Below are 43,414 nucleotides of genomic sequence, written 5' to 3'. Positions count from 1 at the left end.
CTCGTCGCCACCTTCCGCCCCGCCGTGGGTCCGCACGTTTTTACACAGCCTCGGTCGAAAGCAGCCATCGCCGCATACACGGCACCGGGCGGAGGAACAGGGAACCGCCTGGGTTCCGGGTTCGCTTCGCGCCCCGGAACGACGGCGGGCGCTCCGAACCTCCGCGCGACGATCGCTTCCGGCGCGAACAGGCCGCCCGCATCAAGACCGGCGGTGCGCGACCGTGGATGACCAGGTAGGGGGCTGTGAAGCGGACAGGCTGGATGTCAGCTCAGGGTGGGTAGCGGTCGTTGGATTCAATGAGCTCTAGCGAGTGTAACGCTCAGAAGTCGGTCGATGAAGGCGTTCAAACTCGAAGCTAAATCACCAACAGACTGGACAGAGATCGACTCTGGATACCATCCGCTCACATCGTAGCCGATCCCAACGGCCCCGATTTGGATTTGGCCCTCCCGACGGATGCCATCCAAAACCGACTGCAGATGAGCGTCCAGATACATTGCGCCATTCGCCTGTTGAGTTGAGTCGTCCACTGGCGATCCATCGGAGAGAACCAGCAGGGTCTTTGCGGCCTCCGACCTAACCAGGAGGCGACTTGCGGCCCAGACAACGGCTTCACCGTCGATGTTCTCCTTGGGAAGGTCCGGCCGGAGCATCGACCTGATCGCAGCGCCGGAAATCTCGCTGCCTTCGTCGTCGCCGTCGCGATAGACGACATGGAGGAGTTCGCAAAGTCGGCCCGGGTGACGCGGTCTGAGCCGCCATTTCCATCGTCTGCGCGGTCTGCCACCCCTCCACGAAGCGGTAGTGAACCCGAGGACTTCGACTCGACAGCCCGCAGCCCTCAGTCTCCGAACAGCTTGCGCAATTGCCGCAGCGGCAAGCGCCATAGGGGCGCCGCGCATCGAGCCGGACTGGTCCAACAGGAGTGTAATAGCCGTGTCAGGTTGTGCACTGACTTCCCAGCCCGTGGCTGGTGCCTGAGCGGCGGGAGTTTCGAACGAAGCCGTCAGCGCAGCATCGAACTCTGCGAAGGACGCATCCACGGCTTTCGTGTCCAGCGCTGATAGAGGGCCAAGAACACCATCCAGTTCATCCCATCTGACCTCACGGTCAAACCTAGTGGTGAAGACGCGATAGTCAGGTGTGGGGTCACTAGCCATGGCCGACCATACAGCCTCAACGGCCTCTGCCAATGGGACCGTGGAGGTCCGCCATGGGCGTGAACCGAAGTTAGCCTAAGAGTGAGAAGCGGAGTTTTGTGAATGCGGGACGACAATCCGCTAGTTAACATTGGCAGATGACAGGTGTTTTCCAGTTGCTCGCCGTTCTCTTTGCGTTAGCTGCGCTCGGCTGGGGTGCGGTCAAGTTCGGCGATGTTGTCGCAGAAGCCGTTGATCCCGACAGTAGGCGTCAGCTTCGCCAATTTGTTCGCGTCCTGGCTGTAGCGGTCGCGGTTGTTTTGGGCGGTTTTATTGCAGTCACGGCGCTGACCGCTGTCCTTTGGGGCACGGGGTGTGAGCGTGTTCTGGACCCAATGGCTTGTCCAGCGGAGGACTGACGGGCGCTGACGATTCAATGTCCGCAACGGTCGAGGCCAGTTATGGCCAAGCGCGGCACAAGCCGTCACCCCGGCGGCGCCAAGGGGCGATGGGAAGCATCATCCGTCTGGATTCCGGGTTCGCTGCGCGTCCCGGAATGACGGCGGCAGCAGCGAAAGCGATTCCTCACTCCTCCGTCTTCTTCGCCTTGCGCATCCAAGGGCGGGTTTCTTCGCCGTTGGCCTTGGCGGTGATTTCCTTGAGCTTGCGACCCTGCATGGTCGAGAAGGCCTGACCGGGAGCGCCTTTCTCGGGGTCGGCGAAGGCGCGGCCGTGGGTCTGGATGCGCTCGCCGACCGAATCGAGGAAGTCGCCCTCCCATTCGGACAGCGAAACGCCCGTCTTCTCGGCCGAGCGGCGGGCGCGCTTCAGAGCGTTGAGCGCCGCCCGCTTCGCAGCTTCCTTCTGCTGTTCCCAGGGAGACAGCGAAGGTTTTGTTTTAAGAGCGCTACCGTCCTTCGGACGACTTGAGCGTAGCGTTTCAGCGCCGCTGGCTTTTAGGCTGCTGGAGCGCGTCAGCCCGCTGGAGCGCAGCTTGGATGCGTCGCCGCCCTTCAGGCTGCTGGAGCGTGAAGGGCGGTCGCTGGGGGGCTTGAAGGGGGTGCGCTTCAGGCCCGCCTCCCTCAGATCTCGCCGAGGGCCGACAGATAGAGGTCGAGGATGGCTTCTTCTTCCTGACGCTTGGCCTTGTCCTGCTTGCGCAGGCGCAGGACCTTGCGCAGGACTTTGACGTCATAGCCCTCGCCCTTGGCCTCGGCGAAGACCTCCTTCATGTCGACCATGACGGCCTGCTTGTCCTCTTCGAGGCGCTCCAGGCGCTCGATGATCGAGCGCAGACGGCCCTGGGCCGTGGCGGTCAGGACGTCCGAGGAGGCGTCAAAGGCGGGGGCGTCGTCGGCCATGAAGAAAGCTCCGAAACTTGAATTGGCCGACGGGCGACCGTGAACCCACTCTCAAGCAGACCGGGGGCCGAGAGGGCAAGAAAGGAATCGCCCGAACCGCTCAAGAGGCCGAATCGCCGCGTTCCAGCAGCCTGACGTCCGGACACGAAAAAGGCTGCGGACAGTGTCCGCAGCCTTTGAATATCGCAACCGCAGCGCCGAAACCGGCGCCGACAGGCTTTAGCCTTGCTTGGCTTTGAAGCGCGGGTCGGTCTTGTTGATCACATAGACCACGCCCTTGCGGCGAACGATCTTGCAGTCGCGGTGGCGACCCTTGAGCGACTTAAGCGAGCTACGGACCTTCATGGTCGGACGTCCCGAAGAATTGGAGGCCCGTGAGGGCGGTCAAAAACAAATGCGCGGGTCCTTGCGAGAAGGACCTTGCGGCGGAGCGGTGCGTATAGAGAGGCCCTCGCCTTTCGTCAACATTAAGCGCCGGGATTCCGCTGGAGGCCTGGCCTCCGGGTCGAACGGAGGGTCTCCGGACATGCACGTCCGGCGCGTCGCCCCTACGCCACCAGGCCGTGTCCAAGGGAGCCGAAATGTAAAACGCCGTTCGTTAACCGGCAACTGTCGAAAAGGGTTAGCGGCGACTTAACCCTTTTCACGGAAACCCCTTTCCGCTTCGCGCGCTTGTGATTGGTCGTGGATTTTGGGGGCGTTAGCCTGTGCTCATGCGTATCGCCTATCGTCTTGTCCTGATTGGTTCTGTGGCGGCCTGCGCGCCCATGGTTCCGTCGCCGCCTCAGCCGCAGCCTGTTCCGCCCGCCGTCGTCGAGCCTGCGCCGGCGACCCCGCCATCGACGCCGCCCCCCGCCACGGACATGGCCGACGCCTATGATCAGGCCAGCTTCGAGGCCTGGAAGAAGAGCTTCCTCGATCGGCTCGGCGGCGCGCGGAAGTGGGAGTATTCGCGTGAGCTGAACGGCGTCACGCCGAACGCCAGCGTCATCCGCCTGGACCGCAACCAGCCCGAATTCTCGCGCCCCGCCGGCGCCTATATCCAGAGCGCCACCGCCCCGGCGCGAATCGCCATGGCCCGCCAGCGCGTGGACCGTGTGCCGTGGGAGGTGACGCAGAGATTCGGCGTGCCGACCGAGATTCTGCTCGGCGTCTGGGCTCAGGAGAGCGCCTTTGGTCAGGTTCAGGGCGATTTCGACGTCATCCGCTCGCTGGCCACCCTGGCCTATGACGGCCGCCGTCGCGCCTGGGCCGAGGACCAGCTGAAGAACGCGCTCGACATCGTTGTCGATGGTCGCCGCAGCCGCAGCGGCCTGAGAGGCAGTTGGGCCGGTGCCATGGGCCAGACCCAGTTCATGCCCGACAACTATCTGAAGCTGGGCGTGGATCAGAACGGCGACGGCAAGGTCGACATCTGGGGCTCGGACGCCGACGCCCTGGCCTCGGCGGCGAATCTGCTGGCCCAGGCCGGATGGAAGCGCGGTCAGGGCTGGGCCTATGAGGTCATCCTGCCCGCCGACTTCGACTACAGCCAGGCTGAGGGGCCCAAGCATGACTGGGCATGGTGGTCGGCGCGCGGCGTGCGTCTGGCCAACGGCGGCGCGCTGAACGCCGATGAAGCCGCCGAGGGCGCGACCATCCTGCTCCCGCAGGGCGCCAAGGGGCCGGTCTTCCTGGCCCTGCCCAACCACTATGTGATCCGGCGCTACAACAACTCGGTCAGCTATGCCCTGGCCATCGGCCTGATCGCCGACGGGGTGGCGGGCAAGCCGCCGCTGACGGCGACCTGGCCCAACGACGGCCCGCTGACCCGTGAACAGCGCGTCGGCGCCCAGACGGCGCTGACGCGAATGGGCTTCGATACCCAGGGCGTGGACGGCGTGATCGGGTCGAACACGCGCGCGGCCCTGCGCCGCTGGCAGCAGGCCAACGGGCGGGTGGCGGACGGCTATCTGACGGACGTGCTGGCGGACGAGCTGATCCGGCGGGCGCGGTAAAGAAATCTCCCTCCCCTTCATGGGGAGGGTGGCTGAGCCCAAGGGGCGAAGACGGGTGGGGGCGCTTGACAAGCCAGACGCTGCGCCCGGCATCGCCACGCCCTCCCCACCCGGTCGCTGCGCGACCACCCTCCCCATAAAGGGGAGGGAAAAACGGCGCCCTACCCCTTCATGCGCCAGGTGGCGCCTTGCGGGCCATCCATGACGACGACGTTCAGTTCGTTCAGGCGGTCGCGGATGCGGTCAGCCTCAGTCCAGTTCTTTTCGGCGCGGGCGGCGGCGCGTTGCTCCAGCAGGGCTTCGACCTCGGCCTTGAGCGCGGGATCGCCGCCCTCGAACCATTGGTCCGGCGTCAGGGCCAGCACGCCCAGCAGGCCGGCGGCTTCGGTCAGGCTCCAGCGGGCCATGGCGACGTCGTTGATGTCGGCCTCGGCGTCGTTCAGCAGGTCGCGCAGGGCGTTGCCCAGTCCAAACAGTTGGGCGATGGCGCCCGGCGTGTTCAGGTCGTCCTCCAGCGCGTCCAGCACCGGGTCCAAAGCGTTCTCGGCCAGCTCCATCTCGGCCTCGTCCAGCGCGGCCTCGTCGAAGTCGGCCAGGGCCGCGTCGGCGTCGCGCAGGACGCCGTAGAGACGGTCCAGGTTCTTGCGGCTCTGCTCCAGCAGGGTCTGGTTCCAGTCCAGCGGCTGACGATAGTGGGCGCTCAGCAGGGCCCAGCGCACCACCTCGCCCGGCATGGCCTGCACCAGATCATGCAGCAGCAGGACGTTGCCGATCGACTTGGACATCTTCTCGGCGTCCACGGTCAGGAAGCCGTTGTGCATCCAGTAGCGGGCGTATTCGTCGTGCGCCTGATCGCCATGAGCATGGCCGTGGGCGCAAACGCCCTGGGCGATCTCGTTCTCATGGTGTGGGAAGACCAGGTCGATACCGCCGCCGTGGATGTCGATGGGCAGACCCAGGGTCTTCTCGATCATGGCCGAGCATTCGATGTGCCAGCCGGGACGTCCCTGGCCCCACGGGCTCGGCCAGGAGGGCTCGTCCGCCTTGGACGGCTTCCACAGGACGAAGTCGTGGGGGTTCTTCTTGTAGGGGGCGACCTCGACGCGGGCGCCGGCGATCATGTCGTCCAGATTGCGGCCCGACAGCGCGCCGTAGGACGGATAGGAGGAGACGTCGAACAGGACGTGGCCTTCGGCGGCATAGGCGTTGCCGGCGTCAATGATGGCCTGGATCTGGGCGGTGATGGCGTCGATGTAGTCGGTGACGTGCGGGGCGATGTCAGGCGGGCTGACGTTCAGCAGGCCCATGTCGGCCAGATAGGCGGCCTCATACCGCGCCGTGATCTCGCCGATCGGCACGCCTTCCTTGGCGGCCTTGGCGTTGATCTTGTCGTCCACGTCGGTGACGTTGCGGGCGTAGACGACCTTGTCCGGGCCATAGGTCCGGCGCAGCAGGCGCACCAGGACGTCGAACACCACCGGCGGGCGGGCGTTGCCGATATGGGCGTAGTCATAGACCGTGGGGCCGCAGACATAGAGCGTCACCCGGTTCGGATCGCGCGGCTCGAAAGCGCGCTTTTCACGGCGAAGGGTGTCGTGGATATGCAACGGCATGGGTGACAGTCTTTGCGAGTTTTCTTGCGGGACGGACGGCGTGTCCCATATAGCGGCCTGATACACAGTCCGAACGGATTGGTAAAAGGTAGCCTTGGCGGTCTCCCCGCCCCGCTGGATCAGTTCATGAGCACTTCGCCCGCCAAGCCCGTCCTCGTCACCGATGCAACCGCCGTCGTGCGCCCCAGCCGCGAACAGGCGCTGGAGGCCGTGCGCACCCTGATCGCCTGGGCGGGCGACAATCCCCAGCGTCCCGGCCTGATCGACACGCCCAAGCGCGTGGTCGACGCCTATGCCGAATGGTTCGACGGCTATGACGCCGATGCGGGCAAGGAGCTGTCGCGCACCTTCGAGGACGTGACCGGCTATGACGACATGGTCATCCTGCGCGACATCGAGATCGAGAGCCACTGCGAGCACCACATGGCCCCCTTCCTGGGCAAGGCCTATGTCGCCTACCTGCCGGGCGAGAAGGTCGTGGGCATCTCCAAGCTGGCGCGCGTGGTCGAGATCTTCGCCCGTCGCCTGCAGAACCAGGAGACGCTGACCAACGACATCATCGAGGCCATCGAATCGCACCTGCAGCCGCGCGGCGTGGCCGTCCTGCTGGACGCGGCGCACCAGTGCATGACCACGCGCGGCGTGCATCACCGCCACGTCACCACCATCACCACCCGCTTCACCGGCGCCTTCAAGACCGACCCGGCCCTGGCCGACCGCTTCCTGAAGCTGGCGCGGGGCTGAGGACAAAGAGCAGAGTCTCAAAGGGTTTGATCCGGTCGTTTCGCAGATGCGAAGCGGCCGGTTTTGCAATCTTATTGCCCGATGACGCGAATTCGTCACGCAAGACGGCTTTACAAGCCCGGCGCGGGACGCCAAGACACCAACCATACCTTTGAGTGCTGCTCGCCAGAGAACGCGGGCTGTGATGGGAGACGACGGCGTATGGGCTCTAAACTTTCCGGTCCCGCGGGCCAGGGTGGCAAAACGATCGAACAGAACGCGGACATCAACGTCACGCCGTTCGTCGACATCATGCTGGTTCTGCTGATCATCTTCATGGTCGCCGCGCCTCTGGCCACCGTGTCGATCAAGCTGGACCTGCCGCCGGCGGTGCCGAGCGTGACGGACGAGAAGCCCAAGGAACCCGTGTACATCACGATCCAGGAATCGGGCGAAATCTACATCGCCGAACAGGAAACCTCGGTCGCCACCCTGCCGGCCGACGTCTGCGCCGCTCAGGACGTGACGACGGACTGCCGCGAAGAGCGCGTCTTCGTCCGCGCCCAGCCGGAAGTGAAGTACAACCAGTTCATGGAAGTCATGAACAAGCTTCAGGAAAACGGCTTCTACAAGGTCGGCCTCCTGAACGAAGACATCAGCTAAGACCTCTCTTTCGCAGAGTGTCAGGACAAGGGTCGCCCCACCGGGCGGCCCTTTTTCTTTGGCCGCGCCTCAACCGGGCGCTTGCCCTGATCCCCGCCGCCGTTCTTGATGCGGGCTGTGAGTTTCGGGGGAAATCGCCATGATCGCAGCTTTGCTGGCCGCCAGCCTGCACGTCGCCGTCCTCGACGGAGCCTCCGACTGCCGCCCCATCGCCGGCGCCGAGGCCCTGTGGCGAGAAGACATCCGCTACGTCTTTATCGGCGAGACCCACGGCACGACCGAGGCGCCCGCCGCCTTTGCCGAGCTGGTCTGCGCCGCTCTGGAACAGGGGCCGGTAACGGTTTTCGGTCGAATATCCGGTGCAGATGCAGCCGACGCTGGACGCCTTCATGGCCGCCGACAGCGAGACGGCGGCGCGCGCCGCCCTCGCCGCCTACGAGTACGGCCCCTTCGTCCACCATGACGGGCGCGGAAGCGGCGCCATGCTGGAGCTGTTGCTGCGGATACGCGCCATGGCGAAGGCGGGCGAGGATGTGACCCTGGTCGCCTCCGTGCCGGACAGTCCCCGCGTCGAGGGCTTCCGCCAGTCCTATGCGGAGATGGACCGCGCGGTTCTCTGGGGACGTCAGGCCATGGCGCGGCCAAAGGCGCGGGTCATGGTTCTGGTGGGCCGGGTCCACTCGGAAAAGGTTCGCCGGATCGGCTCGCCGCTGGGCTTGCCCGCCGCCGCCCATATCCGGCCAGAGGAGACCCTGTCCCTGTCCCTCGCGCGTCAAGGCGGAGAGGCATGGATGTGCCTGGACGAATGCGGAAACGCGCCGATTCCCGAATCCGACGACCCGACGCTGCGCGGCCTTGTCTTGGCGCCCCAGCAGGACGGGAAGTTCGACGGCCTGCTGGCGCTCGGCCCGGTGAGGGCGTCCGCCCCCGTCAAGCCTTGACCTGACCTCGCGTCAATCGCCTAGAGTTCATTTCTAAACAGGACGGACCCTATGACCGAGCTCGTGACCCGCGACTTCACCGCCCTCGCCGCCGACGGCTATCCGTTGTCGATGCGGTTGATCTCGGCGGCTGAGCCGAGGGTGGCTGTGCTGGTGTCGTCGGGGACCGGCTTTCCCAAGGGCTTTTATGAGCGGTTCGCACGGCATCTGGCGGGTCAGGGCGCGGCGGTGCTGACCTATGATTTTCGGGGCATCGCTGGGTCGCGGCCTGACGATCTGAAGGCCATGGCGATGGACTATCCTGACTGGGGGCGGCTGGACATGCCCGCCGCCCTGGACGCCCTGATCGCGGCGGCGCCGGGCCTGCGCATCGTCCATGTCGGGCACAGCGTGGGCGGGCACTTTCTGGGCTTCATGGCCAATCAGGACCGGATCGAGCGCCACGCCTTCGTCTCGGTCGGCACCGGCTGGTGGGGCGGGCATCACCGCGCCTACAATCCGATGGAGCTCTTCTTCTGGATGGGTTTTGGGCCGTTCAGCCTGATGCGGCACGGCTATATCAGGGGCGGCGGCCTGTGGGGCGGGACCGACCTGCCGCGCGGGGTCTTCACCACCTGGCGGCGCTGGTGCCTGAAGCGGGAATACTTCTCGCGCGAGTTGGAGACGACGCTGCGACCGCATAATTACGAGGCGGTGACGGCGCCGATCCGGTCGTGGATCTTCACCGACGATCCCATCGCCACGCCGAACAGCGCGCGGGACCTGCTGAGCGTCTATCCCAAGGCCCCGTCCGAGATCAGCGTCCACGCGCCGTCCGACTTCGGCGCACGCCGCATCGGCCACGAAGGCGCCTTCCGCAAGGGGATGGAGCCGCTGTGGGAACGGATTTTCCACTGGCTGGACAATGGCGAAGGCTGATCCGGCGCCTATATCGAGCGCTCCCCCGACTTCGCGGAGCCAACCCATGCCCTATGCCGATCAGCCTACCGTCGTCGCCTCTGGCGTGGAGGTTCCGCTTCTCGGTTTCGGCACCTGGCAGTTGGAGGCCGACGACGCGCGGCGCATGGTGCGCGAGGCCCTGCGCATCGGCTATCGTCACATCGACACGGCCTGGATCTACAAGAACGAAAAGGCCGTGGGCGACGGCATCGCCGACGCCGTGGCCGAAGGGATCGTGACGCGCGACGACATCTTCGTCACCACCAAGATCTGGGTCGAGCACTTCCATCGCGACGCCCTGCTGCGACAGGCCGAGGAGTCGGCCATCAGCCTGGGCCTGACGCCGGACCTGTTGCTGCTGCACTGGCCCAAGCCGACGCCGGCGCTGGCGGAGACCATCGGCGCCCTGAACGAAGCGCAGGAGAAGGGTCTCACCAAGCACATCGGCCTGTCGAACTTCCCCTCAAGCCAGTTCCGCGAGGCGGCCGGGCTGTCCAAGGCGCCGCTGATCACCAACCAGGTCGAGTATCATCCCTATCTGTCGCAGAAGACCCTGATCGAGACGGCGCGCGAGCTGGGGTCGTCCATCACCGCTTGGTCGCCGCTGGCTCAGGGCAAGATCGCCGAGGACGCGGTGATCGGCGAGATCGCCAAGGCCCACGGCAAGGCGAATGGTCAGGTCGTCCTGCGCTGGATCATCCCGCAGGGCGTCATCGCCATTCCGCGCACCGCCAAGGAGAGCCGCGCGGCGGAGAATTTCGACATCTTCGACTTCGAACTGTCGGCGGAGGAGATGACGCGCATCCACGCCCTGGCCCGTGCCGACGGTCGCCTGGGCGACTGGCTGGACGCGGCCTTCCAATGGGATCAGGATGCCTGACCTCACAGCGTCATAGGCGCCCGCGTCAGGAGGACGCCATGGGTTCGGTTCTGGGCTTTCCGGGGATTGATCCGATGGACGCCGTCGTCGGCGCCCGCATCCGGCGCTGGCGTGACCAGCGCGGCGTCGCGGCCGAGGATCTGGCCGCCGCCCTCGACCTGACGCCCGAGGCCCTGCGTCGGGTCGAGGCGGGGCGAGAACATCTGGATTCCGCCGGCATCGACGCCGCCACCCGCGCCCTGCACCTGCCGGTGTGGGCGCTGGCAGCCGACAGGCCTGAATATTGATGGCCCGCCTCTATCGCGCCGTCTTCGCCTGCGTCGGCTGGTTCGCCGTGGCGCTTCAGTATGGGGTGACGCTGGCGGATAACCCCGACAGCAGCGCGGGCGAGCTGACGCTGAACTTCTTCAGCTACTTCACCATTCTGAGCAATGTTCTGGTGGCCCTGGCCCTGACGGCGCCGGTCGTGGCGCCGAACACTCGGCTGGGGCGCTGGTTCGCGGGCGAAGCCGTTCGCGCGGCCATGGCCATGTATATCGTCGTGGTCGGTGTGGTGTACCACTTCCTGCTGGCCCCGACCTGGAACCCTCAAGGCCTAGCCCTGCTAGGCAACAGCCTGCTGCACTACGTCATGCCCGCCGCCTTTGTTCTGGACTGGCTGCTGTTCGCGCCCAAGGGCCGTCTGAACTGGAAGGATCCGGCCAAGTGGCTGATCTTTCCGCTGATCTACGGCGGCTGGACCCTGATCCACGGCGCGCTGAGCGGTTGGTGGCCCTATCCCTTCGTGGACGTCGGCGCTTTGGGTCTGGGGCGGGTGCTGCTGAACTTCGTCGGCCTGTTGATCTTCTTCCTGATCGTCGGCCTGATCATCGTGACGCTTGATCGCACCTTCGGACGGCGTGACAGACGCACGATTGCCGCCTAAGCGTCAGCGCATGGCCTACAAGTCCCTGCGCGATTTCATCGCTGTCCTCGAAGCCGATGGCGAACTGGTTCGCGTCTCCGAACCCGTCTCCACCCATCTGGAGATGAGCGAGATTCAGACCCGGCTGCTGCGTAACGGCGGCCCGGCGGTCCTGTTCGAAAAGCCGGTCATGCCCGACGGCTCGATCAGCCCCATCCCCTGCCTGGCCAACCTGTTCGGCACGGTGAAGCGGGTGGCCATGGGCGTGACGCTGGAGGGCAAGCAACGCACCACGGCGGGCGAGTTGCGCGAGGTTGGCGAACTGCTGGCCTTCCTGCGCAACCCGACGCCGCCGCGCGGCTTCTCCGACGCCATGGAGATGCTGCCCCTGGCCAAGACCGTCATGTCGATGCGGCCCAAGACGGTGAAGAAGGCCCCGGTGCAGGAGGTGGTGCTGAAGGGCGATCAGATCGACCTGACGTCGCTTCCCATTCAAGGCTGCTGGCCCGGCGAGCCCGCGCCCCTGATCACCTGGGGCCTGGTCGTGACCAAGGGGCCGTCAGACGACCGCGAGGACGACTTCAACCTGGGCATCTATCGGATGCAGGTCCTGGGCAAGGACAAGGCCATCATGCGCTGGCTGGCCCATCGCGGCGGGGCCCAGCACTATGCCCGGCACAAGAAGGCGGGCAAGCGGGAGCCCCTGCCCTGCGCCGTGGTTCTGGGCGCCGATCCGGGGACCATCCTGGCCGCCGTGACCCCGGTGCCGGACACTCTGTCGGAGTATCAGTTCGCCGGCCTGATGCGCGGCTCCAAGGCCGAGCTGGTCCCATGCAAGACCGTGCCGCTGATGGTGCCGGCCAACGCCGAGATCGTGCTGGAAGGCCACGTCCTGCTGGACGAGTTCGAGGACGAAGGCCCCTACGGCGACCACACCGGCTATTACAACTCGGTCGAGAAGTTCCCGGTCTTCCAGGTGACGGCCATCACCATGCGCCGTGACCCCATCTATCTGACCACCTTCACCGGCCGTCCGCCGGACGAGCCGAGCGTGCTGGGCGAGGCGCTGAACGAGGTCTTCATCCCGCTGATCCGCCAGCAGTTCCCCGAGATCGTCGACTTCTGGCTGCCGCCCGAGGGGTGCAGCTATCGCATCGCCGTGGTGTCGATGAAGAAGGCCTATCCGGGTCACGCCAAGCGGGTGATGATGGGCTGCTGGAGCTATCTGCGGCAGTTCATGTACACCAAGTGGATCATCGTCGTGGACCACGACATCAACGCCCGCGACTGGAAGGATGTGATGTGGGCCATCTCGACCAAGATGGACCCGGCCCGCGACATCACCGTCATCGAGAACACCCCGATCGACTATCTGGACTTCGCCAGCCCCGAGAGCGGCCTGGGGTCCAAGATCGGCCTGGACGCCACCGACAAGTGGGAGCCCGAGACCAAGCGCGAATGGGGCGAAGAAATTCGCATGGACGAGGCCGTGGTCGAGCGGGTCAACGACCTGTGGGACCGTCTGGGCTTGCCGGGCGACAAGACGCCGATCTGGAAATAGCGGCTCGCGTCGGGGCGCGGTTCTGGACAAAGGGTTCACACGGTCTGGAAATCGAGGCGAAGAGGGTTAAGGTCGCGCTTCATTTTTTGCGTGGTTCCGGAGCCCTCATGTCGCATCGCCTCCTGGCCGCCGCCCTGCTGCTGACGCTTGCGAGTCCCGCCATGTCCCAGACCCCGCCCGCTTCCGTTCCGAACGTTGCGCCCTGGGATCAGGCCTTCCTGCCGCCCGCGCCCGCGTGGAGCGGGGCGTCCAGGGCCCTGCTGCGCGATGCGTCCGATCCCTGGGTCACGGCCTTCGAGGCGGATGCGGCGCATGACTTCTCGCCCTCCTATGCCGACACCCGCGCCTGGTTCGACCGGCTGGACGCGGCCAGCGATCTGATCCGCATCGAGCAGTTCGGCGTCTCGCCGGAGGGCCGCCCCCTCTATGCAGTGATCGCGTCCAAGGATGGGGCGACGCTGGACCCGTCCAAGCCCGTCCTGCTGGCCCAGGCCGGCATCCACCCGGGCGAGATCGACGGCAAGGACGCGGGCATGATGCTGCTGCGCGACATGGCCTTCTACGGCAAGGACGGCCTGCTGGACCGGGCAAACCTGATCCTGATCCCGATCCTGAGCGTGGACGGGCATGAGCGCACCGGCCCCTATTCGCGGCCCAACCAGCGCGGGCCGCGCAACCAGGGCTGGCGTCACACGGCGACCAACCAGAACCTGAACCGCGACTTCATGAAGCTGGATCAGGCCGAGATGCAGGCCGTCATGGGCCTGATCCACAAGTATCAGCCCGACCTCTACGTCGACATCCACGTCACCGACGGCATCGATTATCAATACGACGTCACCTATGGCTACAACGGCGAGGACGGGGTCTGGAGCCGCAGCCCGGCCATCGCAAAATGGCTGGACGAGGCCTTCAAGCCCGAAATGAACGCCGCCCTGGAGGCTCAGGGCCACATCCCCGGCGAACTGGTCTTCGCCATCGACGACCGCGACCCGAAGAAGGGGATGAACGACGGCGGTCTGGGCGAGCGCTATTCCAACGGCTGGGGCTCGGCGGCCCACGTCCCGACCATCCTGATCGAGAACCACAGCCTGAAGCCGCACGAGCAGCGGGTGCTGGGAACCTATGTCTTCCTGGAACAAGCCCTGAAGGTTCTGGCCGAGAAGGCGCAGACCCTGCGCGCCGCCATCAGCGCCGACCGCGCCCTGCGCCCCGCCGAACTGCCCGCCAACTTCAAGGGCGACGAGCAGCCGACGCGGATGCGCGCCTTCAAGGGCATCCTCTATGACACCTACGACAGCGCCGCCTCGGGCCGTCCCGAACTGCGCTGGCTGGGTCAGCCAGACCCGGAGCTGTGGCAGGTGCCCTACTTCGGTTCGCACCCGACCCTGACGCTGAAGCGCCCGACCGCCTACTGGGTGCCGTCCTATCGCGCCGACCTGATCGAGCGATTGAAGATGCACGGCGTGCAGATGGAGGCCCTGGACGCGCCACGCACGGTGGCCGTCGACATGCTGCGCCTGGTCGACCCCAAGGTGTCGGGCCGCACCAATGAAGCCCATGTGCCGATCACGGTCGGCGAGGTTCGCGCCGAGGCCCAGGACTGGACCTTCCCCGTCGGTTCGGTGCGCGTGCCGACCGATCAGCCGATGGGCGACGTCGCCATCCTGCTGTTGGAGCCGCAGTCGTCAGAGAGCTTCTTCGCCTGGGGCATGTTCCCCGAGGTGCTGAACCGCGTCGAATACATCGAGGCCTACGCCATCGCGCCGCTGGCCGAGAAGATGCTGGCGGCTGATCCGGCGCTGAAGGCCGAGTTCGAGGCCAAGCTGGCGGCCGAGCCCGCCTTCGCCGCCGACGGCGACGCCCGTCTGGCCTGGTTCTATGAGCGCACGCCCTTCTACGATCAGCGCTTCCGCCTCTATCCGGTCGGACGGGAGAAGTGAGCATGGTCCCCTCGATTCAAGCCGCGACCCTGTGGGGCGGGCTGCTGATCCTGCTGCTGCTGGTGCTGTCCAGCGTCGTGGTCAGCCGTCGGCGTCGGCATCTGATCGAGTTTGGGGACGGCGGAAATCCCGAGATGACGCCCGCCGTCCGGGCCTTCGGCAACGCGGCGGAATACATCCCGGCGGGCATCTGCGGCCTGATCCTGCTGGCATTCGTCGGCGCGCCGCCCCTGCTGATCCACGGCGTCGGCGGCGTGCTATTCGCGGGCCGGGCCATCCACGCCTTGGGTCTGCTGTTCCAGAAGGGGCCGTCGCTGGGCCGGGTGACGGGGATGGTCCTGACCTGGCTGGCCCTGCTGGTGGCGTCGGTCAGCCTGATCGCCTGGTCGGTCCTGTAAATCCCTCTCCCGATGGGAGAGGGCTTGAGCCTCCAAGAGCGCAGCGATTGGTGCGGCGAAAGGGTGAGGGTCGTCCGCCTGAAAATCCTCTGAAATCGCCGCCAAGCTCCTTTCGCAGCGGCTCACGCCGACTGATCGCTTAGCCCCTCACCCTTTCGCGCAAGAACACTCGCTTCGCTCGCGTGCGCTCAAGCCCTCTCCCGACGGGAGAGGGTATGCGTCGCACCTGTTGCAGGTCGGAGTTCCGTCCGCCATATCGGGGCATGTCCGATAAGACGCCCTCCCCCGACATCCTCCATGATCTGGTCGCCGCCGCGCTGAAGGCCGGCGCCGACGCCGCAGAGGCGGTCTCCGCCCACCGCGCCTCCCTGTCCGTCGGCGTGCGCAACGCCGAGCTGGAAGAGGTCGAGCGCGAGGAGGCCCGCGACCTGGGGCTGCGCGTCTTCATCGGGCGGCGTCAGGCGACGGTCTCCGCTTCGGACCTGTCCGACGCGACCCGCGCCCGTCTGGTCGAGCGCGCCGTGGCCATGGCCCGGCTGGCGCCCGAAGATCCCTATGCCGGTCTGGCGCCGCAGGACCGGCTGGCCAAGGGACCGCACGCCGACCTCGACCTGTTCGACCCGTCCGAACGCACCGCCGAGGCGCTGGAAGCCGCCGCCGCCGAGGCCGAGGCCGCCGCCCTGTCTGTCGAAGGCGTGGCCCGGTCCGAGGGCGGCCACGCCTCCTGGTCGGCCAGCGAATGGCGTCTGGTCACGTCTCACGGTTTTGACGGCCGCCATAAGGGCAGCGCCTTCTCGCTGGGCGTCGGCGTCATCGCTGAAAAGGACGGGGCCATGGAGCGCGGCGGCGAGAGCCGGGCGACCCGCTACCTGTCCGACCTGCCGGGCGCCGCAGAGATCGGCCTGAAAGCCGGTGAGCGCGCCGCAGCCCGCGTCGGCCCGCGCAAGATCGCCTCGACCACCGCCCCGGTCATCTTCGAGAACCGCATCGCGACGCAGGTGCTGTCGCCCCTGCTGGGCGCCATTTCCGGCCCGGCCATCGCCCGCGGCAGCTCCTTCCTGAAGGACAAGCTGGGTCAACGCGTCCTGCCCGCCGGCGTCGACATGATCGACGATCCCTTCCGCCTGCGCGGCCTGGGCTCGACCCCCTTTGACGACGAAGGCGTGGCGGTCGAGCGGCGCAACATCGTCGAGGACGGCGTCATCACCACCTGGCTGCTGAACAGCGCCGCCGCCGCCCAGCTGGGGATGTCCTCGACCGGCCACGCCTCACGCGGTCTGGCCGGGCCGTCCGGCGTCTCGACCCACAACCTGCATCTGGCGCCGGGCGAGCACGACAAGGCGGGCCTGATGACCGAGGCCGGGTCGGGCCTGCTGATCACCTCCATGTTCGGCCCTTCGCTGAACGCCAACAACGGCGACTGGTCGGCGGGGGTGTCGGGCTTCTGGTTCGAGAACGGCGAGTTGGCCTATCCGGTCAGCGAAGTGACCGTGGCGGGCAATCTGATCGACCTCTACGCCCGACTGGTGCGCGGATCGGATCTGGAGTTCCGGGGTTCCTTCAACAGCCCCTCCCTGATGTTCGACGCGGTGGCTATCGCCGGAAAATGACTGATCTCGCTTCCGACCTCGAACTGATCCGCGACGCGGCCCTGGCGGCGGGCAAGCTGGCGCTCGAGCATCGCGAGGCGGGGCTGAAGGTCTGGTCCAAGGAGGGCGGTTCGCCCGTCACCAGCGCCGATCTGGCGGTGGACCAGCTGTTGCGCGACACCCTGCTGACGGCGCGGCCCGACTATGGCTGGCTGTCGGAGGAGACGGCGGACAACGCCGACCGTCTGTCGAAGAAGCGCATCTTCGTGGTCGATCCGATCGACGGCACCGTCGCCTATATGAAGAACAAGCCGTGGTGGTGCGTGCCCATCGCCGTGGTCGAGGACGGCCGCCCCGTCGCCGCCGTCATCCACGCCCCCATGCTGGGCGAGATGTTCGAGGCCACGCTGGGCGGCGGCGCCCGGTTGCAGGGTCGCCCGATCAGCGCCTCGGACACCGACACCCTGGAGGACGCCGAGCTTCTGGCCGACGCGCGGCTGATGGAGGCGCGCGAATGGGCCGAGCCCTGGCCGGAAATGCGCTTCACCAAGCGCAACGCCCTGGCCTATCGCATGGCCCTGGTCGCCGCCGGGGCCTTTGACGCGGCCATCGCCATCAGCCCCAAATGGGACTGGGACGTCTGCGCCGGCGCCCTGATCGCCGAGGAGGCCGGGGCCAGGGTCAGCGACCATATGGGGCGCCCATGGTGCTTTAATCGTCGCGATCCGCGACAAACCAGCCTGATCTGCGCCGCGCCGGCCCTTCACCCGTTGATCGTGAGGCGCACAGCGCCTATCCCGCTCGCCATCTGAACCTCCCTCTCGCAATGGACCCCCTCTCCATGGCTGACGCCCCCCATAACGCGCACGATCCGCAACTGCTTCACCTCGTCATCGGCGGCGAGATGCGCCACCCGGCCGAGCCGGTCTTCCGCGATCTGACCCAGGTCGAGTTCGTCGGCGCCTTCGGCAGCTATGACGAAGCCAAGCAGGCCTGGAAGGCCCGCGCCCAGGCCACGGTCGACAACGCCCACATGCGCTACTTCATCCTGCACGCGCACAAGTTGATCGACCCGCGCTCCGACGTCTGATCCATCGCGCGCGCCTCACGGCGACGTTTCGGAACCGCACAGGCGGCTGACGCGCTTTCTCGTCAGCCGCCTTTGGCGTTTCTGGAGAGGTCACCGACATGCTGCCCACCCTGATCGTCTTGTTGTTGGTGATCCTGGCCGTCGTCGCTATCGTCTGGGTCGTGCGCAAGGGACCCGCGCACACGCCGCGTCCGGGCGAGGATCAGGACACGGCTTGGAACGACCCGATCACCCCGGCCGAACCCCATAGCCGCCCCCACGACCCGGAGCCCCGACCTTGACCCTGTTCGGCTACACCATCGACGGACAGCAGCTGTTCGGCGTCCTTTCCCTGGTCAGCGTTCTGGCCCTGTGGCTGATCGTCTTGGGCCGCGAGCGCAACTATGCGCGCTGGTTCCGCCAGTGGGAGGCCGACCGCAAGGCTCGCCGCGACGCCGAGACCGCGCATCACGGTCCCAAGCGCGGTCCCTGGGGCTGACTACTCGCGCTTTAGCAGGCGGTCGATGACCAGCTTGCCCCACCAGCCGGCCTTGAACTCGGCGCGGATGGCCTTGGGATCATAGGCGTCGCTGTCGATCCAGTCCTCGAAGCTGACGCCGGTCGGCTCGACCTCGGCGACGTACTTCTCCAGCACATGGTCCAGCACGCCGGTCAGGCCCTCTCGGCTGTGCAAGGTGCGCTTGCCCAGTTCCGACATGGCCGCCGAGATCGGCTCGCCCAGATGGAAGTGGCGATAAAGCACCGCCATCATCCCAGCCCGGTCCGCGCCCGACTTGCAGTGGATCAGGGCCGGATACTCAATCGTCTGGAACAGTTCGCGCGCCCGGTGGATGCGGTCGCGGCCCGGCGGATCGCGCGAGTCCAGCGGGGCGTCGATCAGGGTCAGGCCCAGCCGCTCGCAGGCGTGCTTTTCCAGCCAGTAATAAGCCTCGTCGCGCTGGCCGCGCAGGTTGATGACGGTCTTGATCCCGCGCCGTTTCCAATAGGCCAGCTGGCCAGGCGACGGCTGATTTGTGCGCACCAGGTCGGGCCCAAGCCAGTGGGCGTTGGTGAAGGCCGTGCGCAGGAAGGCGTGGTCGGCCCAGAAATAGGCCCAATGCGCCTTGAATCGGCCCATCGCCCTGGTCAGATCATAGCGCTGCATAAGCCGCAGATAGCGACGAAACCGCACCGCGTCACCTGCAGGCTTCGCCGTGCGGCTTGACTTGGCGTCCAACCCGTTCGACCGAGAGCCATGACCACCCCCGCGCCCGCATCCGACACCCGCGAACCTCTGCGGCCGCTTCTGGGCCGAATCTGGCGCGACTACCTGTCCCGGCACAAGCCGGCCTTCTTCGCCTCCATGTTCTGCGCGGCGCTTTCGGGCGGCCTGACCGCTCTGCTGCTCAAGTTCCTGGAACCGGCGATCGACCTGCTGTTCACCAAGCACGAAGGGCCGGTGGATATCTGGGGCCTGGTCAGCATTCCGGCGGACAAGGTGCTGATCCTCATCCCTCTGGTCATCATTGTGGTGGCCGTCATCCGGTCACTGGCCATGGCGGCGCAATCGGCCCTGGTGAACCGGCTGGGGCACGGCATTGTCGGCGACATCCAGAAGCAGCTGTTCTCGGGCATGATCCGGGCCGACCTGTCGCGGCTGCGCGGCCAGCATTCGGGCAGCTTCGTCTCGTCCGTCCTGTTCGACGCCAACCTGGTGCGCGAAGCCTTCACCTCGGGCGTGGTCAACTACACCCAGAACGCCCTGATGCTGCTGGGCGTCATCATCGCCATGGGCTTCATCGACCTGCCGCTGACCCTGATCGTTCTGCTGGGCGTGCCGGTGGTCAGCTGGATCATCCGCCGCTTCGGCCAGAAGTCACGCAAGGCCGCGCGCGGTGCCATGGTCGAGACCGAGGCCCTGTCCAGCGCCCTGATGGAGAACCTGGACGGCGTCCGCGTCATCAAGATCGAGAACCGCGAGGCCGCCGAGGAAGCCCGCGTCGGCGAGGTCATCGCCCGACGCCAGCGCCACATCATCAAGGGCGCCGACAGCCGCGCCTTCGCCGGACCGGCCAGCGACATCGTCGCCTACGGCATCGTCGCCGCCGTCATGGCCTATGCCGGATGGAGCGCCAGCCAGGGTCAGATGACGGTCGGCGCCTTCGCCTCCTTCATCGGCATGTTGCTGCTGGCCGGACAGGCCCTGCGTCAGGTGACGAACCTGACCACGGTCCTCAGCGAGGGCCTGACCGCCGCGCGCCGCCTGTTCACCGCCCTCGACATCGAGCCGGAAATCCGTGAAGCCGCCGACGCCATCGCGCTGGAGACCGGCCCGGTCACGGTCGCCTTCGATCACGTCTCCTTCGCCTATCAGACAGGCGAGGACGGCGGCGCGCCGACCCTGTCCGACGTCAGCCTGCACGTCGCGCCGGGGGAGACCATCGCCCTGGTCGGGCCGTCGGGCGGGGGGAAATCGACCATCCTGTCGCTGCTGCCGCGCTTCTATGACGTGACCGCCGGAGCGGTGACGATCAACGGCCGCGATATCCGCGAGCTGAAGCTGCAGTCCCTGCGCGACCATATCGCCCTGGTGACGCAGGAGCCCTTCCTGTTTGACGACACCATCGCCGCCAACATCGCCTATGGCCGCAAGGGCGCCACGGCCGAACAGATCATCGAAGCCGCCCGGTCCGCCGCCGCCCACGACTTCATCACCGCCCTGCCCGAGGGCTACGCGACCCGCGTCGGCGAGGGGGGGATGCGGCTGTCGGGCGGTCAGCGCCAGCGCGTCGCCATCGCCCGCGCCTTCCTGAAGGACGCCCCGATCCTGTTGCTGGACGAGGCCACCAGCGCGCTGGACACCGAGAGCGAGGCCCTGGTCCAGGCGGCGCTGGAGCGGCTGATGCACGGTCGCGCCACCCTGATGATCGCCCACCGCCTGTCCACGGTGCAGAACGCCGACCGCATCTATGTCATCGATGCAGGCCGCGTGGTCGAACAGGGCACCCACGCCAGCCTGGTCAAAAAGGGCGGCCTCTACGCCCGACTGGCGCGGCAGCAGTCGCTGGACGGCCCGCTTCCCGTCATCGCCTCGCCCCTGCCCGACGAGACCGGCGCATGAGGCCGCTGCGCAACCCCGTCGTCCAGACCTCCATGGCCTGGCTTTTGTCCGAGTGGATGCGGTTCTGCTACGCCACCATCCGCTGGGAACACGAGAACGAACAGCTGGCCGAGGAAGTCTGGGCCGAGGGCGGCGGCGTCCTGTGCGCCTTCTGGCACTCGCGACTGGCGCTTGGCCCTGCCAGCTGGCCGATGAAACGGGCGCAGCCGATCAAGGGGCTGGTCTCGCTCAGCCCGGACGGCGAGTTCTTCACCAAGGCCGTGGCGCGTCTGGGCATTCCCGCCGTGCGCGGCTCCTCGGCCAAGAAGGACAAGGCGGCCAGTTCCAAGGGCGGAACCCAGGCCCTGCGCGACGGTCTGAAACAGCTGAAGGTCGGCGGTCTGGCCGTCACCCCCGACGGTCCGCGCGGCCCCTCGCGTCAGATGGCCGAGGGCCTGCCCCTGATGGCCAAGCTGTCAGGCGCGCCGGTCCTGTTCATCGGACTTTCGTGCAAACCCGCCATCCGTTTGAACAGCTGGGACCGGGCCGTCCTGCCCCTGCCCTTCGGCAAGGGGGCCATCGTCTGGGACAAGGCCTGGTATCCCGAAGGCGCCGAGATGGCCGAGGTCGCCGCCGACTGGACCGAACGCCTGACCGCCGTCGAGGCGCGCGCCGATGCGATCACCGGGCTGGAGCGGATCTAGGCCGTGATCTTCAGCCCCGCCCTGATCGCCTATCGCCTGCTGACCCGCCTGATCGAGCCCCTGGCTCCGCGCCTGCTCGACGCCCGCGTCAAGCAGGGCAAGGAGGACCCGCAGCGCGTCGACGAGCGCCTGGGGCTGGCCGGCGTGGCCCGCCCCGCCGGTCCGCTGATCTGGATTCACGGCGTCAGCGTGGGAGAGGCCCTGTCCATCCTGCCGCTGGCCGAGCGCATCCGTAAGGACCGCCCCGACGTGACGGTTCTGGTCACGACCGGGACGCTGACCTCGGCCCAGGTTCTGGCCAAGCGCCTGCCGTCCGGCGTCATCCACCAGTTCGCACCCGTCGACAGTCCCGGCGCCGTCGCCGCCTTCCTCGACCACTGGCGACCCACCGTCGGCGTCTTTGTCGAGAGCGAGCTGTGGCCCAATCTGCTGATGGCGGCGAAGAAGCGCGGCGTCGCCCTGGCTTTGGTCAGCGCCCGCATCACCGACAAGACCACCGAGGGCTGGAAGAAGGCCCCCGGCATGGCCCGCGCTCTGATGGCCTGCTTCGCCCACGTCTGGCCTCAGGATCAGGCCAGCGCCGACCGGCTGACATTACTGGGCGCCCGCGTTGACGGTCAGGTGAACCTGAAGCTGTCGGGCGAGCCCCTGCCCTATGACCAGGGCGAGTTCGGCCGTCTGTCGGCCCTGATCGACGACCGCCCCGTCGTGGTCGCCGCCAGCACCCACGAGCACGAGGAAATGGCCATCGTCGGGGCGCTGGATCATCTGGCCGACCGGCTGTTCCTGATCGTCGTGCCCCGCCACCCGGATCGCGCCGACGAGATCGCGCGGTCGCTGGCCCAGGACGGCTACAGCTTCGCCCGGCGCAGCCAGCGCCAGCCGATCACGGATCAAACCGACATCTATCTGGCCGACACGCTCGGCGAACTGGGCCTGTTCATGCGGCTGGCCGATGTGGTGGTCATGGGCGGGTCGTTCGCGCCCGCGCTGGGCGGCGGGGCCGTCGGCGGGCACAATCCGCTGGAGCCTGCGCGTCTGGGCAAGCCGGTCGTCACCGGCCCCGACGCCAGCAACTGGGCCGCCGTGACCCGGATGCTGAAGTCATCCGGGGGGCTGATCTCGGTGCTGTCGCCGGCCGAACTGCCGGGCATCGTCGGCCCGTTGCTGGCCGATGCCGACGCGGCGCGCGACATGGGCGAACGCGGCCGCCGCGCCGCCGCCGAGGCCGCCGCGGGGCTGGACCGGCTGTGGCTGGCGCTTCAGGCCCATCTGCCCGCCGCCCCCACGCGAGGCCGTCGATGAAGCTGAACACCCCCCGCTGGTGGTATAGCCGCGACCGCCGCCATGCCCCGGTGGCGCGCATGCTGCTGAAGCCCGCCTCGTGGATCTGGGCCGGCGTCACCGCCCGCCGCATCGCCCGCGCCACTCCGGTCGATCCCGGCGCGCCCGTGATCTCGGTCGGCAATCTGACGGTCGGCGGCTCGGGCAAGACGCCCGTCGCGCGCGAAGTGCTGCGCCTGCTGCATGCCCGGGGGATCAAGGCCGCCGCCCTGTCGCGCGGCTACGGCGGGACGCTGGAGGGACCGGTTCAGGTCGATCTGGCCGTGCATACCGCCGCCGACGTGGGCGATGAGCCGCTGATGCTGGCCGCCGACGCCCCCGCCTGGATCGCCCGCGACCGCACAGCCGGGGCCAAGGCCGCCGTCGCCGCCGGGGCCGAGGCCCTGGTGCTGGACGACGCCCATCAGAACCCGGCGCTGAAGAAGACCCTCAGCCTGATCGTCGTGGACGGCGAGACGCGCGGCGACGAATGGCCCTTCGGCGACGGCTCGGTGTTTCCCTCCGGCCCGATGCGCGAGCCATTGAAGGCCGGGCTGGCGCGGGCCGATGCGGTCGTCATCCTGCTGCCTGCCGACCTGGCCGAGGCCGACCCCGAACTGGTCGAAACCTTTGGGGACCTGCCTGTCTTAATCGCCCGGCTGGAGCCCGCCGTCGCGCCGCCGCCCGGCCCGCAGGTCGGCTTCGCCGGCATCGCCAAGCCGTGGAAGGTGGAGCGGTCGCTGATCGCCGCCGGCTGCGACCTCAAGGAGTTCGTGCCCTTCCCCGACCACGCGGCCTTGTCAGAGCGCGACTTCGCCCTGCTGACGGATCGGGCGGCTCTGTTCGAGGCCGGTCTGGTCACGACGGAGAAGGACTGGGTGCGACTGCCGCCGGAATGGCGTCAAAGGATCGTCGCCTGGCCCGTCACGGCGCAATTCGCCGACGAGGCGGCGTTTCAAACCTTCCTGACGCGGAATCTCAGCCTTAGCCGTCCCTGAAAATGGATCTTGATGGGCAAAACCATCCCTAAGTGACGAGATTTTACAATCCTGACCTTGGTCTTCGGCCCCAAGCCCGACCTTAAGCGTTATGGGTGAATGACCTCTCGGAGCGTCCAGTAAAATGAAGATCGCAGTTCTAGACGACGACCCAGTCCAGCTGGAGACCATTTCCAGCGTGGCGCAGGCGGCCGGCTATCGTCCCGTGCTTTTCTCGCGGGCGCAGGCGCTGATCTCGGCGCTGCGCAAGGATACCTTCGACCTTCTGATTGTGGACTGGAACCTGCCTGATCGTTCGGGTCTGGAAGTGCTGGCCTGGGCGCGGACCAATCTGAAGCCGCCGCCGCCCATGCTGCTGGTCACCAGCCGCGCCGAGGACGAGGACATCGTCGCCGGTCTGAACGCCGGGGCCGACGACTACCTGCCCAAGCCCCTGTCGCCCGCCGTGCTGGAGGCGCGCATCAACGCCCTGATGCGCCGCGCCTACGCCCAGCCTTCGACGCCCGGCGCCGAGATCCACGGCGATACCGTCTTCCACGACTCGTCCAGCGCCGTGACGCGCAACGGCAAGACCGTGGTCCTGACGGCCAAGGAATATGCCCTGGCCCAGTTGCTGTTCCGCAACCTGCACCGCGCCCTGTCGCGGACCTATATTCTCGAGACCGTCTGGGGCAACGAGCCCAATCTGAACAGCCGCTCGCTGGACATGCACATCTCGCGCATCCGCACCAAGCTTGAGCTTCGCCCCGAACAGGGCTTCCGCCTGACGCCCATTTACAGCTACGGGTATCGTCTGGAACGCGTCAGCGCCGTTGAGGCCCTCATGGGCGACATCGCGTCCGAGGACGCATAAGAGGCGACACCATGAACAGAAACCGGATGATCATCGTCGGCCTGACGGCGGCGCTGCTCACGGCTTCTCCCAGCTTCGCCCAGAACAGAGCCGCGCCCCGATCCGCGCCAGCCGTCGTGCCGGTCGAGACGCTCGACTATGTGGTGCGGCCCGGCGACACCCTGATTGATCTGGCCGCCGCCTATCTGAACCGCCCCTCCGACTATCGCCGGGTTCAGCGCGACAATCGCGTGGCCAACCCGCGCCGTCTGCCCGTCGGGCGCACCCTGGCCATTCCGGTGTCGCTGCTGCGCGCCGATCCCGATCAGGCCCGTATCTCCAGCTTCAGAGGCGCCGTCACCCTGAGCCAGGGCGGACGCGCGGCGCCGCCGACGCAGGGTCAGGCGGTGTCCGAGGACGCCGTGCTGACCACCGGCGCCAACGCCTTCGTCCGACTGGCCCTGTCGGACGGCAGCCATGTGGTCGTCCCATCCAACAGCCGCGTTCGTCTTTCCCGCTTGCGGCGCTACGCCCTGAACGGGGCCGTGGATCACGCCATGACCGTCGAAGCCGGGCGAGCTGAATCCCAGGTCACGCCGCGTCGGCGCCCCGGCGGCTTCGTGGTCCGCACCCCCGTCTCCGTCTCCGCCGTGCGCGGCACCGAGTTCCGCGTCGCCTTCAACGACGCCGCCGACCGATCGGCCACCGAGGTCATCGAGGGCGTCGTCGAAGTCGATTCGGGCGATGGCCTGAGCGAAGCCGTCGCCGTCGCCGATCAGGGAGTGTCGACCAGCCTGACGGATACACGCCTGCTGCCTCTGCTGCCCGCGCCCGCCCTGGCGCAGCCCGACGAGGTCCAGTCCGGCCCGGTCGTGGACTTCACCCTGACGCCGCTGGACGGCGCGGCCGCCTATCGCGGGCGTCTGGCCACGGACGCCGGCATGATCGACGCCTTCGCCGAGGCCGACAGCGCGCCGAACACGCCGCGACTGTCGTTTGGCGATCTGGCGGACGGCGCCTACTTTCTGCGTCTCGGCGCCCTGTCGCCCGAAGGCATGGAAGGCCGCAACACCACCTACAGCTTCATCCGCGCCCGCAACGGCGTCGTCGGCCTGACGTCCGGCAGCGAGACCCGCGACAACCGCCGCTTCTATCGCTTCCGCTGGGAGGCCGAGGGCGAGGGCGAGGCCCGCTTCCGCTTCCAGCTGTCGCGTGAAGACGCCGAGGGCCGGGCCGAGGGACCGCCTCTGGTCGATCAACCGGGCGTGGCCGAACAGGCCTTCACCCTCAGCGACCTGCCGCCCGGCGTCTATACCTGGCGGGTGCAGGGGTCGCGTCATCGCTTCGGCCGCCTGCTTCAGGCCTGGTCCGAGCCCCAGCAACTTCGCATCGGGCGCTGATCCGTGCCGGCGCGAGGCTGGCTGGGCGCTGGCCTGACAGGCCGACGCGCCCTGATCGAATGGGGGCTGGTGGCGGCGGTCACGGCCCTGCTGGTCGGCTGGCTGGCGCTCACCCCCGCCGCCGACCGCGCCGACAACCTGATCTATGACGGCCTGATCCGGTTACAGGACGGCCCCGCCGACCCGTCCATCGTCATCATCGCCATCGACGACCGCAGCCTGAACGCTCTCGGCCGCTGGCCCTGGACGCGGACGGTCCACGCCGCCCTGATCGACCGTCTGACCCAGGCCCAGCCCCGCGCCGTGGCCTATGACGTCCTGTTCACCGAGCCCGAAGCCGGCGACGCCGCCCTGGCCGCCGCCCTGGCCCGCGCGCGCGACGTTCACCTGCCCCTGCTGGTCGAGGCCCCCGGCGAGAACGGCGCCGCCTGGCAGGTCAGCGAACCGGCGTCCGATCTGGCCCGCGCCGCCGCCAGCCTGGGCCACGTCAACATGATCGTCGACGGCGACGGCGTGATCCGCCGCGTGCCGCTCTACATGCAGGCGGGCGCTCACAGCTGGCCGCAGTTGGTCCTGCCCCTGGCCGAGACGGCGGGGGCCGCGCCGCCCGCGCCGCGCCCGGACACGGACAGCGGCGAGGCCCTGATCGCCGCCGCGCCTGAAGCCATCGCCTATCGCGGCCCGCCCGGACGGTTCAGCACCCTGTCCTTCGTCGACGTGCTGAACGGCGAGGTTCCCGCCGACTTTCTGAAGGACAGGCTGGTTCTGGTCGGCGCCACGGCGCCCGGAATGGGGGACCGCTACGCCACGCCCGCCGCGCCGCACGGCGAACTGAGCCCCGGCGTCGAGATCCAGGCCGCCCTGCTGCAGACCCTGCTGGAGGGCGGCGGTCCGCGCACGCTCAGCCCGCCCTGGGTGCTGGGGTTGTCCTTGCTGCCGCTGGCCCTGCTGATCGGCGGTTTTCTGGTGCTGCGCCCCCTGGCCAATATGGTGCTGGGGGCGGGGCTGATCGTCATGACGCTGGGCCTCAGCGCCGTCGCCTTCCTCAGCGCAGGCCTGTGGTTTCCGCCGGCTGCGGCCATCGCGGGCCTGGCCACGGCCTATCCCTTCTGGAGCTGGCGTCGCCTGGCCGCCGCCTCGGCCTATATGCAGAGCGAGGTCGAGGCGTTTCAGCGCGAGGCCGCGCCCATCCCGATCGCCGGCCTGACCCCCGCCGTCATCGCGCCGCGCCACGGCGACGTCGTCGCCAAGCAGGTGGACACCCTGCGCGCGGCCCTGAAGCAGTTGCGCGACCTCGACCGCTTCATCGCCGACGCCCTGCGCAGCCTGCCCGACGCCACCGTGGTCGCCGCGCCGGACGGCCGCGTGCTGGTGGCCAATGATCGGGCCCGCGCCCTGTTCGGCGCCGCCCTCGGCCCGGATGCCGGTCTGGGCGACCTGTTCCTGACCCTGGGCGAGCCGTCATGGCGTCGCTTCATCACCGACGAGGCGAACGACCTCGGCGATATTCTGGCCCCCGGCGGTCAGGTGCTGAAGGTGGCGGCGGCGCCATTGACCGACGCCGAAGGCCGCCCGGTGGGCCATATCGTCCGCTTCGCCGACATGACCGGCTTCCGCGTCGCCGAACGCCAGCGCGAACAGGCCCTGCAACTGCTCAGCCACGACATGCGCGCGCCCCAGGTGTCGATCCTGACCCTGCTGGAAGGCAGACAGGACCGCGCCGACCCCGCTTTCGAACGCCGCATCGGCGACTATGCCCGCCAGACGCTGGATCTGGCCGAGGGCTATGTCCAGCTGGCCCGAGCCGAGTCCCAGCCCTATCGCAGCCTGGTCCTGGATCTGGGCCAGGTGCTGATGGACGCCGCCGACACCCTGTGGCCCCAGGCCTCAGCCAAGGGCGTGACCATCCAGACGCCCGACAGCGAGGAAGAGCATCTGGTTCAGGGCGACCCGGCCCTGCTGCGGCGGTTGCTGACCAACCTGCTCGACAACGCGCTCAAATACGGTCCGGCGGGCGGCGTCATCACCTGCACCCTTGAGGGCGGCGAAGAGGATGGGCGTCCGACCCTGATCGCGCGGATCAGCGATCAAGGCCCCGGATTGTCCGAAGAAGCTCAGCGGCGTCTGTTCCAGCCCTTCGGTCACGGCGACGCCGATGCGCGCGGGTCCGGGCTGGGCCTGGCCTTCGTGCGGACGGTGGCCCGGCGTCACGGCGGTCAGGTGATCTATGAGGCGGGGCTTGTCGGCGCCACCTTCGTTCTCACCCTGCCCCGGTTCATCGAGGCGGACGCGGCCTAGGGTTTCATGGGGCCGCAGGCAGTTCCGCGACCACGGCCTGGGCCAGGGCGTCCAGGGAGGCGTCCGCCTGGCGATCCCCGACCACGGTCACGGCCTGGGCCTGATAGGCGGTCGGCGCGGCCCCGGGTCCGTTCAGGGTCAGGCTGAGGACATGGGTCTTGCGCCGGGCCGACCACCATTGCGGCAGAACCGGCGACGCGGTCCACTCACCTTGACGCGCCGCGTCGTCGGTGAAGGCGCCGGTGCGCTGGGGGCGAACGCCATAGGCGATCTCGATCAGCCAGTCGGCGCTCTTGTCGCCCTCACGCCAGCCCCTTGCCTGGAGTTGGCGCCGCACGGCGGCCGTCGCGGCGGTGACATCCGGCGCTCCGGCGTCGGGGACCGCCAGCCGATAGGTCGCCGCGCCGGGTTGGAACGCCGCAGGCGGGGTGACGTCAATGCGCGGCCCCGCGGCGCACCCGGACAGGGCGGCGGCGGCGGCCAGGGCGATCAAGAGGGAGGAAGAACGGGCCATGGCTCACTCTAGCCCGCAGAACACGGTCGAGCCATGGCCGTCATCAACAGGTCAGTCCTGACGGAAGACCTGGCCGCTCTTCATCACGAAGCGGACGCGTTCCAGTTCGGTCACGTCGCTCAGCGGGTCGCCCGAGACGGCGATCAGGTCGGCGGGCATGCCCGGCGCCAGACGACCGGCCTCGTTCGAGATCTTCAGGTGTTCGGCGGCGCCGACGGTGGCGGACTGGATGGCCTCCAGCGGGGTCAGACCGGCGCGGACCAGCAGGGCGAACTCCTGGGCGTTGTCGCCGTGGGCCGAGACGCCGGTGTCGGTGCCGAAGGCGATACGGACGCCGCCGGCATGGGCGCGGCGGGCCATGTCCAGCATCTTGGGTCCGGCTTCCAGCGCCTTGGCGGTCTGGGCGGGGGTGAAGAAGTTGTCCGGGCTGGCGGCGATGCGGGCCACATAGTCACCGGCCATCAGGGTCGGGACCAGCCAGGCGTTGTGCGCCTTGAACAGCCGCATGGACTCGTCGTCCAGATAGGTGCCGTGCTCGATGGAATCCCCGCCCGCCTTGAGGAAGGCGTTGATGCCATCGACGCCGTGGGCGTGGGCCGTGACCTGGCGTCCCATGCGGTGGGCCGAGGCGACGATGGCGGCCAGTTCGTCCTCGCTGAACTGCTGGGCCAGACCGGCGGCGGTGTTGGACAGGACGCCGCCGGTGGCGGTGATCTTGATGATGTCGGCGCCGCTGCGGACCTGAAGGCGCACCGCCCGCATGCAGTCCTCAGGTCCCGAGCAGATGCTCTCGGGCGACATCAGGTGAAGGATGTCGTCGCGATAGCCGTTGGCGTCGCCGTGACCGCCATGGATCGACACGGCCGAACCCGAGGCGATGATGCGCGGCCCCGGCACATCGCCGCGCCGCACCGCGTCGCGCAGGGCGAAGATGGCCTCGTTGCTGGCCCCCAGGTCGGCCACCGTGGTGAAACCGGCGTTCAGGGTGCGGCGCGCGAACCGAGCGCCGACCATGGCTTGGGTCGCGTCCGACTGCGTCACGCCGTCCAGCCGCGAATTGGGGCTGGATTCGCCAGTCAGGTGGACGTGGCTGTCGATCAGACCCGGCAGGACGAAGGCGCTGCGCAGATCGACCACTTTTCCGTCGCCGACGAAGCCGTCGCGGATTTCGACGATCTGGTTCCCTCTGATCACGAGAGTTTTATCGCGCAGGACGCGACCGCTGGCGGGATCGGCCAAAAGCCGCCCGACTTGGACGAACGTGGTCGGCTGTTCCGCCGAAACGGCAGCGACCGCAGGGGCTTGTCGCGCTTGGGCCGAGGTGGCGGCCAGAACGGCAGCGGTCACAATCAGAGCCAGTTTCTTCATCGGTCCCTCCCAGAACTCCAGATTTCACCTTACGCCCTTCGCGGCTTTCGCCAAGGCTCAGGTTGCGTCGTTACGCCCCTTCGTGAAACAAGCCGTCACAGTTGTTTAATCGTGCGAGGGGCGTCGCATGCGGCTTTCCAGACGTGGCTTGATCTTGGGCGGTTCGGCCCTGCTGGCGGGATGTTCTTCCGCCGCCTCTACCGTTCAGCTCGCCGGCGTCACGCCTGCCAGCCTTCCGATCGTTCCGGTCCCGACCGTCGCGCCGCAGCCCGCCACCTTGGCCAGGGCGACCGGCCCCGCCATCGACCCGCACGGCATCGTGCGCAAGGACCTGATGGAGCGCGCCCAGGCCGCGCTGGACACTCACGGACACAAGATTTCCAGGCGCGACCGAATGTATCTGGTCGATTTCCAGAAGTTCTCGGGCGAGGACCGCTTCTACGAGGTCGATCTGGAAGGCGGCTGGGTCACGGCCTATCGCACCAGCCACGGGCGCGGCTCGGACCCGGCGCACTCGGGCTTCGCCCAGCGCTTCTCGAACCAGATGGACAGCCATATGTCGTCCATCGGCGCCTACGCCACGGCGGGCGCCAGCTGGGGATCTCAGCAGGGGCCGAACGTGCTGCTGGACGGGCTGGAGTACTCCAACAACCGGGCGCGCGAGCGGGCCATCATTATCCACGGCGCCGACTACGCCGACCCGGCCTTCCTGGCCCGCGAAGGCAAGCTGGGCCGGTCCTACGGCTGCTTCTCGGTGTCGCACGCCGACCTGGCGCCGCTGCGCGAACGCATGGGCGAGGGCCGGCTGCTGTTCGCCATGGCCTGATCGTTTGATCGTCACCCTCGGACTTGTTCCGATGGCCTATCGTTCGGCCAGGCCTCACATCCAAACGGGAGGCGCAGCTTCAGCGCCAAGCGCCGCGTCAAAGACCGCCATGGGCCCTCGGGACAAGCCCGAGGGTGACGTAAAATATTAGATCAGCGCGACCGTGCCTATCGCGGCTCCAGCGCCCGCCAGCCGATGTCGGTGCGGTTGAAGCCGCCGGGCCAGTCGATCCTGGCGATGGCCTCATAGGCGCGTTCGCGCGCCTCGGCGATGTCGGCGCCGTAGGCGCAGACGTTCAGCACGCGACCGCCGGCGGCGACCAGGGTCCCGTCGTCGCGCTTCCTGGTTCCCGCGTGGAAGACCTGGACGTGGGGGCCGAAGTCCTGATCGGCGCCGCGAATGACCGAGCCTTCCAGCGGGCTGTCGGGATAGCCCTTGGCCGCCATGACCACGCAGATGACCGTGCCGTCCTTGAACCGCGGCGCCGGGGCCTTGGTCAGGTCGCCGCGCGCGCAGGCCAGCAGCAGGGGCACGATGTCGCCGTCGAAGCGCATCATCAGCACCTGGCATTCCGGGTCGCCGAAGCGGGCGTTGAACTCGACCACCTTGGGGCCTTCGCTCGTCGCCATCAGCCCGGCGTAGAGGACGCCGCGATAGGGCGCGCCCTCCTCCGCCATCTTCTGGATGGTCGGCTGCACCACGCGGTCGTTGGCGGCCTGCACCAGTTCGGGGGTGAAGACCGGCGCCGGGGAATAGGCCCCCATGCCGCCCGTGTTCGGACCCAGGTCGCCGTCGAAGGCGCGCTTGTGGTCCTGGGCACCGCCGAACAGGACGGCCCGCTGGCCGTCGCACAGGGCGAACAGCGAGCCCTCCTCGCCGTCCATGAACTCCTCGATGACGACGCGCGCGCCGGCCGAGCCGAAGCGCCCGCCCAGCATCCGCTCAATCTCGGCCTCGGCGTCCTGCCTGTCGGGGCTGATAGCCACGCCCTTGCCCGCCGCCAGACCGTCGGCCTTGATGACATAGGGGGCGGAATAGTTGTTCAGCGCCGCCTTGGCCGAAGCGGTGTCCTCATAGACGCCGTAACCCGCCGTCGGGATGCCGTGGCGTTGCAGGAAGGCTTTGGAGAAGGCCTTGGAGGTTTCCAGCTGCGCCGCCTTGGCGGTCGGGCCGAAGATGGGGATGCCCGCCGCATTCAGCCGGTCAGCCAGACCCTCGGCCAGGGCCGACTCGGGGCCGACCACGACCAGGTCCGCCTTCATCTCGCGCGCCAGGGCGGCCAGGCCCTCGGCGTCGGTGGCCTTGAACTCGGGCCGCAGTTCGGCGTGCCGGGCCATGCCGGGGTTGCCGGGCGCGGCGACAAGCCGCGTGACCAGCGGCGACTGGGCGATCTTCCAGGCCAGGGCGTGCTCACGCCCCCCCGATCCGACGAGCAGAATGTTCATGATCGCGAAATGACCGGCCCAGCCGCCGCGGTCAAGCGGCAGAAAGGGTTACTGCGCCGGCGGGGTCCAGCGCGGCAGGGCCGCCAGCTGCTGCGCCGTCAGGTCGGTGGTGAGGTCCTTGTCGGCGCCGTTGTTGCGCGCCAGGCTGCGAACCTGATCGACAGGCACCTGCACCTTGACGTCGCCGGGGCCGTCCAGTTCGACCACGAGGTGGGTCAGCTTGCCCGAGGCGTCCAGCACCAGGACCTCGACATCGCCCAGGTCGGTGTTGTCGGCGGCGATCAGATCGGCGTCCTCAAGCTGCTGGCGCGACATGCCAAAGGCCAGGGCGGCGTTGGTCGTGGCCAGATCGGCGCGGTTCTCAGTCACCGGGGCGGGCTGCGCCCCCGACGCCGGGGCCTGAACCACGTCATCGGTGCGATTGTCGCCGCAGGCGGCCAGGGCCATCAGGGCGGCGGCGGAAACTGCGGTCAGGGCGATGGTCTTCATGAAGCTCTCCGTTTCAGAACAGGGCCGAGGCGACATAGATGGCCGCCCCCAGCAAGAAGATGACGCCGAGCACCAACCAGGGACTGACCGCGGGCGTTTGGCTGCGTCGCGACAGCTGCTGCTCTCGCGGCGCGCGGTCGGCGGGATCGGTTCCGGGCGGATCGGCGGGTTCCATGGTCAAGCCAACGAGCGGGGCCGCTGCCCGTTCCCGCCCGCGACGACACGGGCTAAGGTGACATCATGATCTCCGACGACGACTATGCTTTCGAAGGCCCCGCCGAGGCGCCCGCCGCCGCGCGGGACAACAACCCGCCCCTGTCGATCTCGGAGCTGAGCTTTGCGCTGAAGCGCACGCTGGAAGACCGATTCGGCCATGTGCGGCTGCGCGGCGAAATCTCCAAGGTGAGCCGTCATGCCTCGGGCCACGTCTATCTGACGCTGAAGGACGACAAGGCGGCCATCGACGGCGTGATCTGGAAGGGCGTAGTCCGGGGGCTGGGCGCCCAGCCGGAAAGCGGGCTGGAAGTCATCGTCACCGGCAAGATCACCTCCTACCCGGCGCGGTCCTCTTACCAGATCGTCATCGAGAGCATGGAGCCGGCGGGCGCGGGCGCCCTGCTGGCCCAACTGGAACGGCTGAAGGCGCGCTTGCGTGACGAGGGGCTGTTCGAGCCGTCGCGCAAGAAGCCGCTGCCGACCTTCCCGGCGACGATCGGGGTCATCACCAGCCCGACCGGAGCCGTGATCCGCGACATCCTGCACCGCATCGCCGAGCGCTGGCCGTGTCGCGTCATTGTCTGGCCGGTGGTGGTTCAGGGCGACGCCGCCAGCGGTCAGGTGGCCAAGGCCATTCGCGGCTTCGATCAGATGACGCCGGACGGGCCGATCCCCCGCCCCGACCTGCTGATCGTCGCGCGCGGCGGCGGCTCGGTCGAGGACCTGTGGTGCTTCAACGACGAGGGCCTGGCCCGGACCGTGGCCGAGGCCCGCATCCCCATCATTTCGGCCGTGGGGCACGAGACCGACACCACCCTGATCGACTTCGTCTCCGACCGCCGGGCGCCGACGCCGACCGGGGCCGCCGAGATCGCCACCCCGGTCCTGGCCGACCTGCGCTGGGCGCTGAGCGATCTGGAGGGTCGACTGGCCCGGTCGGGGTCGCGTCTGCTGGAAGACCGCCGCACGCGGCTGCGCGCCGCCGCGCGCGGCCTGCCCGCCCGGCCCGAAGACCTGCTGGCCCTGCCGCAGCAGCGGCTCGATCACGCCGCCAGCCGCCTTGGGTCGGGTCTGCATCGCAACGTCGCCGTGCACGAGCGCCAGTTGGCCGTGGTCGGCGGACGCCTGTCCAAGGGCCTGCTGGACCGCGCCATCGAGCGACGCGGCGACCGGCTGGCCGCCTATGCCGACCGCTTCGGCCCGGCGATGAAGCGGCGGCTGGATCGCGACGAGACCCGGCTGGCGGCCCTGTCACGGGCGCTGGCGACGCTGGACCCCAAGCGGCCCAAGCCCGGCTTCGCCCGTATCGAGGACGCCGAGGGCGCCATGATCGCCTGCGCCGCCGCCCTGTCGCCGGGCCAGGCGGTCCGCATCGTCTTCGGCGACGGCGCCAGGGAGGCGACCATCGACGGCGAACGCGTAGCCCCTCGGCCAGCCGCCACGCCTGCGCCCAAGCCCGCGCCCAAGCCCGTGCCGCGCCCGAAGGCGCCGACGGCAGGTCAGGGCGACCTGTTCTAACGCCTCAAGCGGACGCTGAACGCCGCGGGTTGAACTTCTTTCGGATCACAGTGATTCGGCTCTCGTCTCGCGCTGCGACCCGTGCCAATCATCGATCCATGACGACGCCTGCTTCGCCTCCCGTTTCGCCCTCGCCCGCCACGTTGCATTACGGCGACGGCGAGTTCGCCGTGCTGCGCCCCGGCGCCTATGTGGCCTGCGCCGTCAGCGGCGTGCCGATTCCGCTGGCCGCCCTGCGTTACTGGTCCGTCGAACGCCAGGAAGCCTACGCCAGTCCGCTGGAATTCATGGCCGCCGTGCGCGACGCCTGACGTCAGCGACCCTCCGCTTCTTGATGCCGTTCGGTCCTGCCGTCTGTCAGATTGTGTCGTAACCCATGTCCGCCTTGCAATCGCTCGACGTCCTGCTCGCGGACGACAACCCCAATATGCGGTCCATCATCTTCGCCATGCTGAAGTCCATCGGCGTGACCAAGCTGCGTGAGGCGGCCGACGGCTCGGCGGCGCTGGAGGCGCTGAACGCCCGTCCCGCTGATCTGGCCATCGTCGACTTCAGGATGCTGCCGGTGGACGGAGTGACCTTCACCCAGTTGATCCGCACCGCCCCGGACAGCCCCAATCCCTATCTGCCGATCATCATGATGACGGGCCATTCCGAGCACCGACGCGTGGCCCAGGCGCGCGACGCCGGAGTGACCGAGTTCCTGGTCAAGCCGGTCACGCCCCTGGCCCTGCTGACCCGTATCCAGTCCGTCATCCTGCATCCGCGCGAATTCATCAGAAGCGACAGCTATTTCGGACCCGACCGCCGCCGCACCCAGCCGGAAGCCTACGCCGGGCCGTTCCGGCGCGTCAGCGACGCCGTGATCGACTAGGTTTCGGCGATCTTCAGCGCCGCATAGACCTTGGCCGGCCAGCGCTTGTGGACCCAGAACCAGTCCACCGGATGCTCGCGCACCCGATCCTCGACGAAGCGGTTGACCGCCTGAACGCCGGCCAGGACGTCGGCGGCCTTGTCGCCCGTATCCGGCACGGTGATCGGCTCATGCGCGGTCACGCGGAAACGCACGCCGGGCAGGCGCACCACCGACAGCGGCTGGATCACAGTGCCGAATTTCAGCGCCAGCCGGGCCGCGCCGGGCGAGGCGTTGACCGGCTGACCGAAGAACTCGACCTCCGGCCCCTGATCGTATTTCTGATCGACCAGCAGGGCGACCGACTCGCCGCGCTTCATGCCCGCCATCAGCTCGCGCGTGCCGTCGCCCTTGGGCGCGAACAGCTTGATGCCGTACCGCGCGCGGCTCTGGCGAATCTGCACCTCGACGTAGGGATTATTGGCGGCGCGATAGGTGACCTGGCACGGCACGCCCGCCGCCAGGATCGCCGAGGCCATGATCTCGAAATTGGCCAGATGACCCGAGGCGAACACCACCGGGCGGCCGCTGTCCCGGATCGCGTGCAAACGCTCGAAACCGACCAGGTCGATGCGACCGCTGCTGGGCGTCAGGCGGTCCATGACCGCCATTTCGGCGAAGGTGCGCCCGGTCTGCTCCCACTGGTCAATCGCCAGGCGGTCGCGCTCGGCGGCGTCCATGTCGGGGAAGGCGATGCGCAGGTTGCGCGTCACCGTCCTGTGCGTGCCGGTCAGCGGGCCGAGCGTCCGCAGCAGCTTGCCGCCGAAACCCGACGCCCGCTCGACGCCCAGCGCCCGCAAGAGACCGAACAGCGCCGCGAAGGCGACCGCTTCCAGCCGCCAGTTCAGGTCCTGGAAGAACCCTATCTTTTTATGTGCGCTATCGCCCTTCGGGCTGCTTGAGCGCATATCGCTTGCGCTATCGCCCTTCGGGCTGCTTGAGCGCATGTCGCCTTCGCTACCGCCCGTCGGGCTGCTTGAGCGTTTTTGTTCTTCACCAGGCAATCGTCAGTCCGCCGTCCACGACCAGGGTCTGTCCGGTCACATAGGCCGAGGCAGGGCTGCACAGATAGACCGCCGTGCCCGCGATTTCATCAGGCTGGCCGATCCTTTTCAGCGGTGCGGGTTCCGTCACCGTCTTCAGCAGCTCCGGGTTCTCCCACAGGTATTTGGCGAAGTCGGTCTGAACCAGGCCCGGGGCGATGCAGTTCACGCGCACGTTCGACGGGCCGTATTCGACCGCCAGATTGCGCGCCAGCTGCATGTCGGCGGCCTTGGAGATGTTGTAGGCGCCGATCAGGGCGTTCCCACGAAGCCCGCCGATAGAGGAGATGATCAGGATCGCCCCGTCCTTGCGCTCCAGCATCTGCGGCGCGACCATCTGGATCAGCCAGTGGTTGGAGATGACGTTGTTCTGAAGGATCTTCTCAAACTGGTCGTCGGCGATGCCCGCCATCGGCCCGGCGTAGGGATTGGTCGCGGCGTTGCAGACAAGGATGTCGATCTGGCCAAAGGCGGCCTTGGTCTCGTCCGTCAGCCGTTGCAGGTCTTCTTTCGAGGCGATGTTGGCGGGGATGGCGATGGCGCGGCCCTCGCCGTGCTTCGCATTGATCGCGCCGGCGACCTCTTCGCAGGGCCCGGCCTTGCGCGAGGAGATGACGACGCGGGCGCCGTGTTCGGCCAGACGCTCGGCGATGGCCTTGCCGATGCCCTTGGACGAGCCGGTGATGATGGCGACCTTGCCGCTCAGATCAAACAATTCCACGCCTAAACCTCCCATTTGGTCGGATTTCTGTGTCCGAACCCTAGCCGTTACCTCTAGTTACCCTGATACTTGGCCGATTCCATACGGGAAAGGCGGTTCAACACCGGCCCCATGCGCAAGATTACCGGCGGTTTTCTGTTCTTCGGCTACCTCTTCCTGTCCCTGACCATCGGGGCGGCGATCTGGCGCGCCGGTATGGGCGCGGGCGCAGGCGCCGCCGGGGTGCTGGGCGCGCTGGGGGTTCTGGTCGGGCTGCACGCCGCCGTGTCAGGGGTTCTGGACCGTCGCGCCCTGCGCAAGGAGATCGCCAAGGTCCGCGAGGCGCACCGCTTGCTGGCCGATGCGATGGAGTCGACGCAAGGCGCCCTGACCGAGCTGGCCGAGGCCATCGAGAGCGGCGCCCTGTCCAAGACCGAGGCCCTGACCGGCGAGGTGCGGATGCTGGAGGGTCTGGTCCAGCAGATGAGCGAGTCGATCGACGAGCGTCTGGCGACCTCGCCCATCACCGCCGACACCTATGAGGGCCGTCGTCAGGTCCAGTCCAACACCCTGCTGAAGACCGTCCATGACGCCCTGACGGAAAACCGCATCGACCTCTATCTGCAGCCGGTCGTCACGCTGCCCCAGCGCCGGACCGTCTTCTACGAGAGCTTCACCCGCCTTCGCGACCCGTCCAACCGGGTCATGATGCCCGCTGAATACCTGTCGGTGGCCGAGGGCGAGGGCCTGCTGCCCGCCATTGACAACCTGCTGCTGTTCCGCTGCGCCCAGATCGTGCGCCGCCTGGCGCGTCAGGATCGCAAGGTCGGCGTCTTCTGCAACGTGTCGCTGGCCTCGCTGGGCGACGAGACCTTCTTCCCCCAGTTCCTCGACTTCCTCAGCCAGAACCGCGACCTGAAGGACGCCCTGATCTTTGAACTGGGTCAGGCGACCTTTGACGCGCGCGGCGCCGCCGAGGCCCGCAACATGGCCAAGCTGGCCGACCTGGGCTTCCGCTTCTCCATCGACAAGGTGCAGACGCTGGATCTGGACTTCGCCGACCTGCAACGCTCGGACGTACGCTTCATCAAGGTCGCCGCCGACCTGCTGATCGAGCAGCTGCTGGACCTGGACGGCGCCGCGCCCCTGCCGACCCAGCCCGACATCCAAGCCGCCGACTTCGCGCCCCTGACCCGTCGCTACGGCCTCGAACTGATCGCCGAGAAGGTCGAGAGCGAGAAGCAGGTGGTCGACATCCTCGAACTCGACATCGGCATGGGCCAGGGCCACCTGTTCGGCGAGCCCCGCGCCATCAAGGAAGCCGTCCTGGCCGAAACCGACCCGCCCGCCGAGTTCGTCCGCACCACGCTGAAGTCGGCCGAGCAGCGCCGCCGGTTCTAGGACCATGCTCACGCCGCGACTGATTGCAGCCGCCTGCTTGAGCCTGATGATCGCTGGGTGCAGCGATACGCCCGCCTTTCACCGCGAGAACCAACAGTATCTGGCCCGCTGCGTATCCGGCGAAGCTCTTGTCGTGGAATCACGGGATCAGGGCCGCACCCTGATCATCAGCGGCGTGACTTTTCCCGAGCAGACCGTTCAGTTCGTGCGCGGCAGCATTCTCGAGGACTACTATCGCAACGGGAACATCCAAGTCTGGCTCGATCCTGAGCTGAGGATCAAGCTCAAGGACGGGACATGGATCAGCTGCCCCTCGTGAACCACCGCCGATAACCGCCAGACAGCGACAGCCAACGCAGCGTTCATGCGCTCATGACCGACGCCGCTTATCCCCTCGACTGGCCCCGCATCGCCGATGATCTGAACGCCCAGGGTTGGGCGACTGTCGGGCCGCTGCTGACGCCCGCGACCTCTCAGGCCCTGCAAGCCCTCTACGACCAGCCCGAGCGGTTCCGCAGCCGTATACTCATGCAGCGGCACGGCTTTGGGCAGGGCGAGTATCAGTATTTCGACAATCCCTTGCCCGATCCCCTGCCCCGGCTGCGGGCGCGGCTCTATGCCGGTCTGGCGCCCATAGCCAACGGCTGGGCGGCGCGGCTGGAGCGGCCCGGCTTTCCCGACAGTCTGGATGAGCTGACCGCCCAATGCCGGGCGGCGGGCCAGACGCGGCCGACCTCGCTGATGCTGCGCTACGGCCCCGGCGACTACAACCGGCTGCATCAGGACCTCTATGGCGATCTGGTCTTCCCCTTGCAGGCGGCGATCCTGCTCAGCGATCCCGGTGATTTCGAGGGCGGGGAGTTCGTGCTGGTCGAGCAGAAGCCGCGATCCCAGTCACAGGCCCATGTCGTGCCGCTGAAGCAGGGCGAGGCGGTGATCTTCGCCGTACGCGAACGGCCGGTTGCGGGGGCGCGCGGCGACTATCGCGTGCAGATGCGCCACGGGGTCAGCAGGGTGCGGGCAGGCCGGCGGATGACGCTGGGGCTGATTTTTCATGATGCCAGTTGAGCAGCTTCTTTCCTCCCCATTTCATGGGGAGGTGGCGCGGCGCGCAGCGACGCGACGGAGGGGGCGGCGCTACACCCGTTAGCAATAGCGCGAAATCGGGACAGGGCGGCGTCGCCCCCTCCACCACTTCGTGGTCCCCCTCCCCATGGAATGGGGAGGAAAGAAAAGGCCCCTCCGCCGGAGCGGAGGGGCCTGATCCCTAGGCCTTCTGAGCGTCCAGCCAGCGGACGGCGTCGGCGTCGCGGGCTGACAGGTCGGGGAAGTCGGCGTCGGAGCCGACGTCAGGGACGCGGCGCCAGGAGCGGGCGCACTTGGGATGGTCGGCCAGCTTGACCTCGACGGTGACGGCGTCGCCGCCGACCGCCAGTTCTGCGCCCGAGGTGCGGAAGACCTCGGCGGCGTCCAGGCCGTCGAACGGCGCCAGCAGCTCAGCCGGGGCCGTGACCACCGGCCAGGCGTCCAGGGCGCCGCCGATCAGCTTGTCGCGACGGGCCGCTTCCAGCGCCTCGTTGACCACTTCCAGCACCGTGTTGACCCCGGCCCAACGCTCGGCCTCGGCCGGGTTGCGCCATTCGCCCGGCGTTTCCGGGATGACGCGGGCGCAGTTGGTGCCGGCTTCTGGGAAGCGGGTGGTCCAGGCCTCTTCCATGGTGAAGGGGGTCAGCGGGGCCAGCCAGGCGGTCAGGCGCATGAAGACCTCGTCCATCACCGTACGGACGGCGCGGCGGCGAACGCTGTCAGGACGGTCGCAATAGAGGCTGTCCTTGCGCACGTCGAAATACAGCGCCGACAGGTCGCCCGAGCAGAACTCCAGCACCGGACGGACCACGTCCTGGAAGCGATAGTCGCGGTAGGCCTCGCGGACCTGAGCGTCCAGTTCGTGCAGACGGTGCAGGATGAACTGTTCCAGCGGCGGCATCTGGTCGTAGGGCAGGCGTTCGGCCTCGTCGAAGCCGTTCAGGGCGCCCAGCAGATAGCGGACCGTGTTGCGCAGCTTGCGATAGGCGTCGACCGTGGTTTGCAGGATCTGCTTCCCGATGCGCTGATCCTCGGCATAGTCCACCAGGGCGACCCAGAGACGCAGGATGTCGGCGCCCGATTCCTTGATGACGACGGCCGGGTCGGTGGTGTTGCCACGCGACTTCGACATCTTCTCGCCGTTCTCGTCCTGGGTGAAGCCGTGGGTCAGGACAGCGTCATAAGGGGCGCGGCCGCGTGTGCCTGAACCCTCCAGCAGGTTGGACTGGAACCAGCCGCGGTGCTGGTCGGAGCCTTCCAGATAAAGGTCGGCGGGCCAGTGCGAGGGGCGGTCGCCGGTGTAGCCGTGAGCCGGATCGCGGGCTTCCAGCGTGAAGGCGTGGGTGCAGCCGGAGTCGAACCAGACGTCGAGGATGTCCTCGACCTTCTCGAAGCGGTCGGCGTCGTGCGCGCCCAGGAAGTCCGCGTCGGGCCGGTCGAACCAGGCGTCGGCGCCGCCCTCGGACACGGCCTTCAGGATGCGGGCGTCGACTTCCGGGTCATGCAGGGGCTGGCCCGTCTGCTTGTCCACGAACATGGCCAGGGGCGTGCCCCAGGCGCGCTGACGGCTGATCAGCCAGTCGGGGCGGCTTTCGACCATGGAGCGGATGCGGTTCTTGCCCGCCGCCGGGTGGAAGGCGGTGGCGTCGATGGCCGTCAGGGCCTTGTCGCGCAGGGTTGCACCGTCTTCCAGTTCTTCATCCATGCGGATGAACCACTGGGGCGTGTTGCGGAAGATGATCGGGGCCTTGGAGCGCCAGCTGTGCGGATAGGAGTGCTCCATCCGGCCGCGCGCCAGAAGATTGCCAGCCTCGATCAGCTTTTCCATCACCGCGCCGTTGGCGGGGCCGAACTTGCCGGTCTTCTTGCCCTCGGTCTCCAGCACCTTGAGGCCGGCGAACAGGGGGACGTGCTCGTAATAGGCGCCGTCGGCGTCCACCGTGTCCGGCACCTCGCGGTGGCCGTGGGCCAGCCAGACGGCGTAGTCGTCCGCGCCGTGGCCGGGCGCGGTGTGGACGAAGCCGGTGCCGGCGTCGTCGGTCACATGGTCGCCGGCCAGCAGGGGCACGGAGAAGCCGTAGCCCGAGTCCAGCGCCGCCAGCGGGTGGGCGCACTCCAGACCCGAGGGGTTGATGGCGTCGACGCGGGTAAAGCCGCTGATCTTGGCCGCCTTGAACACGTCCTCGGCCAGCTTGTCGGCGATGATGAAGCGGTCGCCCGGCTTGGCCCAGGGCTCGTAGTCCAGGCCCTCTTCCAGAGCCGTGACCTCATAGAGACCATAGGCGATCTCGGGGCCGTAGCTGATGGCGCGGTTGGCCGGGATGGTCCAGGGCGTGGTCGTCCAGATCACCACCGAGGGCGTGGCCGCGCGGAAGGACAGCAGGTCGTCGGGGTGGCTGTCGGTCGCGCCGACCACCGGGAACTTGACCCAGATCGTGGGCGAGACGTGGTCGTGATACTCGACCTCGGCGTCGGCCAGCGCCGTGCGCTCGACCGGCGACCACATGACGGGCTTGGAGCCGCGATACAGCTGGCCCGAGTTCTTGAACTTGTGGAACTCGGCGACGATGGCCGCCTCGGTCGAGAAGTCCATGGTGGCGTAGCGGTTGTCGAAGTCGCCGGTGATGCCCAGGCGCTTGAACTGATCGCGCTGCACGTCGATCCAGCCGGCGGCGTATTCACGGCAGGCCTTGCGGAACTCGGATTTGGAGACCTCGTCCTTGCGGCGGCCCTTGGCGCGGAACTGCTCCTCGATCTTCCACTCGATCGGCAGGCCGTGGCAGTCCCAGCCGGGGACGTAGTCGACGTCATAGCCCAGCAGGAAGCGCGAGCGGACCACGAAGTCCTTCAGCGTCTTGTTCAGGGCGTGGCCGATGTGGATGTCGCCGTTGGCGTAGGGCGGGCCGTCGTGCAGGACGTAGAGCGGCGCCTTCTGCTCTTGGCGCACAGTGCGCAGGTGGCTGTAGAGGTCGCCCCAGGCCGCGATGATCTCCGGCTCCTTCTTGGGCAGCCCGCCCCGCATGGGGAAGGGCGTCTCGGGCAGGAAGACGGTGTCGCGATAGTCGCGGCCCGATGCGTCGGAAGCGGTGTCGTTGGTGGCGTCGGCCATGGGGTAATCTTTGTCTTTAGCGCGGGCGCCGAGGAGGCGGCGCGGACGCAGTCTAGCGTGAAGGCCGTTGAACGGCATCGGCGATATTCGATCCCGACGTGCGCGGGGCTCTACGGCCCTGGCGCTACGCCGGGCGGCTAATCGAAATCGGACGGATCACGCGAACGGTCATGGTTGAAACCGTCTAGCAGAGGACCCCACCCCCACGCCATCCCCGCGCGGCCAAAGCTTGTCTTTGGTCACGGCTGACCAGATAGTCCTCTCTCAAGGTGGATGGGGAGCCTGGAATGGCCCGAACTGCGACGATGACGACCCGCTCGAAAGTCCTCTGGGGCGTGAGCCTTTCGCTGTGGCTGCTGGTCGGGGCTATCGAAATCAACACTTTCACCATGAACATGGGCGCCGTCA

45 protein-coding genes are annotated in these 43,414 nt (G+C 67.9%); 31 read left to right on the top strand and 14 right to left on the bottom strand.

Translation table 11 applies throughout. From position 1 onward, the window contains the following. Window positions 1-296: 296 nt before the first annotated feature. From DXK21_RS17140 to ykgO, 4 genes are all read right to left on the bottom strand, one after another. Window positions 297-1,163, bottom strand: a complete 867-nt coding sequence (locus tag DXK21_RS17140; RefSeq protein WP_114817884.1) for a cobaltochelatase CobT-related protein — start codon at window positions 1,161-1,163, stop codon at window positions 297-299. Window positions 1,164-1,727: 564 nt separating this feature from the next. After that, a complete protein-coding gene (locus DXK21_RS11335; protein WP_114817883.1) occupies window positions 1,728-2,027 on the bottom strand; it encodes a hypothetical protein in 300 nt (99 codons plus the stop codon). A gap of 197 nt (window positions 2,028-2,224) precedes the next feature. Further along, on the bottom strand, window positions 2,225-2,503 hold the full coding sequence (gapR, locus tag DXK21_RS11330; protein WP_114817882.1) for a nucleoid-associated protein GapR: 279 nt from the start codon (window positions 2,501-2,503) through the stop codon (window positions 2,225-2,227). A 219-nt stretch (window positions 2,504-2,722) separates the two neighbouring features. Next, window positions 2,723-2,848, bottom strand: coding sequence for a type B 50S ribosomal protein L36 (gene ykgO, locus DXK21_RS11325; protein WP_006274063.1), 126 nt, complete (start codon window positions 2,846-2,848; stop codon window positions 2,723-2,725). 368 nt (window positions 2,849-3,216) lie between these two features. On the opposite strand from ykgO, the gene DXK21_RS11320 reads away from it, so the two are divergent. Next, window positions 3,217-4,500, top strand: a complete 1,284-nt coding sequence (locus DXK21_RS11320) for a lytic murein transglycosylase (protein ID WP_114817881.1) — start codon at window positions 3,217-3,219, stop codon at window positions 4,498-4,500. A 161-nt stretch (window positions 4,501-4,661) separates the two neighbouring features. On the opposite strand, the gene cysS is transcribed toward DXK21_RS11320, so the two are convergent. After that, on the bottom strand, window positions 4,662-6,113 hold the full coding sequence (gene cysS / locus DXK21_RS11315; protein ID WP_114817880.1) for a cysteine--tRNA ligase: 1,452 nt from the start codon (window positions 6,111-6,113) through the stop codon (window positions 4,662-4,664). A 126-nt stretch (window positions 6,114-6,239) separates the two neighbouring features. Here cysS and folE point away from each other — a divergent pair, with 126 nt between their 5' ends. The 16 genes from folE (at window position 6,240) to DXK21_RS11240 (ending at window position 18,222) form a co-directional block, all read left to right on the top strand. Further along, the gene (folE, locus tag DXK21_RS11310) at window positions 6,240-6,857 is read left to right on the top strand and encodes a GTP cyclohydrolase I FolE (RefSeq protein ID WP_114817879.1); all 618 of its coding nucleotides are present in this window, start codon (window positions 6,240-6,242) and stop codon (window positions 6,855-6,857) included. A gap of 201 nt (window positions 6,858-7,058) precedes the next feature. Beyond that, entirely contained in the window at window positions 7,059-7,499 is a 441-nt protein-coding gene (locus DXK21_RS11305; RefSeq protein WP_114817878.1) for a biopolymer transporter ExbD, read from the top strand. A 139-nt stretch (window positions 7,500-7,638) separates the two neighbouring features. Continuing rightward, window positions 7,639-7,962: a hypothetical protein gene (locus DXK21_RS16530; protein WP_162790645.1), complete on the top strand. Its 324-nt coding sequence runs from the start codon at window positions 7,639-7,641 to the stop codon at window positions 7,960-7,962. Further along, window positions 7,889-8,440, top strand: a complete 552-nt coding sequence (locus DXK21_RS11300; RefSeq protein ID WP_162790644.1) for a hypothetical protein — start codon at window positions 7,889-7,891, stop codon at window positions 8,438-8,440. Before DXK21_RS16530 ends, DXK21_RS11300 begins: the two co-directional genes overlap by 74 nt. A 51-nt stretch (window positions 8,441-8,491) precedes the next feature. Then, window positions 8,492-9,358 (top strand): alpha/beta hydrolase family protein, encoded by an 867-nt coding sequence (locus tag DXK21_RS11295; protein WP_114817876.1) that lies wholly within the window; start codon window positions 8,492-8,494, stop codon window positions 9,356-9,358. A 46-nt stretch (window positions 9,359-9,404) separates the two neighbouring features. After that, window positions 9,405-10,259, top strand: coding sequence for an aldo/keto reductase (locus DXK21_RS11290; protein WP_114817875.1), 855 nt, complete (start codon window positions 9,405-9,407; stop codon window positions 10,257-10,259). Between the two features lie 38 nt (window positions 10,260-10,297). After that, the gene (locus DXK21_RS11285; RefSeq protein ID WP_114817874.1) at window positions 10,298-10,546 is read left to right on the top strand and encodes a helix-turn-helix domain-containing protein; all 249 of its coding nucleotides are present in this window, start codon (window positions 10,298-10,300) and stop codon (window positions 10,544-10,546) included. Next, complete coding sequence (locus DXK21_RS11280; protein ID WP_114817873.1) at window positions 10,546-11,184, top strand: Pr6Pr family membrane protein; 639 nt, start codon at window positions 10,546-10,548, stop codon at window positions 11,182-11,184. The genes DXK21_RS11285 and DXK21_RS11280 overlap by 1 nt, the downstream gene beginning before the upstream one ends. A 10-nt stretch (window positions 11,185-11,194) precedes the next feature. Next, a complete protein-coding gene (locus tag DXK21_RS11275) occupies window positions 11,195-12,724 on the top strand; it encodes a UbiD family decarboxylase (protein ID WP_114817872.1) in 1,530 nt (509 codons plus the stop codon). A 107-nt stretch (window positions 12,725-12,831) separates the two neighbouring features. Further along, complete coding sequence (locus DXK21_RS11270) at window positions 12,832-14,667, top strand: M14 family metallopeptidase (RefSeq protein WP_114817871.1); 1,836 nt, start codon at window positions 12,832-12,834, stop codon at window positions 14,665-14,667. Between the two features lie 2 nt (window positions 14,668-14,669). Next, entirely contained in the window at window positions 14,670-15,065 is a 396-nt protein-coding gene (locus tag DXK21_RS11265) for an MAPEG family protein (protein ID WP_170136963.1), read from the top strand. 263 nt (window positions 15,066-15,328) lie between these two features. Continuing rightward, the gene (locus DXK21_RS11260; RefSeq protein WP_114817869.1) at window positions 15,329-16,675 is read left to right on the top strand and encodes a TldD/PmbA family protein; all 1,347 of its coding nucleotides are present in this window, start codon (window positions 15,329-15,331) and stop codon (window positions 16,673-16,675) included. Beyond that, window positions 16,672-17,466 (top strand): 3'(2'),5'-bisphosphate nucleotidase CysQ, encoded by a 795-nt coding sequence (locus DXK21_RS11255; protein WP_114817868.1) that lies wholly within the window; start codon window positions 16,672-16,674, stop codon window positions 17,464-17,466. Before DXK21_RS11260 ends, DXK21_RS11255 begins: the two co-directional genes overlap by 4 nt. Before the next feature lie 14 nt (window positions 17,467-17,480). Then, entirely contained in the window at window positions 17,481-17,744 is a 264-nt protein-coding gene (locus DXK21_RS11250) for a DUF4170 domain-containing protein (RefSeq protein WP_114817867.1), read from the top strand. 98 nt (window positions 17,745-17,842) lie between these two features. Further along, window positions 17,843-18,025, top strand: coding sequence for a hypothetical protein (locus DXK21_RS11245; RefSeq protein ID WP_114817866.1), 183 nt, complete (start codon window positions 17,843-17,845; stop codon window positions 18,023-18,025). Then, window positions 18,022-18,222, top strand: coding sequence for a hypothetical protein (locus DXK21_RS11240; protein ID WP_114817865.1), 201 nt, complete (start codon window positions 18,022-18,024; stop codon window positions 18,220-18,222). The genes DXK21_RS11245 and DXK21_RS11240 overlap by 4 nt, the downstream gene beginning before the upstream one ends. Here DXK21_RS11240 and DXK21_RS11235 read toward each other — a convergent pair whose 3' ends face one another. Continuing rightward, window positions 18,223-18,888, bottom strand: a complete 666-nt coding sequence (locus tag DXK21_RS11235) for a protein tyrosine phosphatase family protein (protein ID WP_114817864.1) — start codon at window positions 18,886-18,888, stop codon at window positions 18,223-18,225. It lies immediately after the preceding gene. Between the two features lie 90 nt (window positions 18,889-18,978). Between DXK21_RS11235 and DXK21_RS11230 the strand changes: the two genes are divergently transcribed. The 7 genes from DXK21_RS11230 to DXK21_RS11200 all read left to right on the top strand — a co-directional run bounded on the left by DXK21_RS11230 (window position 18,979) and on the right by DXK21_RS11200 (window position 28,378). After that, complete coding sequence (locus DXK21_RS11230) at window positions 18,979-20,844, top strand: ABC transporter ATP-binding protein (RefSeq protein ID WP_114817863.1); 1,866 nt, start codon at window positions 18,979-18,981, stop codon at window positions 20,842-20,844. Continuing rightward, on the top strand, window positions 20,841-21,527 hold the full coding sequence (locus DXK21_RS11225; protein WP_114817862.1) for a lysophospholipid acyltransferase family protein: 687 nt from the start codon (window positions 20,841-20,843) through the stop codon (window positions 21,525-21,527). The genes DXK21_RS11230 and DXK21_RS11225 overlap by 4 nt, the downstream gene beginning before the upstream one ends. 3 nt (window positions 21,528-21,530) lie before the next feature. Continuing rightward, window positions 21,531-22,832: a 3-deoxy-D-manno-octulosonic acid transferase gene (locus tag DXK21_RS11220; protein WP_114817861.1), complete on the top strand. Its 1,302-nt coding sequence runs from the start codon at window positions 21,531-21,533 to the stop codon at window positions 22,830-22,832. Further along, entirely contained in the window at window positions 22,829-23,848 is a 1,020-nt protein-coding gene (lpxK, locus tag DXK21_RS11215; RefSeq protein ID WP_114817860.1) for a tetraacyldisaccharide 4'-kinase, read from the top strand. Before DXK21_RS11220 ends, lpxK begins: the two co-directional genes overlap by 4 nt. A 124-nt stretch (window positions 23,849-23,972) precedes the next feature. Beyond that, window positions 23,973-24,701 (top strand): response regulator transcription factor, encoded by a 729-nt coding sequence (locus tag DXK21_RS11210; protein ID WP_114817859.1) that lies wholly within the window; start codon window positions 23,973-23,975, stop codon window positions 24,699-24,701. An 11-nt stretch (window positions 24,702-24,712) separates the two neighbouring features. Next, complete coding sequence (locus tag DXK21_RS11205; protein WP_114817858.1) at window positions 24,713-26,080, top strand: FecR family protein; 1,368 nt, start codon at window positions 24,713-24,715, stop codon at window positions 26,078-26,080. 3 nt (window positions 26,081-26,083) lie between these two features. Continuing rightward, window positions 26,084-28,378: a CHASE2 domain-containing protein gene (locus DXK21_RS11200; RefSeq protein WP_114817857.1), complete on the top strand. Its 2,295-nt coding sequence runs from the start codon at window positions 26,084-26,086 to the stop codon at window positions 28,376-28,378. Between the two features lie 4 nt (window positions 28,379-28,382). On the opposite strand, the gene DXK21_RS11195 is transcribed toward DXK21_RS11200, so the two are convergent. Beyond that, a complete protein-coding gene (locus DXK21_RS11195) occupies window positions 28,383-28,892 on the bottom strand; it encodes a DUF4136 domain-containing protein (RefSeq protein WP_114817856.1) in 510 nt (169 codons plus the stop codon). Between the two features lie 51 nt (window positions 28,893-28,943). Further along, a complete protein-coding gene (locus DXK21_RS11190; protein WP_114817855.1) occupies window positions 28,944-30,260 on the bottom strand; it encodes a metal-dependent hydrolase family protein in 1,317 nt (438 codons plus the stop codon). Window positions 30,261-30,387: 127 nt separating this feature from the next. On the opposite strand from DXK21_RS11190, the gene DXK21_RS11185 reads away from it, so the two are divergent. Further along, the gene (locus DXK21_RS11185; protein WP_114817854.1) at window positions 30,388-31,086 is read left to right on the top strand and encodes a murein L,D-transpeptidase catalytic domain-containing protein; all 699 of its coding nucleotides are present in this window, start codon (window positions 30,388-30,390) and stop codon (window positions 31,084-31,086) included. Between the two features lie 167 nt (window positions 31,087-31,253). Here DXK21_RS11185 and purD read toward each other — a convergent pair whose 3' ends face one another. The 3 genes from purD to DXK21_RS16675 are packed head-to-tail and all read right to left on the bottom strand — an operon-like array spanning window position 31,254 to window position 33,195. After that, a complete protein-coding gene (purD, locus tag DXK21_RS11180; protein WP_114817853.1) occupies window positions 31,254-32,531 on the bottom strand; it encodes a phosphoribosylamine--glycine ligase in 1,278 nt (425 codons plus the stop codon). 48 nt (window positions 32,532-32,579) lie between these two features. Beyond that, window positions 32,580-33,020 (bottom strand): PRC-barrel domain containing protein, encoded by a 441-nt coding sequence (locus DXK21_RS11175; RefSeq protein WP_114817852.1) that lies wholly within the window; start codon window positions 33,018-33,020, stop codon window positions 32,580-32,582. A 13-nt stretch (window positions 33,021-33,033) separates the two neighbouring features. Next, window positions 33,034-33,195 carry a hypothetical protein gene (locus tag DXK21_RS16675; protein WP_170136962.1) on the bottom strand — a complete coding sequence of 54 codons (162 nt, stop codon included), beginning with the start codon at window positions 33,193-33,195 and terminating at the stop codon, window positions 33,034-33,036. A 65-nt stretch (window positions 33,196-33,260) separates the two neighbouring features. On the opposite strand from DXK21_RS16675, the gene xseA reads away from it, so the two are divergent. The 3 genes from xseA to DXK21_RS11160 all read left to right on the top strand — a co-directional run bounded on the left by xseA (window position 33,261) and on the right by DXK21_RS11160 (window position 35,628). Further along, the gene (xseA, locus tag DXK21_RS11170; protein ID WP_114817851.1) at window positions 33,261-34,754 is read left to right on the top strand and encodes an exodeoxyribonuclease VII large subunit; all 1,494 of its coding nucleotides are present in this window, start codon (window positions 33,261-33,263) and stop codon (window positions 34,752-34,754) included. A 98-nt stretch (window positions 34,755-34,852) separates the two neighbouring features. Further along, on the top strand, window positions 34,853-35,065 hold the full coding sequence (locus DXK21_RS11165) for a DUF2093 domain-containing protein (RefSeq protein WP_114817850.1): 213 nt from the start codon (window positions 34,853-34,855) through the stop codon (window positions 35,063-35,065). A gap of 65 nt (window positions 35,066-35,130) precedes the next feature. Next, on the top strand, window positions 35,131-35,628 hold the full coding sequence (locus tag DXK21_RS11160) for a response regulator (RefSeq protein WP_114817849.1): 498 nt from the start codon (window positions 35,131-35,133) through the stop codon (window positions 35,626-35,628). Here DXK21_RS11160 and DXK21_RS11155 read toward each other — a convergent pair. Both DXK21_RS11155 and DXK21_RS11150 read right to left on the bottom strand, forming a co-directional pair. Beyond that, a complete protein-coding gene (locus DXK21_RS11155) occupies window positions 35,625-36,575 on the bottom strand; it encodes a lysophospholipid acyltransferase family protein (protein ID WP_114817848.1) in 951 nt (316 codons plus the stop codon). The genes DXK21_RS11160 and DXK21_RS11155 overlap by 4 nt on opposite strands. An 85-nt stretch (window positions 36,576-36,660) precedes the next feature. Further along, window positions 36,661-37,431, bottom strand: coding sequence for an SDR family NAD(P)-dependent oxidoreductase (locus tag DXK21_RS11150; RefSeq protein ID WP_114817847.1), 771 nt, complete (start codon window positions 37,429-37,431; stop codon window positions 36,661-36,663). A 111-nt stretch (window positions 37,432-37,542) separates the two neighbouring features. Between DXK21_RS11150 and tipF the strand changes: the two genes are divergently transcribed. The 3 genes from tipF to DXK21_RS11135 are packed head-to-tail and all read left to right on the top strand — an operon-like array spanning window position 37,543 to window position 39,879. Then, window positions 37,543-38,811 carry a flagella assembly cyclic-di-GMP phosphodiesterase TipF gene (gene tipF, locus DXK21_RS11145; RefSeq protein ID WP_114817846.1) on the top strand — a complete coding sequence of 423 codons (1,269 nt, stop codon included), beginning with the start codon at window positions 37,543-37,545 and terminating at the stop codon, window positions 38,809-38,811. 4 nt (window positions 38,812-38,815) lie between these two features. Beyond that, entirely contained in the window at window positions 38,816-39,130 is a 315-nt protein-coding gene (locus tag DXK21_RS11140) for a hypothetical protein (RefSeq protein ID WP_114817845.1), read from the top strand. Window positions 39,131-39,183: 53 nt separating this feature from the next. Next, entirely contained in the window at window positions 39,184-39,879 is a 696-nt protein-coding gene (locus DXK21_RS11135) for a 2OG-Fe(II) oxygenase (protein ID WP_114817844.1), read from the top strand. A 199-nt stretch (window positions 39,880-40,078) separates the two neighbouring features. Here DXK21_RS11135 and ileS read toward each other — a convergent pair whose 3' ends face one another. Then, window positions 40,079-43,006 carry an isoleucine--tRNA ligase gene (gene ileS, locus DXK21_RS11130; RefSeq protein ID WP_114817843.1) on the bottom strand — a complete coding sequence of 976 codons (2,928 nt, stop codon included), beginning with the start codon at window positions 43,004-43,006 and terminating at the stop codon, window positions 40,079-40,081. Window positions 43,007-43,414 lie beyond the last annotated feature (408 nt).

Source organism: Brevundimonas bullata (genome assembly GCF_003350205.1).
Lineage (GTDB): Bacteria > Pseudomonadota > Alphaproteobacteria > Caulobacterales > Caulobacteraceae > Brevundimonas > Brevundimonas bullata.
The sequence above is the reverse complement of the archived record's forward strand: the minus strand, read 5'-3'. Positions and strand labels throughout refer to the sequence as shown.

Bases quoted from the DNA above. Each gene is read 5' to 3' on its own strand.
- DXK21_RS11175 (WP_114817852.1), bottom strand. From the start codon at position 33,020: ATGAAGACCATCGCCCTGACCGCAGTTTCCGCCGCCGCCCTGATGGCC.
- DXK21_RS11285 (WP_114817874.1), top strand. From the start codon at position 10,298: ATGGGTTCGGTTCTGGGCTTTCCGGGGATTGATCCGATGGACGCCGTC.
- DXK21_RS11160 (WP_114817849.1), top strand. From the start codon at position 35,131: ATGTCCGCCTTGCAATCGCTCGACGTCCTGCTCGCGGACGACAACCCC.
- DXK21_RS11305 (WP_114817878.1), top strand. From the start codon at position 7,059: ATGGGCTCTAAACTTTCCGGTCCCGCGGGCCAGGGTGGCAAAACGATC.
- purD (WP_114817853.1), bottom strand. From the start codon at position 32,531: ATGAACATTCTGCTCGTCGGATCGGGGGGGCGTGAGCACGCCCTGGCC.
- DXK21_RS11185 (WP_114817854.1), top strand. From the start codon at position 30,388: ATGCGGCTTTCCAGACGTGGCTTGATCTTGGGCGGTTCGGCCCTGCTG.
- cysS (WP_114817880.1), bottom strand. From the start codon at position 6,113: ATGCCGTTGCATATCCACGACACCCTTCGCCGTGAAAAGCGCGCTTTC.
- DXK21_RS11295 (WP_114817876.1), top strand. From the start codon at position 8,492: ATGACCGAGCTCGTGACCCGCGACTTCACCGCCCTCGCCGCCGACGGC.
- DXK21_RS11135 (WP_114817844.1), top strand. From the start codon at position 39,184: ATGACCGACGCCGCTTATCCCCTCGACTGGCCCCGCATCGCCGATGAT.
- DXK21_RS11275 (WP_114817872.1), top strand. From the start codon at position 11,195: ATGGCCTACAAGTCCCTGCGCGATTTCATCGCTGTCCTCGAAGCCGAT.
- folE (WP_114817879.1), top strand. From the start codon at position 6,240: ATGAGCACTTCGCCCGCCAAGCCCGTCCTCGTCACCGATGCAACCGCC.
- DXK21_RS11190 (WP_114817855.1), bottom strand. From the start codon at position 30,260: ATGAAGAAACTGGCTCTGATTGTGACCGCTGCCGTTCTGGCCGCCACC.
- DXK21_RS11225 (WP_114817862.1), top strand. From the start codon at position 20,841: ATGAGGCCGCTGCGCAACCCCGTCGTCCAGACCTCCATGGCCTGGCTT.
- DXK21_RS11250 (WP_114817867.1), top strand. From the start codon at position 17,481: ATGGACCCCCTCTCCATGGCTGACGCCCCCCATAACGCGCACGATCCG.
- DXK21_RS11165 (WP_114817850.1), top strand. From the start codon at position 34,853: ATGACGACGCCTGCTTCGCCTCCCGTTTCGCCCTCGCCCGCCACGTTG.
- DXK21_RS11265 (WP_170136963.1), top strand. From the start codon at position 14,670: ATGGTCCCCTCGATTCAAGCCGCGACCCTGTGGGGCGGGCTGCTGATC.
- DXK21_RS11255 (WP_114817868.1), top strand. From the start codon at position 16,672: ATGACTGATCTCGCTTCCGACCTCGAACTGATCCGCGACGCGGCCCTG.
- DXK21_RS11205 (WP_114817858.1), top strand. From the start codon at position 24,713: ATGAACAGAAACCGGATGATCATCGTCGGCCTGACGGCGGCGCTGCTC.
- DXK21_RS11270 (WP_114817871.1), top strand. From the start codon at position 12,832: ATGTCGCATCGCCTCCTGGCCGCCGCCCTGCTGCTGACGCTTGCGAGT.
- DXK21_RS11235 (WP_114817864.1), bottom strand. From the start codon at position 18,888: ATGCAGCGCTATGATCTGACCAGGGCGATGGGCCGATTCAAGGCGCAT.
- DXK21_RS11320 (WP_114817881.1), top strand. From the start codon at position 3,217: ATGCGTATCGCCTATCGTCTTGTCCTGATTGGTTCTGTGGCGGCCTGC.
- DXK21_RS11230 (WP_114817863.1), top strand. From the start codon at position 18,979: ATGACCACCCCCGCGCCCGCATCCGACACCCGCGAACCTCTGCGGCCG.
- DXK21_RS16675 (WP_170136962.1), bottom strand. From the start codon at position 33,195: ATGGAACCCGCCGATCCGCCCGGAACCGATCCCGCCGACCGCGCGCCG.
- DXK21_RS11290 (WP_114817875.1), top strand. From the start codon at position 9,405: ATGCCCTATGCCGATCAGCCTACCGTCGTCGCCTCTGGCGTGGAGGTT.
- DXK21_RS11245 (WP_114817866.1), top strand. From the start codon at position 17,843: ATGCTGCCCACCCTGATCGTCTTGTTGTTGGTGATCCTGGCCGTCGTC.
- xseA (WP_114817851.1), top strand. From the start codon at position 33,261: ATGATCTCCGACGACGACTATGCTTTCGAAGGCCCCGCCGAGGCGCCC.
- DXK21_RS11140 (WP_114817845.1), top strand. From the start codon at position 38,816: ATGCTCACGCCGCGACTGATTGCAGCCGCCTGCTTGAGCCTGATGATC.
- DXK21_RS11155 (WP_114817848.1), bottom strand. From the start codon at position 36,575: ATGCGCTCAAGCAGCCCGAAGGGCGATAGCGCACATAAAAAGATAGGG.
- DXK21_RS16530 (WP_162790645.1), top strand. From the start codon at position 7,639: ATGATCGCAGCTTTGCTGGCCGCCAGCCTGCACGTCGCCGTCCTCGAC.
- DXK21_RS11210 (WP_114817859.1), top strand. From the start codon at position 23,973: ATGAAGATCGCAGTTCTAGACGACGACCCAGTCCAGCTGGAGACCATT.
- gapR (WP_114817882.1), bottom strand. From the start codon at position 2,503: ATGGCCGACGACGCCCCCGCCTTTGACGCCTCCTCGGACGTCCTGACC.
- tipF (WP_114817846.1), top strand. From the start codon at position 37,543: ATGCGCAAGATTACCGGCGGTTTTCTGTTCTTCGGCTACCTCTTCCTG.
- ileS (WP_114817843.1), bottom strand. From the start codon at position 43,006: ATGGCCGACGCCACCAACGACACCGCTTCCGACGCATCGGGCCGCGAC.
- DXK21_RS11260 (WP_114817869.1), top strand. From the start codon at position 15,329: ATGTCCGATAAGACGCCCTCCCCCGACATCCTCCATGATCTGGTCGCC.
- ykgO (WP_006274063.1), bottom strand. From the start codon at position 2,848: ATGAAGGTCCGTAGCTCGCTTAAGTCGCTCAAGGGTCGCCACCGCGAC.
- DXK21_RS11300 (WP_162790644.1), top strand. From the start codon at position 7,889: ATGGCCGCCGACAGCGAGACGGCGGCGCGCGCCGCCCTCGCCGCCTAC.
- DXK21_RS17140 (WP_114817884.1), bottom strand. From the start codon at position 1,163: ATGGCTAGTGACCCCACACCTGACTATCGCGTCTTCACCACTAGGTTT.
- DXK21_RS11195 (WP_114817856.1), bottom strand. From the start codon at position 28,892: ATGGCCCGTTCTTCCTCCCTCTTGATCGCCCTGGCCGCCGCCGCCGCC.
- DXK21_RS11280 (WP_114817873.1), top strand. From the start codon at position 10,546: ATGGCCCGCCTCTATCGCGCCGTCTTCGCCTGCGTCGGCTGGTTCGCC.
- lpxK (WP_114817860.1), top strand. From the start codon at position 22,829: ATGAAGCTGAACACCCCCCGCTGGTGGTATAGCCGCGACCGCCGCCAT.